Source organism: Ruegeria lacuscaerulensis (assembly GCF_013031245.1).
GTDB classification, from domain to species: Bacteria; Pseudomonadota; Alphaproteobacteria; order Rhodobacterales; family Rhodobacteraceae; genus Ruegeria; species Ruegeria lacuscaerulensis_C.
The window spans coordinates 1-54,630 of sequence record NZ_WPZL01000001.1 but is presented as its reverse complement, the minus strand read 5'-3'; the positions used below and the strand labels follow the sequence as shown (position 1 = coordinate 54,630).

62 protein-coding genes (1 of these 62 only partly in view) are annotated in these 54,630 nt (G+C 57.7%); 28 read left to right on the top strand and 34 right to left on the bottom strand.

Annotated features, from left to right (window positions below):
- Window positions 1-466, bottom strand: the 5' portion of a protein-coding gene (locus GOX66_RS00305; RefSeq protein ID WP_170758483.1) for a uracil-DNA glycosylase family protein. It extends 122 nt beyond the left edge of the window; only the first 466 of its 588 coding nucleotides appear in the window; it begins with the start codon at window positions 464-466; the stop codon falls past the left edge of the window.
- A gap of 226 nt (window positions 467-692) precedes the next feature.
- Here GOX66_RS00305 and GOX66_RS00300 point away from each other — a divergent pair, with 226 nt between their 5' ends.
- From GOX66_RS00300 to GOX66_RS00285, 4 genes are read left to right on the top strand one after another with little or no spacing between them, the layout of a single operon-like run.
- Window positions 693-1,352 carry an ABC transporter ATP-binding protein gene (locus tag GOX66_RS00300; protein WP_170758481.1) on the top strand — a complete coding sequence of 220 codons (660 nt, stop codon included), beginning with the start codon at window positions 693-695 and terminating at the stop codon, window positions 1,350-1,352.
- On the top strand, window positions 1,330-2,904 hold the full coding sequence (locus GOX66_RS00295; RefSeq protein ID WP_170758478.1) for a KpsE/RkpR family capsule polysaccharide export protein: 1,575 nt from the start codon (window positions 1,330-1,332) through the stop codon (window positions 2,902-2,904). Before GOX66_RS00300 ends, GOX66_RS00295 begins: the two co-directional genes overlap by 23 nt.
- A gap of 5 nt (window positions 2,905-2,909) precedes the next feature.
- Window positions 2,910-3,743 (top strand): 3-deoxy-8-phosphooctulonate synthase, encoded by an 834-nt coding sequence (kdsA, locus tag GOX66_RS00290; RefSeq protein WP_170758476.1) that lies wholly within the window; start codon window positions 2,910-2,912, stop codon window positions 3,741-3,743.
- Window positions 3,744-3,757: 14 nt separating this feature from the next.
- Window positions 3,758-5,254, top strand: a complete 1,497-nt coding sequence (locus tag GOX66_RS00285) for a phosphomannomutase/phosphoglucomutase (protein ID WP_170758475.1) — start codon at window positions 3,758-3,760, stop codon at window positions 5,252-5,254.
- Window positions 5,255-5,293: 39 nt separating this feature from the next.
- On the opposite strand, the gene GOX66_RS00280 is transcribed toward GOX66_RS00285, so the two are convergent.
- The gene (locus tag GOX66_RS00280; protein ID WP_170758473.1) at window positions 5,294-7,255 is read right to left on the bottom strand and encodes an AsmA family protein; all 1,962 of its coding nucleotides are present in this window, start codon (window positions 7,253-7,255) and stop codon (window positions 5,294-5,296) included.
- 96 nt (window positions 7,256-7,351) lie between these two features.
- On the opposite strand from GOX66_RS00280, the gene rimO reads away from it, so the two are divergent.
- Complete coding sequence (gene rimO, locus GOX66_RS00275; RefSeq protein ID WP_170758471.1) at window positions 7,352-8,740, top strand: 30S ribosomal protein S12 methylthiotransferase RimO; 1,389 nt, start codon at window positions 7,352-7,354, stop codon at window positions 8,738-8,740.
- A 113-nt stretch (window positions 8,741-8,853) separates the two neighbouring features.
- Window positions 8,854-9,291, top strand: a complete 438-nt coding sequence (locus GOX66_RS00270) for a hypothetical protein (RefSeq protein WP_170758469.1) — start codon at window positions 8,854-8,856, stop codon at window positions 9,289-9,291.
- 16 nt (window positions 9,292-9,307) lie between these two features.
- Here the strand turns inward: GOX66_RS00270 and GOX66_RS00265 are convergent, their stop codons facing one another.
- Window positions 9,308-9,664 (bottom strand): diacylglycerol kinase, encoded by a 357-nt coding sequence (locus GOX66_RS00265; RefSeq protein WP_170758467.1) that lies wholly within the window; start codon window positions 9,662-9,664, stop codon window positions 9,308-9,310.
- A gap of 134 nt (window positions 9,665-9,798) precedes the next feature.
- A complete protein-coding gene (locus GOX66_RS00260; protein ID WP_170758465.1) occupies window positions 9,799-9,987 on the bottom strand; it encodes a hypothetical protein in 189 nt (62 codons plus the stop codon).
- Window positions 9,988-10,216: 229 nt separating this feature from the next.
- Between GOX66_RS00260 and GOX66_RS00255 the strand changes: the two genes are divergently transcribed.
- Complete coding sequence (locus tag GOX66_RS00255; protein ID WP_170758463.1) at window positions 10,217-10,459, top strand: CDGSH iron-sulfur domain-containing protein; 243 nt, start codon at window positions 10,217-10,219, stop codon at window positions 10,457-10,459.
- On the opposite strand, the gene GOX66_RS00250 is transcribed toward GOX66_RS00255, so the two are convergent.
- The 5 genes from GOX66_RS00250 to GOX66_RS00230 all read right to left on the bottom strand — a co-directional run bounded on the left by GOX66_RS00250 (window position 10,460) and on the right by GOX66_RS00230 (window position 12,399).
- Window positions 10,460-10,720, bottom strand: coding sequence for a DUF6455 family protein (locus GOX66_RS00250; RefSeq protein ID WP_170758461.1), 261 nt, complete (start codon window positions 10,718-10,720; stop codon window positions 10,460-10,462).
- Window positions 10,720-10,989, bottom strand: coding sequence for a DUF6455 family protein (locus tag GOX66_RS00245; RefSeq protein ID WP_170758459.1), 270 nt, complete (start codon window positions 10,987-10,989; stop codon window positions 10,720-10,722). Before GOX66_RS00245 ends, GOX66_RS00250 begins: the two co-directional genes overlap by 1 nt.
- Window positions 10,990-11,004: 15 nt before the next feature.
- Window positions 11,005-11,256 carry a DUF6455 family protein gene (locus GOX66_RS00240; RefSeq protein WP_170758457.1) on the bottom strand — a complete coding sequence of 84 codons (252 nt, stop codon included), beginning with the start codon at window positions 11,254-11,256 and terminating at the stop codon, window positions 11,005-11,007.
- A gap of 70 nt (window positions 11,257-11,326) precedes the next feature.
- Complete coding sequence (locus GOX66_RS00235) at window positions 11,327-11,695, bottom strand: YigZ family protein (RefSeq protein ID WP_170758455.1); 369 nt, start codon at window positions 11,693-11,695, stop codon at window positions 11,327-11,329.
- Window positions 11,692-12,399 (bottom strand): M48 family metallopeptidase, encoded by a 708-nt coding sequence (locus GOX66_RS00230; RefSeq protein WP_170758453.1) that lies wholly within the window; start codon window positions 12,397-12,399, stop codon window positions 11,692-11,694. The genes GOX66_RS00235 and GOX66_RS00230 overlap by 4 nt, the downstream gene beginning before the upstream one ends.
- A gap of 121 nt (window positions 12,400-12,520) precedes the next feature.
- Here GOX66_RS00230 and GOX66_RS00225 point away from each other — a divergent pair, with 121 nt between their 5' ends.
- Window positions 12,521-12,769, top strand: coding sequence for a hypothetical protein (locus tag GOX66_RS00225; protein ID WP_170758451.1), 249 nt, complete (start codon window positions 12,521-12,523; stop codon window positions 12,767-12,769).
- On the opposite strand, the gene GOX66_RS00220 is transcribed toward GOX66_RS00225, so the two are convergent.
- On the bottom strand, window positions 12,757-13,032 hold the full coding sequence (locus GOX66_RS00220) for a DUF167 domain-containing protein (RefSeq protein WP_170758449.1): 276 nt from the start codon (window positions 13,030-13,032) through the stop codon (window positions 12,757-12,759). The two genes, GOX66_RS00225 and GOX66_RS00220, sit on opposite strands and share 13 nt — an antisense overlap.
- 135 nt (window positions 13,033-13,167) lie before the next feature.
- On the opposite strand from GOX66_RS00220, the gene GOX66_RS00215 reads away from it, so the two are divergent.
- Window positions 13,168-13,746 (top strand): nitroreductase family protein, encoded by a 579-nt coding sequence (locus GOX66_RS00215; protein WP_170758447.1) that lies wholly within the window; start codon window positions 13,168-13,170, stop codon window positions 13,744-13,746.
- A complete protein-coding gene (locus tag GOX66_RS00210) occupies window positions 13,743-14,441 on the top strand; it encodes an EI24 domain-containing protein (RefSeq protein ID WP_170758445.1) in 699 nt (232 codons plus the stop codon). The genes GOX66_RS00215 and GOX66_RS00210 overlap by 4 nt, the downstream gene beginning before the upstream one ends.
- Window positions 14,442-14,444: 3 nt before the next feature.
- Here GOX66_RS00210 and GOX66_RS00205 read toward each other — a convergent pair whose 3' ends face one another.
- Window positions 14,445-14,720, bottom strand: a complete 276-nt coding sequence (locus GOX66_RS00205) for a DUF1467 family protein (protein WP_170758443.1) — start codon at window positions 14,718-14,720, stop codon at window positions 14,445-14,447.
- A 21-nt stretch (window positions 14,721-14,741) separates the two neighbouring features.
- Window positions 14,742-15,146 carry a methylmalonyl-CoA epimerase gene (gene mce, locus GOX66_RS00200; RefSeq protein ID WP_170452613.1) on the bottom strand — a complete coding sequence of 135 codons (405 nt, stop codon included), beginning with the start codon at window positions 15,144-15,146 and terminating at the stop codon, window positions 14,742-14,744.
- A 134-nt stretch (window positions 15,147-15,280) separates the two neighbouring features.
- Between mce and GOX66_RS00195 the strand changes: the two genes are divergently transcribed.
- Complete coding sequence (locus GOX66_RS00195; protein WP_170758441.1) at window positions 15,281-15,997, top strand: response regulator; 717 nt, start codon at window positions 15,281-15,283, stop codon at window positions 15,995-15,997.
- A gap of 262 nt (window positions 15,998-16,259) precedes the next feature.
- On the opposite strand, the gene aspS is transcribed toward GOX66_RS00195, so the two are convergent.
- From aspS to GOX66_RS00175, 4 genes are all read right to left on the bottom strand, one after another.
- Window positions 16,260-18,035, bottom strand: coding sequence for an aspartate--tRNA ligase (gene aspS, locus GOX66_RS00190; RefSeq protein ID WP_170758439.1), 1,776 nt, complete (start codon window positions 18,033-18,035; stop codon window positions 16,260-16,262).
- 79 nt (window positions 18,036-18,114) lie between these two features.
- A complete protein-coding gene (locus GOX66_RS00185; protein WP_170758437.1) occupies window positions 18,115-18,786 on the bottom strand; it encodes a CPBP family glutamic-type intramembrane protease in 672 nt (223 codons plus the stop codon).
- Window positions 18,783-19,430, bottom strand: a complete 648-nt coding sequence (locus GOX66_RS00180) for an aminotransferase class IV family protein (RefSeq protein WP_170758435.1) — start codon at window positions 19,428-19,430, stop codon at window positions 18,783-18,785. The genes GOX66_RS00185 and GOX66_RS00180 overlap by 4 nt, the downstream gene beginning before the upstream one ends.
- Window positions 19,385-20,512 carry an aminodeoxychorismate synthase component I gene (locus tag GOX66_RS00175; RefSeq protein ID WP_170758433.1) on the bottom strand — a complete coding sequence of 376 codons (1,128 nt, stop codon included), beginning with the start codon at window positions 20,510-20,512 and terminating at the stop codon, window positions 19,385-19,387. Before GOX66_RS00175 ends, GOX66_RS00180 begins: the two co-directional genes overlap by 46 nt.
- Before the next feature lie 176 nt (window positions 20,513-20,688).
- Here GOX66_RS00175 and carB point away from each other — a divergent pair, with 176 nt between their 5' ends.
- Together carB and GOX66_RS00165 are read left to right on the top strand one after the other, a co-directional pair.
- Window positions 20,689-24,033, top strand: a complete 3,345-nt coding sequence (carB, locus tag GOX66_RS00170) for a carbamoyl-phosphate synthase large subunit (RefSeq protein WP_170758431.1) — start codon at window positions 20,689-20,691, stop codon at window positions 24,031-24,033.
- Between the two features lie 296 nt (window positions 24,034-24,329).
- Window positions 24,330-24,740: a VOC family protein gene (locus GOX66_RS00165; RefSeq protein ID WP_170758424.1), complete on the top strand. Its 411-nt coding sequence runs from the start codon at window positions 24,330-24,332 to the stop codon at window positions 24,738-24,740.
- 19 nt (window positions 24,741-24,759) lie between these two features.
- Here the strand turns inward: GOX66_RS00165 and GOX66_RS00160 are convergent, their stop codons facing one another.
- The 3 genes from GOX66_RS00160 to GOX66_RS00150 are packed head-to-tail and all read right to left on the bottom strand — an operon-like array spanning window position 24,760 to window position 29,314.
- Entirely contained in the window at window positions 24,760-27,801 is a 3,042-nt protein-coding gene (locus GOX66_RS00160) for an efflux RND transporter permease subunit (protein ID WP_170758422.1), read from the bottom strand.
- A gap of 11 nt (window positions 27,802-27,812) precedes the next feature.
- Complete coding sequence (locus GOX66_RS00155) at window positions 27,813-28,850, bottom strand: efflux RND transporter periplasmic adaptor subunit (protein WP_170758420.1); 1,038 nt, start codon at window positions 28,848-28,850, stop codon at window positions 27,813-27,815.
- Window positions 28,847-29,314, bottom strand: coding sequence for a MarR family winged helix-turn-helix transcriptional regulator (locus GOX66_RS00150; protein WP_170758418.1), 468 nt, complete (start codon window positions 29,312-29,314; stop codon window positions 28,847-28,849). Before GOX66_RS00150 ends, GOX66_RS00155 begins: the two co-directional genes overlap by 4 nt.
- 168 nt (window positions 29,315-29,482) lie before the next feature.
- Between GOX66_RS00150 and GOX66_RS00145 the strand changes: the two genes are divergently transcribed.
- Entirely contained in the window at window positions 29,483-30,607 is a 1,125-nt protein-coding gene (locus GOX66_RS00145; RefSeq protein WP_170758416.1) for a beta-ketoacyl-ACP synthase III, read from the top strand.
- A gap of 74 nt (window positions 30,608-30,681) precedes the next feature.
- Complete coding sequence (locus tag GOX66_RS00140; protein ID WP_237212393.1) at window positions 30,682-31,305, top strand: class I SAM-dependent methyltransferase; 624 nt, start codon at window positions 30,682-30,684, stop codon at window positions 31,303-31,305.
- Window positions 31,306-31,352: 47 nt separating this feature from the next.
- Here the strand turns inward: GOX66_RS00140 and GOX66_RS00135 are convergent, their stop codons facing one another.
- Window positions 31,353-31,814, bottom strand: coding sequence for a hypothetical protein (locus GOX66_RS00135; RefSeq protein ID WP_170758414.1), 462 nt, complete (start codon window positions 31,812-31,814; stop codon window positions 31,353-31,355).
- A gap of 356 nt (window positions 31,815-32,170) precedes the next feature.
- Here GOX66_RS00135 and GOX66_RS00130 point away from each other — a divergent pair, with 356 nt between their 5' ends.
- Window positions 32,171-32,749, top strand: coding sequence for a thymidine kinase (locus tag GOX66_RS00130; RefSeq protein ID WP_170758412.1), 579 nt, complete (start codon window positions 32,171-32,173; stop codon window positions 32,747-32,749).
- Here GOX66_RS00130 and GOX66_RS00125 read toward each other — a convergent pair.
- From GOX66_RS00125 to GOX66_RS00105, 5 genes are all read right to left on the bottom strand, one after another.
- On the bottom strand, window positions 32,746-33,696 hold the full coding sequence (locus GOX66_RS00125; RefSeq protein ID WP_170758410.1) for a 2-hydroxyacid dehydrogenase: 951 nt from the start codon (window positions 33,694-33,696) through the stop codon (window positions 32,746-32,748). The genes GOX66_RS00130 and GOX66_RS00125 overlap by 4 nt on opposite strands.
- Window positions 33,696-34,034, bottom strand: coding sequence for a tRNA-binding protein (locus GOX66_RS00120; protein ID WP_170758408.1), 339 nt, complete (start codon window positions 34,032-34,034; stop codon window positions 33,696-33,698). Before GOX66_RS00120 ends, GOX66_RS00125 begins: the two co-directional genes overlap by 1 nt.
- Complete coding sequence (gene proC, locus GOX66_RS00115) at window positions 34,027-34,842, bottom strand: pyrroline-5-carboxylate reductase (RefSeq protein WP_170758406.1); 816 nt, start codon at window positions 34,840-34,842, stop codon at window positions 34,027-34,029. Before proC ends, GOX66_RS00120 begins: the two co-directional genes overlap by 8 nt.
- A 36-nt stretch (window positions 34,843-34,878) precedes the next feature.
- On the bottom strand, window positions 34,879-35,379 hold the full coding sequence (locus GOX66_RS00110) for a type III secretion system chaperone family protein (RefSeq protein ID WP_170758404.1): 501 nt from the start codon (window positions 35,377-35,379) through the stop codon (window positions 34,879-34,881).
- Window positions 35,380-35,701: 322 nt separating this feature from the next.
- Window positions 35,702-35,950, bottom strand: coding sequence for an accessory factor UbiK family protein (locus GOX66_RS00105; RefSeq protein ID WP_170758402.1), 249 nt, complete (start codon window positions 35,948-35,950; stop codon window positions 35,702-35,704).
- A gap of 97 nt (window positions 35,951-36,047) precedes the next feature.
- Between GOX66_RS00105 and lgt the strand changes: the two genes are divergently transcribed.
- The 5 genes from lgt (at window position 36,048) to GOX66_RS00085 (ending at window position 40,267) form a co-directional block, all read left to right on the top strand.
- Window positions 36,048-36,935: a prolipoprotein diacylglyceryl transferase gene (gene lgt, locus GOX66_RS00100; protein WP_170758400.1), complete on the top strand. Its 888-nt coding sequence runs from the start codon at window positions 36,048-36,050 to the stop codon at window positions 36,933-36,935.
- Window positions 36,932-37,999, top strand: a complete 1,068-nt coding sequence (locus GOX66_RS00095; RefSeq protein WP_170758398.1) for a class I SAM-dependent methyltransferase — start codon at window positions 36,932-36,934, stop codon at window positions 37,997-37,999. The genes lgt and GOX66_RS00095 overlap by 4 nt, the downstream gene beginning before the upstream one ends.
- Window positions 37,996-38,754: a peptidoglycan editing factor PgeF gene (gene pgeF / locus GOX66_RS00090; protein WP_170758395.1), complete on the top strand. Its 759-nt coding sequence runs from the start codon at window positions 37,996-37,998 to the stop codon at window positions 38,752-38,754. Before GOX66_RS00095 ends, pgeF begins: the two co-directional genes overlap by 4 nt.
- A gap of 268 nt (window positions 38,755-39,022) precedes the next feature.
- A complete protein-coding gene (locus tag GOX66_RS26000; RefSeq protein WP_272871485.1) occupies window positions 39,023-39,151 on the top strand; it encodes a hypothetical protein in 129 nt (42 codons plus the stop codon).
- A gap of 333 nt (window positions 39,152-39,484) precedes the next feature.
- Window positions 39,485-40,267 (top strand): Hint domain-containing protein, encoded by a 783-nt coding sequence (locus GOX66_RS00085; protein WP_170758393.1) that lies wholly within the window; start codon window positions 39,485-39,487, stop codon window positions 40,265-40,267.
- Window positions 40,268-40,383: 116 nt separating this feature from the next.
- Here GOX66_RS00085 and GOX66_RS00080 read toward each other — a convergent pair whose 3' ends face one another.
- Window positions 40,384-40,884, bottom strand: a complete 501-nt coding sequence (locus tag GOX66_RS00080; RefSeq protein ID WP_170758391.1) for an Lrp/AsnC family transcriptional regulator — start codon at window positions 40,882-40,884, stop codon at window positions 40,384-40,386.
- A 226-nt stretch (window positions 40,885-41,110) separates the two neighbouring features.
- Between GOX66_RS00080 and trxB the strand changes: the two genes are divergently transcribed.
- From trxB to GOX66_RS00060, 4 genes are all read left to right on the top strand, one after another.
- The gene (trxB, locus tag GOX66_RS00075) at window positions 41,111-42,052 is read left to right on the top strand and encodes a thioredoxin-disulfide reductase (RefSeq protein ID WP_170758389.1); all 942 of its coding nucleotides are present in this window, start codon (window positions 41,111-41,113) and stop codon (window positions 42,050-42,052) included.
- Window positions 42,053-42,059: 7 nt separating this feature from the next.
- Window positions 42,060-42,521 carry an RES family NAD+ phosphorylase gene (locus tag GOX66_RS00070; RefSeq protein WP_170758387.1) on the top strand — a complete coding sequence of 154 codons (462 nt, stop codon included), beginning with the start codon at window positions 42,060-42,062 and terminating at the stop codon, window positions 42,519-42,521.
- 64 nt (window positions 42,522-42,585) lie between these two features.
- Window positions 42,586-44,256: an adenylate/guanylate cyclase domain-containing protein gene (locus GOX66_RS00065; protein ID WP_170758385.1), complete on the top strand. Its 1,671-nt coding sequence runs from the start codon at window positions 42,586-42,588 to the stop codon at window positions 44,254-44,256.
- A gap of 217 nt (window positions 44,257-44,473) precedes the next feature.
- On the top strand, window positions 44,474-46,189 hold the full coding sequence (locus tag GOX66_RS00060; protein ID WP_170758383.1) for a bifunctional sulfate adenylyltransferase/adenylylsulfate kinase: 1,716 nt from the start codon (window positions 44,474-44,476) through the stop codon (window positions 46,187-46,189).
- 95 nt (window positions 46,190-46,284) lie between these two features.
- On the opposite strand, the gene GOX66_RS00055 is transcribed toward GOX66_RS00060, so the two are convergent.
- The 4 genes from GOX66_RS00055 to GOX66_RS00040 all read right to left on the bottom strand — a co-directional run bounded on the left by GOX66_RS00055 (window position 46,285) and on the right by GOX66_RS00040 (window position 48,919).
- Window positions 46,285-47,178, bottom strand: a complete 894-nt coding sequence (locus GOX66_RS00055; protein ID WP_170758382.1) for a glycosyltransferase family 10 domain-containing protein — start codon at window positions 47,176-47,178, stop codon at window positions 46,285-46,287.
- A gap of 1 nt (window position 47,179) precedes the next feature.
- Window positions 47,180-48,094 (bottom strand): glycosyltransferase family 10 domain-containing protein, encoded by a 915-nt coding sequence (locus GOX66_RS00050; protein ID WP_170758379.1) that lies wholly within the window; start codon window positions 48,092-48,094, stop codon window positions 47,180-47,182.
- Window positions 48,095-48,275: 181 nt separating this feature from the next.
- A complete protein-coding gene (locus tag GOX66_RS00045; RefSeq protein WP_170325930.1) occupies window positions 48,276-48,500 on the bottom strand; it encodes a DUF1150 family protein in 225 nt (74 codons plus the stop codon).
- A 5-nt stretch (window positions 48,501-48,505) separates the two neighbouring features.
- The gene (locus GOX66_RS00040; RefSeq protein WP_170758377.1) at window positions 48,506-48,919 is read right to left on the bottom strand and encodes an Hsp20 family protein; all 414 of its coding nucleotides are present in this window, start codon (window positions 48,917-48,919) and stop codon (window positions 48,506-48,508) included.
- Between the two features lie 164 nt (window positions 48,920-49,083).
- Here GOX66_RS00040 and GOX66_RS00035 point away from each other — a divergent pair, with 164 nt between their 5' ends.
- From GOX66_RS00035 to GOX66_RS00025, 3 genes are all read left to right on the top strand, one after another.
- Complete coding sequence (locus GOX66_RS00035) at window positions 49,084-49,308, top strand: YdcH family protein (RefSeq protein ID WP_058280035.1); 225 nt, start codon at window positions 49,084-49,086, stop codon at window positions 49,306-49,308.
- Window positions 49,309-49,386: 78 nt separating this feature from the next.
- Window positions 49,387-49,875, top strand: a complete 489-nt coding sequence (purE, locus tag GOX66_RS00030) for a 5-(carboxyamino)imidazole ribonucleotide mutase (protein WP_170758375.1) — start codon at window positions 49,387-49,389, stop codon at window positions 49,873-49,875.
- Window positions 49,868-50,935, top strand: a complete 1,068-nt coding sequence (locus GOX66_RS00025) for a 5-(carboxyamino)imidazole ribonucleotide synthase (protein WP_170758373.1) — start codon at window positions 49,868-49,870, stop codon at window positions 50,933-50,935. Before purE ends, GOX66_RS00025 begins: the two co-directional genes overlap by 8 nt.
- Before the next feature lies 1 nt (window position 50,936).
- On the opposite strand, the gene GOX66_RS00020 is transcribed toward GOX66_RS00025, so the two are convergent.
- The 4 genes from GOX66_RS00020 to GOX66_RS00005 form a co-directional block, all read right to left on the bottom strand.
- Complete coding sequence (locus GOX66_RS00020) at window positions 50,937-52,088, bottom strand: alpha-D-ribose 1-methylphosphonate 5-triphosphate diphosphatase (RefSeq protein WP_170758372.1); 1,152 nt, start codon at window positions 52,086-52,088, stop codon at window positions 50,937-50,939.
- Window positions 52,085-52,858, bottom strand: a complete 774-nt coding sequence (locus GOX66_RS00015) for an alpha/beta fold hydrolase (protein ID WP_170758370.1) — start codon at window positions 52,856-52,858, stop codon at window positions 52,085-52,087. Before GOX66_RS00015 ends, GOX66_RS00020 begins: the two co-directional genes overlap by 4 nt.
- Before the next feature lie 30 nt (window positions 52,859-52,888).
- The gene (locus GOX66_RS00010; RefSeq protein WP_170758368.1) at window positions 52,889-53,740 is read right to left on the bottom strand and encodes a DMT family transporter; all 852 of its coding nucleotides are present in this window, start codon (window positions 53,738-53,740) and stop codon (window positions 52,889-52,891) included.
- A 243-nt stretch (window positions 53,741-53,983) separates the two neighbouring features.
- The coding region (locus GOX66_RS00005) for a TCP-1/cpn60 chaperonin family protein (protein ID WP_272871484.1) at window positions 53,984-54,630 on the bottom strand (647 nt) is incomplete at its 5' end.

The following is a 54,630-nucleotide window of genomic DNA, read 5'->3' as shown; positions in this document are numbered from 1 at the left end:
GCGGCGCATGGTCTCGCCAGTTGCGCACAGTTTCAGTCACGGGCGTGCGGACATGAAGGTGGTATTTGTGCGCATGGCCGCCTACCAGAACGGTAAGAGGCACCTCTCCTAAAACCTGCATGACCTTGTCATGCCAGGTCTTCCCGCAGATTGCCGGAGGCGGTAAATCGGCCTTCCGCTCATTGTATCCGGGAAAGCAAAATGCCATCGGCACGATTGATACACGCGCACGGTCGTAAAACTGCTCCTCGTCAATTCCCAGCCAATCACGCAACCGGTCGCCAGACGGATCGGTAAACGGGCGGCCAGAGGCATGCACACGCGCGCCCGGTGCCTGACCGGCAATCAGAATAGGAGTTCCTTTTTGAAACCAGACCACCGGCCGCGGTTCATGCGCCGTCACGGTGGCCAGAAACTTGTCTGCGCAAATGCGGCAGGATTCAATTTCTTTCTGCAGCGAATTCATCAGATCGCAAGGTTTCCTGCATCAAACTGGTTGACGGTAGAACTGAAAGATAGTCGACGCGCAGCCATCGTCCAACCGGTGCAAAAGTCACAATGCCAAAAGGGTGCGTCGCTACGCATTGATCATTTGTTTCACAATTCGACATAATGTAGTCAACATGGCCCCTAAAATATAACGTTCTTTCATCGACCAAATCGGTGCACAAAAAACCAAGAGCAGACCCTGAATGCTTGAGTTTGAAAATGTCAGTAAATCCTTCTGGACCGGGACGCGCCGTAAAGTGATTCTGGATCAGGTCTCGTTCCGGATCGAATTGGGCAGATCCATTGGCATTCTGGCCCCGAACGGTACAGGTAAAACCACGCTGATCAACATGATGGCCGGTCTGGAAAAGCCCGATGAGGGTGTGATCCGCAAAACCTGTCGAATTTCGTTTCCGATGGGATTTACGGGGGGCGTGGCAAGTAAACTGTCTGCTCTGGAAAATGCGAGGTATATCGCCAAAATCTACGGTATGGATCCCGATTACGTGGAAGCATACTGCAGCTGGTTATGCGGTTTGGGCGAGTATTTCGATCAGCCGCTCGCTACCTATTCATCGGGGATGAAGGCGCGATTCACATTTGCCCTGATGTTGGCACTGGATTTTGACATGTACCTGATCGATGAAGGCATGCCTGCTTCGACAGATGTTGAATTCAACAGAAAAGCGGGCGACATCCTGAAGGAACGACTTCGCACGACGACTTTGGTGATCGTTTCGCATAGTCCCGCCACGCTTGAAAAATTTGCACAACAGGCTGCTGTTCTTCTGGACGGTCAGCTTTACATGTTCGAAACCTTGGAAGAGGCAAAACAGTTATATGACTACCAAACCCAAGGCTAGAAAATACAACTGGCGCCGCAAGCGCCAGAATGCGGGCACACCGGATGCGCGCGCGGATGCGATTTCACGTATCAGAAAGGCAACGCAAACCGCAAACTCTGCGACGGACGCGCAGCCCGCAACAGATCTTGATGCAGTCAAGCGCGAAGGCCTGACCGGCCGGCAGCTTCGCGTGGCGCGACGTCTGGCACAGAAAAACGGCCTGGCGGCAACATCGGATTACGACGCAGTGCGATTGCTGCGTGAAAAAGGGATCGACCCTTTCGAACGCGCCAATTTGCTGGATCTGGCCGCCGACAATAAAGGTTCCGGAAGACAGACCAAAGACAAAATTACGATCCAGCTGCCCCAGACGATCAAAGAGGTCCCGCAGACCCTGCCGGGTCCTGAACTGAGTCCGGCGCAACGCCGGGAATTTGAAATTAGCGAGATTCAAAAAGACATTGCGCGCCGCCGCAAACGCAAACTCTTGGCATTGTTTGCGCGGTTGGCGGTTTTTGTCTTTCTTCCGACCTTCATAGTTGGTCTGTATTTCTATCGGTACGCGACGCCTATGTACGCAAGCGACTCGGCTTTTTCGATCCTGCAGGCTGACGGTGCCGGTGCTTCATTTGGCGGCTTCCTGGCGGGTACACAATATGCGACCGCACAGGATTCCGTCGCCACTCAGGAGTTTCTGGAATCCAAAGATGCGCTGATCAGGCTTGAGCGGGATATCGGTTTTGCTGAGATTTTCAAACAGGAATGGATCGACCCGATCCAACGTCTGTCACCGGACGCCACCCTTGAAGAGACATACAAGCTTTTCACAAGGATGATTACAATCGGGTATGACCCAAGCGACGGCATTATCCGTATGGAGGTCGCTGCTCCGAATCCGGACATCGCGGTAGAAATATCAGATCGCCTGCTGTCCTACGCAGAAGACACGATTAACGGTCTGACGGAACTGAAACGCGAGGACCAGATGCGTGAGGCTCTGACAAGTTTCGAACTGGCGCAGGAAGAGAGGAGAGAAGCGCAGGAGGCCCTGATCGAACTGCAATTGCAGGGCGCTCTTCTGGACCCTGAAAACGTCATTGCCGGGTTGCGCGGCCGCATCAATTTGCTTGAAACGGAGATTCAGGAGAAAGAGCTTCAACTGGCCGCACTTCTGGACAATCTCCGCCCGAACAAAGCCAAAGTTGACGGAGTTCGTGCAGATATCGCGCGGCTGAATTCCGTGCTGGCCGAACTGAATGCGGAAATGCTGGATGTCTCCGAAGGCGAAAACTCGCTGGCACGGCTAAGTGTGCGGATTCAGATGGCGCAGGCTGACTTGGTAGCCCGAGACATGATGTTGCAAACGGCCATGCAGCAAATGGAAACCACGCGGTCGGAGGCGAACCGTAAAGTCCGTTACCTGACGGTTTCCGTAAACCCGGTTCCCAGTCAGGAGCCCAGCTATCCGCGCAAGTTCGAAAATACGATTTTGGCTTTCCTGTTGTTTGCTGGTATCTACCTGATGATCTCGCTTACCGCGTCGGTCCTTCGTGAACAGGTATCCTCGTAAGACACATGAAACATGTAAAAATCTCCGATCTCACGGTCGGTAATGATCTGCCTCTGACGATCATTGCCGGCCCCTGCCAGCTTGAAACCGCCGACCATGCCCAGATGATTGCCGGTAAAATGAAAGAGGCCTGCGATGCCGCCGGCGCGCAGTATGTTTTCAAAGCATCGTACGACAAGGCAAACCGCACTTCACTGTCAGGCAAACGCGGCATGGGGATTGATGCCGGTCTGAAGGTGCTGGATGACATCCGCAAGACGATGGGTATTCCCGTGCTGACCGACGTCCATACCGAAGCGCAGTGTTCCACCGCTGCCGAAGCCGTCGACGTGCTGCAAATCCCAGCCTTCCTGTGTCGGCAGACAGATATGCTGTTGGCCGCTGGCAACACGGGCAAAGCGGTCAATGTCAAAAAAGGCCAGTTTCTGGCCCCGTGGGAGATGACCAACATTGTCGACAAGGTGGAAAGCACCGGCAATCAGAACATCCTGTTGACCGAGCGCGGCACTTCATTTGGGTACAACACTCTTGTTGCTGACATGCGGGCCCTGCCTCAAATGGCCCAGACCGGATATCCCGTTGTCATGGACGCCACCCACTCGGTCCAGCAACCCGGGGGCAAAGGTGGCTCATCCGGCGGGCAGAGAGAGTTTGCACCCGTCATGGCGCGCGCGGCAGTTTCGCTGGGCGTTGGCGCTGTCTTTATCGAGACACATCAGGACCCCGACACCGCTCCATCTGACGGGCCGAACATGATCCCACTCGACCAGATGCCTGACCTTGTTGACACATTGATGCGCTTTGATGCATTGGCCAAAGCCAACCCAATTCAGATTTAACCATGAGTTATAATATGACCAAACCGTTCCCCGAGGTGAGCCCAAACACCTGGAGTTTTCTGCGCGACCCGATGATCAAGCCCACGGGCTTTCGCGAATACGACGCCCGCTGGAAATACCCCGAAGAGATCAACTTGCCCGGCATGACGGCACTGGGATTGGGTCTTGGCACCCAGATGCGCAAACGCGGTATTGAGCCTGTGATCGCGGTTGGCAACGACTATCGCGACTATTCCTTGGCGATCAAGAACGCGCTGATATTGGGCCTGATGCAGGCAGGAATTCAGGTCAAGGATATTGGACCAGCGGTTAGCCCCATGGCCTATTTCGCGCAATTTCACCTGAACGTGCCCGCTGTGGCCATGGTCACCGCCAGCCATAACCCGAACGGCTGGACGGGTGTGAAGATGGGCTTTGACCGCCCGCTCACCCACGGCCCGGACGAGATGTCGGAGCTGCGGGATATCGTCCTGAACGGTGAAGGCGCTCCTCATGAAGGTGGAAGTTACGAGTTCGTTGACGGTGTGAGAGAAGCCTATATCGACGATCTGGTTGGTGACTTCAAAATGTCCAGACCTCTCAAAGTTGTCTGTGCGACGGGCAATGGAACGGCCTCGGCCTTTGCACCCGAAATCTTCGAACGGATGGGTGTCGAAGTGGTGCCCAGCCACAACCGGCTGGATTACACCTTCCCCAACTACAACCCCAATCCCGAAGCTATGGAGATGCTGCATGACATGGCCGACACCGTGAAATCCAGCGGTGCCGACATGGCACTGGGATTTGATGGGGATGGCGACCGCTGTGGCGTCGTGGATGACGAAGGAGAGGAGATTTTCGCGGACAAGGTCGGTGTGATCATGGCCCGCGATTTGGCCAAGCTGTATCCCAACGCGACTTTTGTGGCCGACGTGAAATCCACCGGCCTGTTTGCCAGCGACCCTGAGTTGCAGGCGCGTGGTGTCAAAGCGGACTACTGGAAAACCGGCCACAGCCACATGAAACGTCGGGTCAAGGAAATCAACGCGCTGGCCGGATTTGAAAAGTCGGGTCATTACTTTCTGGCCGAGCCGATCGGGCGCGGTTACGACTGCGGCATGCGGGTCGCGGTCGAGATCTGCAAACTGATGGACCGCAACCCGGACAAAAGCATGTCGGACCTGCGCAAGGCGCTGCCGAAGACCTGGTCGACGCCAACCATGTCGCCCTATGCCGCCGATACTGAGAAATATGACATCCTCACGCGTCTGGTGGAAAGGCTGGTCGCCAAGGTCGACGAAGGTGAAACCTTCGCGGGTCGTACGATCAAAGAGGTTGTAACAGTCAACGGCGCCCGGGTCATTCTGGATAACGGCAGCTGGGGTCTGGTGCGGGCCTCTTCGAACACGCCAAATCTGGTTGTTGTCTGTGAAAGCAGCGAGAGCGAAGAAGAAATGCGCGCCATCTTCACCGATATCGATGCCGTCATCCGAACCGAGCCCGGAGTGGGCGATTACGATCAGACCATTTGACCAATGCCTGAGTCGGGGCGAAAACCGCGCCCCGACCTTTTAATTTCCGCCAAGTAGTTTCAGCAGCCCTTTCTTGGCCTCTTCTTCCAACTTGTTTTTCAGCGCGTCCTCGGCGCTTTCAGTATCCGTCACCGTGGTTCCCAATTCGTCCCCGACCTTCTTCAGAACCTTTTGTTTTGCATCGTCTTCAATATCCTTGAGCTGCCCTTCGGCCGCGGCCTCAATCACTTTGCTCAGATCCGGTTTGAAGGACGGGTTGCTCCACGGCCCGACAATCCGCACCGGCACCGACAGACCCTGCCCCGAGTTGGCCCGCAGCGCGGTCGGCGTGAACAAATAGTCGATAGTGCGCGAACCAATGTCGACCTGCCCTTTCCCGTCGGCACGGAAATTGTCCAGCGACATCAGCAGATCCTTGTTGCTCAACACGCCCTTATCAATGGTGAAACTTGCCTTCAAACTATTGAATACGGTTGTCCCTCCTGCGCCCTTGCCGCGCCCCATCAGACGATCCAGATCAACGCCGGATATCACGCCCTTTCCGACCTTCAGGTTTCCTTTGCCGCCGAGCGAGCGCATGATCTGATCTTCGCTCTGTCCTACACCCAGAAATTCGAACGATCCCGTGCCGGTCCCGGACAAACGCTCGATTCCCCCCAAGGTGGACAGCGCCTGCTGAATGTCGATGTTTTTCGCCTTCAGCTTGCCACCAACAGACAATCCGTTCCGATTGTTGGCGACCACCTGCCCCCTCAGCTTTCCCGAGAACAAGGTTGCCGGGTTCATCTGCAGAACCGCCCGGGACCGGTCAAGGCTGAGCGTCAGGTCACTTGGACCCAATGTTATTTCCGGCACTGCGATGGATTTGGCGGTCAGGCGTATTTCTCCGTTGGCCAGCGCCAGGGCCGACGCGTCGATCGGATCCGTCGACCACCCTTCCGCTTCCGCCTGTGCCGAACCTGATCCGCCTCCCGCTGGTGCAGATGTCTCATTGTAGCGAGAGAGATCGATGTTCCCGCCGTCCAGCCGGGCCGTGAGTTTCGGCGGGTCCGAGATTTCAATATCCGCCTTGCCAGTCAGACGGTTGTGGTCCAGCTGTGCCACCATATCGCGAAGTGAAATCCGGCCATCACTGGTGTAAGTCATCTGCGCTGACACGTCGGCGACGCGCCCCAACCCCAGCGGCACGCCGACACCGTCCTGCCCAAAGGCGGCCAGCATCCTCTCGGTTTTCTTCGTTTTGACTTCCAGTTTCCCGTCCATCTCACCGGCAAGATTGACGCGCCCGTTGAAACCGACCTCACCACCCGGAGCGGTCAGAGCCAGTTCCAGCGGTGTAACGGCCCCTGAGGCATAGGATGGCAGATCGGGGATTTTCAGGTCCACGCGGACTTTACCGCCTGGGACAGCCATCTTTGCTTCCATAATCAAAGGCGAGGACGCGTCGGGCCAACTGGCGGAAAGGTCAACGTCAGAGAAATCGAATTTTGTCGCGCCATTTTCGACATAAATCAGCCGCGCTTTGGTCAGTTCCAGGCGATCCAGCGTCACCGCTGTCTGAGAAGTCCCCGATGGCGCCTTGCCACCGCCTCCGGCTTCTGCTGTTACCGGCGCGGGCGTGGTGCCAAGCTCCCAGTTTCCACGCCCATCCTCCAATTCGAGGCGCAGTACCGGGTTGTCCGCGATGATCCGTCGGATACGCAGATCGCCGTTCAACAGCGCGGCTGCATCGACACCGACGGCCAGACCATCGGCGCTGAGCATCGGCTCCGGTCCGGCCCATGCCGCGTTGCCAAAGGTCACGGGACCGGTCTCCATACCCAGAACCGGCCAGAACGACAGATTCACGTCGCCAGACAGCTTCAGTTCGCGACCGGTCTCGCCCTTGACCTGCTCGGCAAGGATTGCAGCAAGTTTGTCCCCCGGCATCAGCAACAAGGCGCCAATGACCAGGCCAAATGCGACCACGAAAAGAAACAGGATGCGCAACAGCCACTTCATTTTTCTGCTCTCCGCTTTTTTGGCATGCGTTGAAAAGATCATTCAAAGCCTGCGCTGCATTTGCAAGGGGAAGCGTTCCCCACTATATGCCGCGCCATGACCACGAACCCGCCAAACCTCCGCCCCGACCTGGCGCCCGCCGCCCGGATCATTGACACACCCCGTCCGAACCAGCCAACTATCGGTATGGTGTCTTTGGGCTGCCCCAAGGCATTGGTCGACAGTGAGCGGATTTTGACCCGCTTGCGGGCAGAAGGTTACGGGATTTCGCCGGACTATTCAGGGGCCGATGCCGTGATCGTGAACACCTGCGGGTTTCTCGACAGCGCCAAGGCCGAGTCGCTGGACGCAATTGGCGAGGCTCTGGTTGAAAATGGCAAGGTCATCGTGACCGGCTGTCTGGGGGCTGAACCTGATTACATCCGCGAGCATCACCCACGCATCATGGCCGTCACCGGACCACACCAGTACGAGCAGGTTCTGGATGCTGTACACACGGCCGTACCGCCGGATCCGGACCCGTTCGTGGATCTGTTGCCAGCGGCCAATGTGCAGCTGACCCCGCGCCATTACAGCTATCTCAAAATCTCCGAGGGCTGTAACCACAAATGCAAGTTCTGCATCATCCCCGACATGCGCGGTAAACTGGTCAGCCGACCGGCCCATGCTGTCCTGCGTGAGGCCGAAAAACTTGTCGATAACGGCGTACGTGAACTGCTGGTGATCTCGCAAGACACCTCAGCCTATGGTCTGGACCGGAAATATGACGCGAACCCGTGGAAAGACCGCAAGGTGCGCAGCCACATCACCGATCTGGCGCGAGAGCTGGGACAGATGGATGCCTGGATTCGCCTGCATTACGTATACCCCTACCCGCATGTGCGTGAGCTGATCCCGCTGATGGCGGACGCGGGATGCAACATCCTGCCCTATCTGGATATTCCGTTCCAGCACGCCCACCCGGATGTATTGAAACGCATGGCCCGCCCGGCAGCTGCTGCCAGGACACTGGACGAAATCGCCGCGTGGCGGGCGACCTGCCCGGGCATCACCCTGCGGTCGACCTTCATCGTCGGATATCCCGGCGAAACCGAGGCTGAATTCCTGACCCTGCTGGACTGGATGGATGAGGCGCAGCTGGATCGCGTAGGCTGTTTTCAATACGAGAACGTCGATGGCGCGCGGTCGAACGACCTGCCCGATCACGTTCCTGCCGAGGTCAAACAGGAACGCTGGGAACGGTTCATGGAAAAGGCGCAGGCTATTTCCGAGGCCAAACTCGCTACAAAGGTGGGCCAGACCATCGACGTCATTGTGGATGAGGTCGATGACGAGGCCGCAACCTGCCGCACCAAGGCGGACGCGCCCGAAATCGACGGCAACCTGTTCATCGACGAAGGCTTCGAAAATCTCAGGCCCGGCGACATCGTATCGGTCGAGGTTGATGAGGCAGGCGAGTACGACCTATGGGGCAAACTGCGCTGACGCTTCCTGCCCGATCACTTCGGAGTGGCGAAGCGTGAGCCAAGTTTATTAGCAATCTGCGCGAAATTATCGGATGATGACAGGGCACTTCGGTTCAGAAGAAGGAGGGTCCAATGTCTTATCTGCGCCCCTTTGCAACGAAATGCGCGGTTGCTGTTTTTGCCGCTCAACTTTTTGCGTTTCCAGCAATCGCCGACAATATCAGCGTCAGTTCAGGCAGCTTTATTTTCATAAACTCAAAATCGCTGAGCTTGCATTACCGCAGTACACATCGTGTGAATCGATACTATCATGCACCCAGGGTTTATCATTACAACGCCAAACCCAAGGCCTATTATTATACCAAGCCCAAGGCCTATTATTATAATGCCAAACCTAAGGGTTATTATCATAAAGCCAAACCCAAGGTGCATTACGTAAAGCCGGTAAAAAGACACTATCGGTCGTCCCCTGGACATTTCAACAGACTGTCTTCTCCATACTACATTCCGCAGCGCTACGGCATTCAGCACCGAAACTTCCGCCGCGGTTTTTCGCGCCATAATTACTAAGACCAAAACACTTGGATCAGAGCAGACTCAAAAGTCCGATGATCCACACCACCCCAGCCGCCACAGCGGTTAGAGCAACGGCGGCACTGGCTGCATCCTTGGCCTGACCCGCCAGTTCGCTACGCTCGGTCGACGTGTGATCTACCGCCCGCTCAATTGCGGTGTTAAACAACTCGGCTACCAGCACAAGAATACCCAAGACCAGTATCAGGGCGCGTATCCCATCGGTCAGGGGCAACCAAACCGCCAGAGCGGCAGAGAAGAGATTTGCCCAAACCCATGAGCGGAAAGAGTATTCTTCGTGCCATGTGGCTGCTAACCCTTGCCAGCTCCAACGGGTGCGATCCCGGAGGCGGATAAAGAAATTTCTCATGAACCCTCGTTTTTCCGGTTCTACAGACAGAAACCTGGACAGCTACCGGCAAGCAAGAAAAAAGCCGCCCTGGAGGGCGGCTATCTCGGTTGGAATTGTGCGGGCAGCTTAACAGAGAGCCGCCCGCGGAATTCTTACTGGGCAACCGGGTTACAGACAGTCTGACCCGCTTCGGTTGTCGCCAGCTCTGTACCCGCCGGGCAGCTCGGTGAGCCAAACTTGTCATACTCGGGCGTGATGTAAACCGGTGTCGGCTCCTCTTGCTGCGAGCATGCAGCCAATACAAGGGCAATTGCGCTAACGGCAGCCAATTTAAGTTTCATGTCCGTCATTCCTCTATTAACTTTCTGATATTGCCCTAAAGTTTGGGGCCGGCGCCAGACTACGGCCTCGATGGTATTTTTGCAACGAAATCAATCACACCTTCGTGAATAGAGGCGGAACCATGCTGGTAACCCGATCTGAACAGCGGGTTTTTGAGCATTTGCTACCGTTTTTATTGATATCGCCCTAAACTATTCTGCGGACATCAGCCAAAGACGGAGTAGCCACATGTCAGACAGTCCTAACATCGCGCAAAAGGGGCCATACCCGGTCGAGGTGACAGAAGGGAAAAGTTATTTCTGGTGTGCGTGCGGCCAATCCAAGCGGCAACCGTTCTGCGACGGATCTCATAAGGACACGGGGTTTGAACCGGTGAAATACACGGCTGAAACTAGCAAAAAAGTCTTCTTCTGTGGGTGCAAACACACTGGGAAGCCACCGCTATGCGACGGCTCTCACGGCAAGCTTTGATTACACTTTCAACGCATTCAACAAGTCTGCATTGGGGCAGAAATCCGGGGCTGATCGGGCCTCGGACTGTTGTGCAGCCAGCCAGATTGTGCACTGCGTGCTGCAATGTGAAGCCCGGCATCGCGTTACCAATTCGGCATAGCGATCAGCCGTAAGCCGGTCTTCCGCCATCGCCTCGGACAGCGACACATTCATGCATCGCGCGACAGAACGGGTGAGCCAAAAGTGTTTTTCAACCTCTCCCAAAACACCTTGTGTCATCAGTCTACCTGTTCTTGCATTTCTTTGAGCGCCGCAAACCGTTTCCTGTTTCTGCAGGGTTGCGGAGCGCCGGGTACCGTTTCGTGTTGGTCCAGCCAATCCGGGCATTGATTTGCCCATTCGCACCCCCGGCAATTTTGGATCATGTCGGCCCAATCCTGCTGGGTCAGGTGCCCCTGCCGATGCGCAGCAACGACATCCGTTCCGGTCGCCCGCCCCATACGCAGAACAAGGCGAAGGTGAGTCATGAGTTCTCCGAGATGCGGCATCTGAAACTCCGCCGGTTAAGGGGCTAATTTGCTGAGCATTTCCTGATTACGGCAATATTCCGGGGTTCGGCTTGCGGGCTGGGGGTGGTTCAGAAAGTTCTGGCAATGGCCTGGGTTTGGACAGTCCGTACACCGAATGACCGCGTCGGAAATCTGGTCGATCGAAATATCTCCGCTTAGCGCAGCACTTTCCAGATCCACCCCGAGCTTCGTTGCCATCTGATCGACCAGAGCGGCATGGTGCTTCAGTGTCTCTCGCTTGTGCATTGGAAACCCTTTCCCTTTCGCACGTTTCAGAAAGGGTACCGCAACCCGGCGCACTGGCCTTTGACTCAGGTCAATGCCCCGCGCTGATGTGGTCCAGGTAGGCTCGGGTCGCGTCCTGAACCCGGCGAAATCGGTCTCCGCCCAGTTTTTTGCCGCCATACCAACGGGTGACAATTACGACGTGGCTCTCAAGTTCTGCACGCTCCAACATGCGCAGGATCACCATTCCCGCCCCGCTTTCCCCGTCATCGGCTTTGAGCGCGCCCGTTGGCAGCACCGCCGCCCAGGTGTTGTGCGTGGCTTTGGCGTATGCCTTCTCTGATTTAAGTTCAGCCAGGACCGCATCGACATCCGTCCTGGTGGTGACGGATGCACCGCTCACCGCATATTTCGATCCCCGATCCGTCAGGATCACACCAAGCCGGGTCAGGGAAATCATTGCGTCAGCCCAAGTTGCTTCGCAGTTTCAAGGACGATCTGAACACGCCGAGCGTTGGGCGGGTGCGTTCCCAGAAACTGGTCTTTTGGATCCGAAAGACGATTAAAGTACTTAGCTCCGATCAAAGGATTGTACCCGGCGTTATGGGTAATGATGGTCCCCAACTGATCCGCTTCCAACTCAAAATCCTTTACGTTGACCTGCACGCCAACTTCCGCCCCAAGTTTTTGCGAGCGCTCGAGTTCTTTCCCGCTTTCACCGTGCAGTTTCCCCAAATCTCCAAAAATCACAGCGCCTTCCTTCGCGCTTTGCGATTGCCGGTCTATATGACCTAACACGTGATGAGCGGCCTCGTGCCCCATAACAAAGGCCAATTCATCCTCGTTTTCCGCAGACTTGATCATCGCCAAAGTAAAAATGATCACCGGCTGATCTTTGTCATCCAATGTCTGAAATGCGTTGGCAGGTGCTCGTGGATTCAGATCGACCAAAATGGTGAAATCACAATTGCGGACTTTTGCCTGCCGCAGGCATTCTGCACGGGCCTCTTTGCTCACTGCCCGGCTTATTTCGCGAAAGGCCTGGGCCTCGACCTGATAATCTGGGGAATCCTGCGTCCATTCCGTTGCGGTTTGCACACGCAAAATGTCGGCACCGCAGGCCGCCAGCACCAAAGGAAACAACAAACAGGTCAGACGGCGCATACATATTCCTTTGAAACGGCGGTCCCGTTAATAAACCATAGCGCGAGCATATCGGGACCGCCACAGGCTGATTGCGATTGAACGGCTTGCATTGCGACCCTTTGCCCTGCACTCTGGCTCCATGTTTTCGATTGAGCATGAATTCGACTCGACAGTCATTACTCTGGTGGACGAAGGCCCTAAGCCTTTGCAAGAGGATGTCGTCATCAACAGCTTCGCCGAATGTGTGACGCTTGAGCAGCTGGACCCCCGCACGGACCAAATACAGAAAATAACCCTGTCTCCAGAACAGGTACGCGATCTGGCCGCCGCTCTGGACCTGCCTGAAGGGGTGTACCAAATCCGCGAAACGCCGGCTCAGGACGCATAGACGAACACTTTGTCGCGCGAGGTCTGGCCCCGTTTCAGGGTCAGCTTGGATGGCGCGACCCCCATTGCTGCGGCAAGGATACTGCGTACGGCTTCGTTCGCCTTACCGTTTTCCGGTGCCGCGGTGACATTGATCCGGATGACCCCATCTTCAACGACAATTCTGTCTTTCGCCGCCTTTGGCGTGACCCTGACTGAGATTGCGGCTCCAGAGTTGGCGTAGGTGCTCAGATCTGGCAAATCACGTCGTTTCGGTTTGGCCATCTTTACCTCCTGATCGCAATCACTCTTGCGCGGCGGACCATGGAATGAAATTGATCCGCCACGTCCAGCCGTTTGCACTTGAAACCGCCAGATGCTCGACCAGATACAGACTGCCCGTGTAAAGGAAGTTAACATATGTCTTTGAAGAATCCGGCCGCCCTGGAATTTCTGCAATCACGCCGCTCCCGCCCTGCGAAAACACTGATTGCGCCAGCTCCGACGCGGGAGGAACTGTCGCCGCTATTGAGGGCCGCTGCCCGCAGCCCGGATCACGGAAAGCTGGAACCATGGCGCTTTGTCGTGCTTGAGAAAGGTGCGATGCCGCGAATGTCCGAATTGACGCGGGAGTGCGGGGTTAAGTTGGACAAGCCCCCGGAAGATATTGCAAAGGCGCGCAGCCAGTTTGACATGGGCCATTTGGCCGTTGCGGTGATCGAGGTGCAAAAGCCCTCGGAAAAAGTCCCTGCGATTGAACAGACCTATTCCGCAGGGGCTGTCTGCCTTGCCCTCGTGAACGCTGCTCTGGCAGCAGGTTGGGGCGCGAACTGGCTGTCGGGCTGGCAGGTGCACGATCGGGACTTCTGCCGCAAAGCGCTTGGGCTGCAGGACAACGAACGTGTCGCGGGTCTGATCCACATTGCCACCGAAGGCACCGCCCCGCCGGAACGACCCCGCCCGGACGTGGCGACATTGACCGAGTGGGTTTCTGAATGATCATTCTGAACGCGTTTTTTGCCGCGCTCGGTCAGATCGGAGACCCGAAATTCCGCGCTGTTCTACTGCGCGGTGTTGGTCTGACAATTGTGCTGTTGGTCGCGGCCTGCGCTGGGGCAATCTGGTTGATCAACCGATTGTCCGGCAATGAGATTTCTCTGCCCTTCGTCGGAGCGGTGCCGTGGCTGAACGACGTGCTGAATTACTCGGGTATCTTTGTGGTGTTGATCCTGCCCGTGTTCCTGATGGTGCCGGTTGCATCGGCAATCACGTCGATGTTTCTAGAAGAGGTCGCGCAGGCGGTCGAGGACAAGCACTACCCCACCCTGCCTGCCGTTCCCGGTATTCCGTTCAGCGACGGTCTGAGCGATGGGCTTGGTTTTCTGGGCGTGCTCATCGTGGCCAACCTTCTGGCGCTGATCCTCTACGCGATTTTCACGCCGTTGGCTCCATTCATATTCTGGGCGATGAACGGTTTCTTGCTGGGCCGCGAATATTTCACGCTGGCCGCCATGCGGCGACTGGGGCGGGAAGGTGCGCGCAAGCTGCGTGCCAGACATTCGGCAACCATCTGGCTGGCGGGGACCCTGATGGCCATACCCCTGTCGGTGCCGCTGATTAACCTTGTGATCCCGATCATCGGGGCGGCCACTTTCACGCATCTCTACCACAGGCTGTCAGGGCCAACGCCCTGACGGCTAGTTCCGTGGCTCCAGCTGGTTCAACCAGTCGAAGTCCCGCACCGAGATCACGCCCGAGATGATGATCCCGGCAATGATCGCCCAGAGTACCACCGATATGCCGGTGGTGATCCAGATTTTCTTCTTCATGTGATGCACTTCCGGCGCACCGGCATGGGTGCCCGGAACGATATCCCCCAGATCACCCTGCGTCTTGATGCGGATCGGCAGCACGACCAACAGCGTCATGAACCAGATGACGGCGAAAAGAACCAGCGCGGCGGTGATCGTCATTTCGTCCCCTCCGGGGTAGGGTTACACCTGCTCCAGCTCGACCAGGCAGCCATTGAAATCCTTGGGATGCAGGAACAGCACCGGTTTGCCATGCGCACCGATCTTGGGTTCGCCCGAGCCCAGAACGCGGGCGCCGGATTCTTTCAGGTGGTCACGGGCAGCTATGATATCTTCCACCTCATAGCAGACATGGTGGATGCCGCCTGCCGGGTTTTTTTCAAGAAATCCGTTGATCGGGCTGTCGTCGCCCAGCGGGTACAGCAGTTCGATCTTGGTATTGGGCAGCTCGATGAACACAACGGTCACGCCGTGATCCGGTTCGTCCTGCGGAGCACCCACCTTGGCGCCCAGCGCACTGCGGTACTGCTCGGATGCGGCCTCAAGATCGGGAACGGCAATGGCGACGTGGTTCAGGCGACCAATCATGGAACTCTCCTCTGTTCTGCGTTGCAGCGGTTATGGGCGCAGTTCGGCCAAAGAACAAGTGCGCCAAATTGCCGTTAACTCCGTGTTAGCCAGAACTTCCTAGCGTGAGGCATCTGCTGACTAGGAGTTCTGCCATGGACGATTCGAGCCCCTTTGCCTCTTCCGCGCAGCCGACGGCCACACGGCCTCTGCTGGGTCAAACCATTCTGGTGGTCGAAGACAGCCGCTATGCCTGCGACGCGATCCGGCTGATGTGTTTGCACAGTGGTGCACGCATTCGGCGCGCGGACTGCCTGAAATCGGCACGGCGGCACCTGCAGATTTACCGCCCCTCTGTCATCCTTGTGGATATGGGCCTGCCGGACGGATCCGGCGCGGATCTGATCGCGGAACTGACCGATGCGACTCCGCGTATCGGTGCCATTCTGGGCATGTCCGGCGACGACTACATGAAAGATGTGGCCCTGAAGGCCGGAGCAGACGACTTTCTTGACAAACCACTGAAATCGCTCTCCTGTTTCCAGAGGTTCATTCTGGAAAGCCTGCCCGAAGATCGCCGTCCGAACAGCCTGCACGCGGTCCGGGATGAAGTCATTTGTCCCGATCCGATGGCCTATCAGGACGACATGGCGCATATTGCGGATGTACTGGCCGGGCCAAACGATCACCGCACGCTGGACTACGCGGCCCAGTTTTTACGCGGAGTTGCCCGGGATGCCGATGACACAATTCTGGCGGATGCAGCGCAAAAGCTGGCTGTATCGCGGTCGGAAGGCACGCCGGTAACCGCACTGGCCGCTCAGGTCGCCGGAATCGTCCAGGCCCGACTGGAACAGCGCGAGGCAATCTGAGGTGGCGACGATCTACTTTACAACCGCCACGTTACTCTGCATCTGGGCCTATCATCAGACCCGTACAACGGCGCGCAACATTCGCATTAACCGAAGATCAACGGGCGATCCGCAAGACTAGGTGTTCGGAATCTATCGGGCCCGGCATTTGGCCCGTGCAGAGGCATTGCCGCAACCCGTATGCTCAGCGTGCTATGAAGAGGGGCATTCCTAGCCAGCCCAAAGACAAAACCCGCCGCAATGGATGCGACGGGCTTTTGAATTAGTCCTGCGGGATGATGCGTAGTCCCAACTCCATCAACTGATCCGAGGTTGGATCGGACGGAGCGTCCATCATCAGGTCTTCGGCACGCTGGTTCATCGGGAACATCATGACTTCGCGGATGTTTGCCTCATCGGCCAGTAGCATCACGATCCGGTCGATACCCGCGGCACAGCCCCCGTGCGGCGGCGCGCCATAATGGAAGGCGTTAAACAGAGCGCCAAAGCGGGATTTGACCTCCTCCGCACCATAGCCTGCCAGTTCAAAGGCTTTCAGCATGATCTCGGGCTTGTGGTTCCGGATCGCGCCAGACACCAGTTCATAGCCGTTACACGCCAGGTCGTACTGATATCCACGCACGTCCAGAGGGTTACCCTGCAGCGCTTCCATCCCGCCCTGCGGCATCGAGAACGGGTTGTGCTCAAAGTCGATCGTGCCGGTTTCTTCGTCCTGCTCATAAATCGGGAAATCCACGATCCATGCAAAGGCGAAACGGTCTTTCTCGGTCAGGTTCAGTTCCTCACCGATCACATCGCGCGCTTTACCGGCAACTTTTTCAAACGCTTTCGGTTTGCCGCCCAGGAAGAACGCCGCATCGCCAACGCCCAGGCCCAGTTGTTGGCGGATCGCCTCGGTCCGCTCAGGTCCGATATTCTTGGCCAGCGGACCTGCCGCCTCCATCCCCTCGCCCTGATCACGCCAGAAGATGTAGCCCATGCCGGGCAGACCCTCTTTCTGAGCAAAGGCATTCATGCGGTCACAGAACTTGCGGCTGCCCCCGGTCGGCGCGGGGATGGCACGAATTTCGGTGCCTTCCTGCTCCAGCAGTTTGGCGAAAATTGCAAAGCCGGAACCGCGGAAATGATCCGAAACCACCTGCATCTTGATCGGGTTGCGCAGGTCGGGCTTATCGGTGCCGTACCACAGCGCCGAGTCCTTGTAGGAAATTTGCGGCCACTCCTGATCAACCTTGCGGCCACCGCCGAACTCTTCGAACACGCCGGCCAGAACGGGCTGAATCGTGTCGAACACGTCCTGCTGGTCGACAAACGACATCTCGAGGTCAAGCTGGTAGAAATCGGTGGGCGAACGGTCAGCGCGCGGGTCTTCGTCACGGAAGCACGGTGCGATCTGGAAGTATTTGTCGAAGCCTGAGACCATGATCAGCTGTTTGAACAACTGGGGCGCCTGCGGCAGTGCGTAGAACTTGCCCGGGTGCAGGCGCGAGGGTACTAGGAAATCGCGCGCGCCTTCAGGCGAGGACGCAGTGATGATCGGCGTCTGATACTCGCGGAAGCCCTTGTCCCACATGCGGCGGCGCATCGAGGCAACGACGTCCGAGCGCAGTGTCATGTTCTGCTGCATCGCTTCGCGGCGCAGGTCCAGATAGCGATAGCGCAGGCGGGTTTCCTCGGGGTATTCCTGATCGCCGAACACCATCAGCGGCAGTTCGTCCGACGCGCCCAGAACCTCAAGCCCACGCACGTAAACTTCGACCTCGCCGGTGGGCAGTTTCGGGTTCACCAGCTCGGGATCGCGTGCTTTGACGGTACCGTCGATGCGGATACACCATTCAGAGCGCACCTTCTCAAGCTCAACAAAGGCGGCGCTGTCGCCGTCGCACAGAACCTGGGTCACACCGAAATGGTCGCGCAGGTCGATGAACAGCACGCCGCCGTGATCTCGGACCCGATGCACCCAACCCGACAGGCGGACGGTTTCACCGACATTGGCGGCGGTCAGAGCGGCGCAGGTGTGGCTGCGATAGGCGTGCATGGATAATATCCCTTCGGGCGCAGAATTCGTCGCGCCGATACACCCTGTCAGGCTTGGAAAGTCAAGGCGGGTCGCGCCGTCAAAACGGCCTTTGCACGTTGCCTGAGTAGAAATAGACGCCCAGCCCCGCCGCGAAGATGATGTTGCCTGCAATCGCGTGCAGCAGAACCGCATAGAAAAATGACCCCCGCTTGCGGTAAGCCCAGGTGAACAGCAGCCCGCCGCCGAAGGTCATGATGGTGACGATCCAGCTCCAGTACATGAGGTGCGCCAGCGAAAACAGCGCCGCGTTCAACAGATAAGCTGCCCGCCCGTTGGGTAGGATCGCGTGATAGCGGCGAAAGAAAAGGGACCGGAACAACAACTCTTGCGGCAGGGCTGACAGCACCGGGTAGGCTAACAAGATCACCGCAAGCAATTCGGGCCGGTGGCGCAGCAAAGAAAAGGCGGCACCCGGACGCGTCATCATCACAAATGCCGAACAAAACACCGCCATCGCGAAAGTGAACGCTGCAAGCTCACCCCACGACCAGTTGCGCCAGTTGTGGCGAAGTTCAGCCCACGCAAATCCCGGTGTTAAGTGCAACAACAAAATACCTATGGCCGTAAAGGTTAAGAGCGACGGGAACATCCAGTCAGGCGGAAAGAAAACGGCGATCAATACCGGCACGGCAATAAAGAACAGTCCGAATTCCAGTCTCAGCCGCAGATGATGTGCTGCCCTTTCCGCCCAATCGCTTTGCTTACTCACTGCACCGCCAACTCCGCCCGAATCAGACCACGCAAGGAATTCCCCACATAGATTTTTTCCGCATTTAGCAGATCGGCCAGGGTTAAGGCGGTTTGCTCAACTTGTTTATTTTCCAGCAATTCTTCGCGCAGGATGCCGGGCAGCAATCCGCTGGACAGATCCGGGGTCAGGCGCCGCCCGTCCCGCCTGTCCAGAAACAAGGTGGTGATTGTGCCCTCACACAGCTCACCCTGTTCGTTCAGGAACAGCAATTCGTCGACCCCTTGCGGCAGCGAAGCCCGGGCGGTGTCATAAACAGCGCGCCGCGTTGTTTTGTGCTGCAGCCAAACATCAGATGCATCCAACCGTCTATCAGCAATCGCAACCCGCCAGACCAGGGGATTATCGGCCAGTGGCCCGGTCGTCACCTCAAGTTGGCCGTCGGTGGCCAGCGTCAGCCGACAACGAAGCGGTAATTGTCCGGCCACTTTTTCCAGTTTGCCAGTTGCCAGCTCCGCATCGAATGAAAGACCAAAGGCCTCAGCCGAGCGCGCCATCCGGGCCAGATGCCTGTCACGCCGAACAAACCCCTGCCCCGGCCGAAAGGCCAGAGTTTCGATCAGGCGGAAGTCAGGGTCAGCTGGTGGGCAAAGCGGGCTTTCCATAACGCTTCCTCATATTCGGACGGGGCCGTGCTGTCCCAAACAACACCACCTCCAACATTCAGCGTGGCCGAACCATTCTCGACCATCAGCGTGCGGATCGCCACATTGAACTCGGACCGTCCATCAGGGGCCGCCCAACCAATTGCGCCGCAATAGATGTCGCGAGGCCAGGGTTCGAGATCAGCCAGGATTTCCATCGCGCGGATTTTGGGCGCTCCGGTGATCGAACCGCAGGGGAACAATGCTGTCAGTATGTCGGACAACCCCGCACCCATATGCAGCTGCGCCTGCACGAGCGAGACCATTTGATGCACAGTCGCGTAGGTTTCGACCTTGAACAGTTCCGGCACTTTGACCGACCCGGCCAGCGCAATGCGGCTGATATCGTTGCGCAGAAGGTCGACGATCATCAGGTTTTCGGCCCGGTTCTTTTCATCAACCGACAGAAAGGCGCGCCGGCGCGCATCCTCGGCCATGTCTTCGCTGCGGGGCTGCGTGCCCTTCATGGGCCGGGTTTCGATACCCCGATCCGCGTCGGTGCGAAAAAACAGCTCGGGCGAGCGGCTGAGCAGATCTGGCAGGCCGTCCTGTTCAACCAGCGCTCCGTGGCCTACCGGCTGTCCTGCCGCCAACGCGGCATAAAGCGCGGTACTGTCGCCTTCCACAGTCAGGTCAATCGGAAATGTCAGGTTGGCCTGATAGATGTCCCCTGCCCCGATGGCATCGTGAACTTGCCGGAAGGCGCCAGTGTACCGCGCTTCGTCCCAGCGCGGCTCAAACCGGTTCACACCTCCGGCCGCTGGGGGAAGGTCGCGCTGCGCAGGCTGGTCGAAAACACCAAAACACAGCAACGGCAGTCGTCGGCCGGTTGGCATACGGTCCGACAGGCGGGGTTCCAGCGCGTAGCCCAGCTCATAACAGGCATAGCCTGCCAACCATGCACCCGCAGCGCGCGCCTCATCCAGCGCCGCCATCGCCTGGGGCACGTCCTCCGCTGAGTCAGCGCGGATCACTTCGGCTGGCCGGTCGAAACTGGTTCCGGGCCCGGCCGGCCCCTGATCGAAACGAATACGCAAGTGCATCCTCTTTTTCCGTGCAGCGCGGTATAGAGAATACGGCGACAAGGGAAAGAGGGGAAAGCGGCAATTTCATCCCCGTTTCCGATACCTCTTGAACCTTTTCGCGCGGTCCCTATAACGCAGGACAATTTGGGCGCTCGGGGGTGCCCTGACTCGCGGACAATCGAAGGAACAAGGCCATGCCGAGAAGAACCGACATCCAGTCGATCATGATCATCGGGGCGGGCCCCATTGTTATCGGCCAGGCTTGCGAGTTCGACTATTCCGGCGCTCAGGCCTGCAAGGCGCTGCGGGAGGAAGGATACCGGGTCATTCTGGTGAACTCAAACCCGGCCACGATCATGACCGACCCCGGGCTTGCCGACGCCACTTATATCGAACCGATCACCCCCGAGGTTGTCGCCAAAATCATCGAGAAAGAACGCCCCGACGCGCTGCTGCCTACCATGGGCGGTCAGACCGGCCTGAACACTTCGCTTGCGCTGGAAGAGATGGGCGTTCTTGAGAAGTTCGGGGTCGAGATGATCGGCGCCAAGCGGGATGCCATCGAAATGGCCGAGGACCGCGCCCTGTTCCGCGAGGCGATGGACCGACTGGGTCTGGAGAACCCCAAGGCGACCATCATCACAGCGCCCAAGCGCGAGGACGGTTCCACCGATCTGGATGCGGGCGTTCAGATGGCTTTGGATGAACTGGAAGAAATCGGTCTGCCCGCCATCATCCGCCCCGCGTTTACTCTGGGTGGCACCGGCGGTGGTGTGGCTTATAACCGTGAGGATTATATCCATTTTTGCCGCTCGGGCATGGATGCCTCGCCGGTGAACCAGATCCTCGTCGATGAAAGCCTGCTGGGATGGAAAGAATACGAGATGGAGGTGGTGCGCGACACCGCTGACAACGCCATCATCGTTTGCTCGATCGAAAACATCGATCCGATGGGCGTGCACACCGGTGACTCGATCACCGTGGCCCCGGCCCTGACGCTAACCGACAAGGAATACCAGATCATGCGCAATGGCTCGATTGCCGTTCTGCGCGAGATCGGGGTCGAGACCGGCGGGTCGAACGTGCAATGGGCGATCAATCCGGATGATGGCCGGATGGTTGTGATCGAAATGAACCCGCGCGTGTCGCGCTCGTCTGCTCTGGCCTCCAAGGCGACCGGATTCCCGATTGCCAAAATCGCGGCCAAGCTGGCCATTGGCTACACGCTGGACGAGCTGGACAATGACATCACCAAGGTGACCCCGGCTTCGTTCGAGCCGACCATCGACTACGTCGTTACCAAGATCCCGAAATTCGCGTTCGAGAAATTCCCCGGCTCGGAACCCTATCTGACCACCGCGATGAAGTCGGTGGGCGAGGCGATGTCCATCGGCCGCACCATCCACGAATCAATGCAGAAGGCACTGGCTTCGATGGAATCGGGCCTGACCGGGTTTGATGAAATTGAAATCCCCGGTTTGAATGTGGGTGTCTGGGAAGAGGCCGACGACAAGGCCGCCGTGATCAAGGCGATCAGCCAGCAGACCCCTGACCGTCTGCGCACCATCGCGCAGGCGATGCGTCACGGCCTGACCGATGACGAAATCTTCGGCGTCACCAAGTTCGACCCGTGGTTCCTGGCACGGATCCGCGAGATCATCGAAGCTGAACGCGCGGTACGCAAGGACGGCCTGCCGGTGACCCAAGAGGGCCTGCGCGCCCTCAAGATGCTGGGCTTTACCGACGCGCGTCTGGGCAAACTAACCGGTCAGGACGAAGACAACGTTCGCCGCGCACGCCGCAATCTCGGCGTCAAAGCGGTTTTCAAACGCATCGACACCTGCGCTGCTGAGTTCGAGGCACAGACGCCTTATATGTACTCGTCCTATGAGGCCCCGATGATGGGTGAGGTCGAATGCGAGGCGCGCCCGAGCGACCGCAAGAAGGTCGTAATCCTCGGTGGTGGGCCGAACCGCATCGGTCAGGGCATCGAGTTCGACTATTGCTGCTGTCATGCCTGTTTCGCACTAACCGACGCGGGCTATGAAACCATCATGGTCAACTGCAACCCCGAGACAGTTTCGACCGACTATGACACGTCGGACCGTCTGTACTTTGAGCCGCTGACCTTTGAACACGTCATGGAAATCCTGACGAAGGAACAGGAAAACGGCACGCTGCACGGTGTGATCGTCCAGTTCGGCGGCCAGACTCCACTGAAACTTGCCAACGCGCTTGAGGCCGAGGGAATTCCGATCCTGGGAACCACGCCCGACGCCATCGACCTTGCCGAAGACCGTGAGCGGTTCCAGGCTCTGGTTAACGAATTGGGCTTGAAACAGCCCAAAAACGGCATTGCCTCGACCGATGAACAGGCGCTGGAAATTGCCGGGGAAATCGGCTTCCCACTGGTGATCCGCCCTTCCTACGTTCTGGGTGGGCGCGCGATGGAGATCGTGCGGGATATGGATCACCTGAGACGCTACATCAACGAGGCCGTGGTAGTTTCGGGCGACAGCCCCGTGCTGCTGGACAGCTATCTGGCCGGAGCGGTTGAGCTGGACGTGGATGCGCTCTGTGACGGCACCGACGTCCACGTCGCGGGCATCATGCAGCATATCGAAGAAGCCGGCGTGCACTCGGGCGACTCTGCCTGTTCGCTGCCGCCATATTCGCTGTCGAAGGAGATCATCGACCAGATCAAGGATCAGGCCTTCAAGCTGGCCAAGGCGCTGAATGTTGTTGGTCTGATGAACGTGCAGTTCGCGATCAAGGACGATGAGATCTACCTGATCGAAGTGAACCCGCGCGCCTCGCGCACCGTCCCGTTTGTCGCCAAGGCAACAGACAGTGCGATTGCGTCCATTGCTGCGCGCGTCATGGCGGGAGAGAAACTGTCGAACTTCCCGATGCGCCCCGCGTACAAAGAAGGTCAGGACACCAAGATCGCCGACCAGATGACACTGGCCGACCCAAATATGCCGTGGTTCTCGGTGAAAGAGGCCGTGCTGCCTTTCGCTCGTTTCCCCGGAGTCGATACTATCCTGGGTCCGGAAATGCGCTCAACCGGTGAGGTCATGGGCTGGGACCGCGACTTCCCGCGTGCCTTCCTGAAGGCGCAGATGGGCGCGGGTATGGTTCTGCCGTCTTCGGGTCGCGCTTTCATCTCGATCAAGGATGCCGACAAGACCACAGCCATGCTGGAAGCCGCGCAAGTGCTGGTCGAACAGGGTTTCACTCTGGTCGCGACCCGCGGCACGCAAAGCTGGCTGGCGGATCACGGTGTTCCCTGCGATGTGGTGAACAAGGTGTATGAAGGGCGCCCCGACGTGGTCGACATGCTCAAGGATGGTCAGGTTCAGCTGTTGATGAACACTACCGAGGGCGCACAGGCGGTCGAGGACAGCAAGTCGATCCGCTCCATCGCGCTCTATGACAAGATCCCCTACTTCACCACAGCCGCGGCCAGCCATGCTGCCGCGCTGGCGATCAAGGCGCAGGCCGAAGGGGATGTCGAGGTGAAGTCCCTGCAAGGTTGAAGCGTTCGGAACAAGCCTAAACCCGCGCAAAATATCACTATTCCTTCGCGCCCGTTGACCTCGTGTCCTCGGGCGCGCATCTTTTCTGAAACAGAGCAGAAGGAACAACAAATGCGCAGGATATTGGTTCTCGCCGCACTCATGACACTTGCCGCCTGTGACGTGCCGTTGATCCCGCTGATCTGACACGGCCCTGATCGACCAGATTTTTCGGCACCGGTAGTATCGGTGTATTTTTGCTGTCCCTACGCTTTTGCTGACCGCAAGATGCTGGTCCAAACCAAACGGGGGGAGCCTTGCAGCTTTACACCACATACGGAACCAATGACCTGACACGGGCAATCCGGTTCTACGATGCGATCTTTTCCGTTTTGGACCAACCGCGCCTTCCGGGTTGGACCGACGATCGGGCAGGTTGGGGCACCGAGCCCGAAACCGGAATCGGGTTTTGGATCTGCACACCATTTAACGGCGCGGCCGCCAGTGCGGGCAACGGTGCTATGATTGCCTTCCCGGCCCACAGCGCCGCGCAGGTCAGGCGATTTCACGCGACAGGTCTGGAGCACGGCGGTACCGACGAAGGCGAACCGGGCGTCCGGGGTTATTATGCGCCTGATTTTTACGTCGCTTATCTTCGCGACCCGGACGGCAATAAGCTGTCCTGTTTCTACTATCACTATAATCCGGTAGACGACCCGGGCGACTGAAACAGCCGCCCGGAGCCCTTCAGGTCAACGCGGCTTTGCGCTTTTCTTCCCGCTGGAAGAACACCATGTAGAACACCGGTGCGGCAACCATTGTCAGGATCGTGGCAAAGGCCAGACCGCCCATGATCGTCACCGCCATGGACCGAAAGAAAGCGTCCGTCAGCAGCGGTGCCATCCCCAGAATGGTAGTGATGGCGGCCAGCATGACTGGGCGCAGACGCGAAACCGATGCCTCGATGATCGACTCATGCAGACCCTTTCCGGTTGCGCGGACCAGATCAATTTCTTCGACCAGAACAATGCCGTTCTTGATCAGCATCCCGGATAGGCTGAGCAGCCCCAGCAACGCCGTGAAAGTAAAGGGCAAACCGGTGCCCAGCAAACCGATCACCACCCCGTTCACCGACATCGGCACCAGCAACCAGATGATGATTGGCTGACGTATCGCGTTGAAAATCAACACTGAAATCAACACCATGATCAGCAAGCTCACCGGCAGTTGTCGCCCAAGGCTTTCATTCGCGTCGCCAGCGTTTTCAAACTCTCCGCCCCATTCCATGCGATAGCCTGCAGGCAAGTCCATCTCCTCAATGGCTGAACGCACTTCGGAATGCACCTGTGCCGCCGTCATGTCCGGCGGGATATCCGCGCCCACCGTGATGGTCAGAACGCGATTCCGACGATGGACCAGCGTGTTGAGCGCTTTGTACTCGAACCCATCAACCATTTGCTCAATCGGTACAAACTTTTCCGACTGATCCGAGAACACGACCTGATCCACAATCGAGTAATCTCCGTCTGCAGGTCGGCGTAGGATGATCGGGATCAGACGATCTCGTTCACGGAACATGCCGCCGGTGATCCCGTCTGTCGAAAATTGCAGCGTGGCGGCAATGTCTTCGCGGGTCACGCCAGCCGTCTGAGCCCGCTCGGTTGCATAGATCGGCTGCACCGCCAGCTCCTGCTCTCGCCAATCGTGGTACACGTTCAGAGCATTTGGTGAAGCGGCGCGCATCTTCTGCACGGCCTCATCCGCCAGTTGACGCAAAATCACCGGATCGCTGCCCGAGAAGCGCGCCTGGATTGGGTCTCCGCCGCCGGGACCAAAGATCAGCCGTTTGGTGCGGAACTGACCTTCGGGGAACTGGGCTGCGCCGAATTCCTCTAAGTCAGCCCTCAGCGCCGGGATATCCTCCAGCGTTTCCGTGCGGATGATCATGTGCCCGTAGCTGGGATTTGGTTTTTCAGCCGAATAGGTTAGCAGGAACCGGGTCGCGCCCTGCCCGACGAACGTGGCGACGGACACGACATCGTCGCGTTCTGCCAGCCAGTTTTCGAACACGGCCATGTCCTCGGCAGTGCGCGCGATCGGCGTCCCCTGCGGAAGGTTGTAATGCACAAAGAACAAAGGTGTATTCGAGTCCGGGAAGAACTGCTGTTTCACGAGACCAAAGCCTGCGAAACAGGCCGCAGTGATTCCCACAAGCCCGACAATCACCAGCCAGCGGAACCGCAGCGCCCCGCGCAGGATATGGCCATAGATACGGAACATGATCCCGCCATAGGCATCCACCGCGCCCTCTTTGCCCTGCTTGAAAAAGTAGTGGCCCAACATCGGCGTCACTGTCAGCGCCAGAACCCAGCTGAGCAAAAGCGAGATACCGATCACCGCGAACAGCGAAAACAGGAACTCGCCCGTCGCATCGGGGCTGAGACCGATACCGGCAAAGGCCATGATCCCGATGACCGTGGCCCCCAGCAGCGGGATCTGCGTCTTGGACGCCGCCTCATCCGCCGCATCGCGCGAGTTTTTGCCCCGCAACATGGCGATCTGCATGCCCTCGGCGACCACGATGGCGTTGTCGACCAGCATTCCCATCGCGATGATCAGGGCGCCCAGCGAAATCCGCTCCATCTCGATCGAGAACAGCGACATGAACAACAACGTTCCCACCACGGTCAGCAACAGGGTCGAGCCTACAACCACCGCAGCGCGCCAGCCCATGAAGACGGCCAATACCACAACCACGATGGTCACGGACAAGGCGAGGTTCACCAGAAAGTCGTTCGATGCCTGCTCGACCACGACGTGCTGCTGGTAGATCGGCAGGATATCCACGCCGAATGGGATTTGAGTATCCAGTTCTGCAAATTTCGCATCGGCACGCTTGCCGACTTCGACGATGTTTTCGGTCGACAGCCCTGCGATGCCCAGTGTGAACGCTTCGGTCCCGTTAAAACGGATCATGACATCGGGATCGGTCTGACGGCCCCGGTATACGTCCGACATGTCGAACAGGTTGATGACCTGCCCCTGAGAACCCACGGACAGCCCGGCAATCGCGGACACGCTGTCCGATCCCTCGGCCGTCAGAATCGTCGTCCGGTCATTATCCGACCGGACAGAGCCAGACGCATTCACCGAGTCCGCATTTTCTATCGCTTCGTTAATCGCCTGAATCGGCACGTTCTGGTTCACGGTGATGGCCAGTTCGGGCTCGATAAAGATCGCCTCTTCCGGCAGGCCCATGACTTCGACATCCGCCACGCCTTCGACCGTCAGCAGCTCACGTCGCAGGAATGTTGCCAGCTCGTGTTTTTCGGCGTCCGAGAACCCTTCGGCAGTTACAGCATAGAACAGTCCGAATACATCGCCGAACCCGTCATTGACGAATGGCTGGCCAACCCCCGAAGGCAATGCCCGGGCGGCATCACGCACTTTGGCACGTAGTTTGGTCCATATTTCGGGCAGTTCTGTGCCGTCATAGGTGGATTTGATCTCAACCTCGATCAGCGAGAACCCAGGCTGATTGACCGAGGTGATCTTGTCGACCTCGCCCATTTGCTGGATGGCGGATTCCAGCGGTTCGGACACTTCCAGGGCCACCTGTTCCGCCGTCGCACCGGGATATTGAGTGGCGATGACGGCGTTCTTGATGGTGAAGGCCGGATCTTCCAGACGGCCCAGCGACAGGAAACCCCAGATACCGCCAAAGAGGGCCAATAGAATTATCAGCCACGTATAGATCGGCCGATCAATAGAGGCGCGTGCGATGTTCATCTGACAGCCCCTCAGTTCGCGAAGCCGGCAAATCGGCTTACGGCCTGACCATCGGTCAGAGCAGCGCCACCGGCGACGACGATTTCATCACCATCCGACAATCCGGTCAGCACCCGGACATCGCCGGTCTGCGTCGGCTCAATACTGACCGCAACGCGGCGTACGGTGCCTTCGTCGGCGCCCACCGGCGAAAATACCATGATGCCCAGCGCACCTGTGGTATCAGGAACGATGGCTGTGGCCGGAACAACGATACCGCTTTCGTGGTCTTGTACCTGAACGTTTACGGTCACCGAAGATCCCGGCAGGATTTGCAACCCCTCAGGTGGGGTCAGGCCAAACTGGATGCGGAAAGTCTGCCCGACGGTCGAACTCTCGGCGTCGAATTCGCGGAATTGCAGGGGGAAGACCTCGTCACTGGTAGGGAACTTTGCGGTAATCGAGATGTCATCTTCCTGAGATGACCGCTGAAACAGAATTTCAGGCACATCGACTTCGATCCGCAGTTCGGACATGTCGTGGAGACGCACGATAGGAGCCCCTGCTGATATCGTTGTGAAAGCCTCGACCGCTCGGCTGGAGACAAGCGCATCGAACGGCGCGGTCAGGGTGGCGTGTTCCAGATCGTATTCCGCGTCCCTTACGGCAATATCGGCCAGCTGCGCTTCGGTTTCCGCGTCATCCACGGCCACCTGACTGGCGGTTGTACCCCGCAATCGCGACAGCCGAGCCACGGTACGGTCAGCCTGATCCTTTTGCAGAACCGCCCGGTCATAGCGACGCTGGAACGGTTCCTGATCCAGCTGCGCGATCAACTCGCCCTTTGGTATCACAAAGCCTTCGGTCACCGGCATCTCGACGATCTGACCGGATACCTGAAATGCCAGATCGACCGTCTGTCGCGCGGCAACCCGACCAAAAAACTGGCGTGAAAACCCCGGCGTGGATTCCTGTACCAGCATCAGTTTGACCGGTTTGGCCGTGTCTTGCGCCACAGCCAAGGTCGCCAGCGCGATCAGAGATGCGCTCAGAACAGTGAGGAGTTTCATTTCGTCAGTCCCTCGGGAATTCCCGTTTTAAGAATGTTGTCACGGATTTTGCGTGCCAGACGCGCGAATTCAGCAGTTTCTTCCGCATTCAGGCCCGAGGCGCGGTGAAACAGTTCTCCGGCTTCGGACACCAGCATATTGCGTGTTTCTTCACCTTGCTCTGTCAGAACCAGCAGCCAGGCGCGGCGGTCTTCGGGGTCGCGTTCGCGAGTCAGATACCCGGCCTTTTCCAGGCCATCCGCTGTAGCAGTGATGGTCGATGGAACGCTCAGCATATCCGCAGCCAGTACACCCATGCGCTTGGGTTGATCGAGCTTGATCAGCATGTGGCATTCCGGGTGGCTCAGGTCCGATTCCATACAATCGAACGTCTCTTCCAGTTTCCAGTAAAGGGCATACACACCCATGATCGACTGAATTTCGGGGCTAAGGCGACTAAGTCTGGTGTTGATGTCGTCTTGCATGAAGATTCTCCGCGCGCGTCCAGACGGGTCATATACTTCACTTTTCGAACTATTCAAGATGTGAAGCTCAATTTGAGTGAAACCAGTATATTCCGTTAGGTCACCATCCCTTGATCAAAGTCTGCCGTGACTGCATTTTATGCGAATTCGAAACGTCCAGGACCTGCTATGTATACCCCCGCAATCACCGGTACCGGTGTTTTTACGCCCGAAAACGTCATTACAAACGCCGAGCTTGTCGCCGCCTTCAACGCTTATGCCGACAAGAAGAACGCCGAGAATGCCGACGCGATTGCAGGCGGTGAAATGGAGCCGATGCAGCATTCGTCCGAAGAGTTCATCCTCAAAGCATCGGGTATCGAGAACCGCTATGTGATGGACAAATCCGGTGTACTGAACCCGGACGTGATGCACCCCCTGCTGCGCCAACGCGGCGATGATGAACCGGGGATCATGACCGAGATGGCCGTGGACGCCTGCAACAAGGCGCTGGCCCAAGCCGGGCGAAATGCCGAAGATGTTGATCTGGTCATCTGCGCCGCCTCAAACCACGAACGCGCCTATCCCGCGATTGCAATCGAAATTCAGCAGGCGCTTGGGATTGATGGCTTCGGGTTCGACATGAACGTCGCCTGCTCGTCAGCTACGTTCGGTATTCAGGCGGCGGCTGACATGGTCCGCTCGGGCTCGGTTCGGTCGGCGCTGGTGGTGAACCCCGAGATTTGCTCGGGCCATCTGGAATGGCGCGACCGGGACTGCCACTTCATTTTCGGAGACGTCGCCACCGCCACGCTGATCGAACGGATCGAGGATGCGGCGGGCCCACATTTCGAGATTCTCTCGACCCGTTGCGCCACGTCCTTTTCCAACAACATCCGTAATAATAACGGTTTTCTGCGCCGCTCGCGCCCGGACGGCGTTGTTGACCGGCGTGACATGCAGTTCACACAGAACGGGCGAAAAGTGTTCAAAGAAGTGCTGCCCATGGTCAGTAAGCACATCGCCGATCATATGAAATCCGAAGGTGTGGAGAGCGGTGACCTGAAACGCCTGTGGCTGCATCAGGCCAACAAGACGATGAACGACTTCATCGGAAAAAAGGTTCTGGGGCGCGAGCCTGAGCCGGACGAACAACCCAACATCCTGCAGGATTACGCCAACACATCCTCAGCCGGGTCCATTATCGCGTTTTCCAAGTATTCCGACGACCTGACGGACGGAGATGTTGGGTTGATCTGTTCTTTCGGAGCGGGGTACTCGGTCGGATCGGTGATCGTGCAGCGGCACGGGTGAAATGGCAGTTCGCCCGCGAACCGGTCGTTCCCATCGGCTAGAATTGAGAGCCCAGGTGTGGCAAGCAACACCTAATGGCGAATTCGACTGCAAATATCACATCCCGCTACGAAACCGCCGCTCCCAGATGGCGGGACAAGATGCGTGCCCTGGGGTATTACGAAGGATATCTCGGCTTTCTGTCCGCCCCCCGATCGCGGCCGTCTCCAGAGGTACACGTCATCGACATTGGAGCGGGTACCGGCTCTTTCGCGGAAGCTTGGGTTGCAATCTATGGATCCCCGAGAAAATTAACCCTTCTTGATCCCAGTGCTGCAATGCTCGAACGTGGCCAATCCGCCCTTCGCGCGCGCGAAGTCGAGCCGCACCTGGTTCCTGCCATGTTGGGTGATACCACCCTAGAACCGGCCGATGTGGCATTGGCCGCCCATGTCATTGAGCACTGCGACGATCCTCTGGTCGCATTAACGCAAGTTCGGGACCTTTTGTGCCCCGGCGGTCGACTGCATCTAGTTGTTTCGAAACCACATTGGTGCAATGCCATTATCTGGCTCCAATGGCGGCACCGCACTTTTAGCGAGAATGAAATCACGGCGTTGCTGCAAACAGCAGGGTTTAATTTGGAGCGAACCTATTCCTTCCCCTCCGGTCCACCGTCGCGGACGAGCCTTGGCATAGTGGCCATTCGAAAAAACTGAGCGCATCCTGACAAGTCAACTGGAATCGGACCACAGTTTAGCCTGCCTCAGCTCACGCTTTCTTCTTCCAGATGCAGCTTCATCTCGATCAGCACCTGTTGCAGCAAGCTGGTTTCCTTCAACAGGCGTTTGGCCTCGTTCACTGTGATGATGCCGTCTTCGATGGCGGCCTGGTATTCGGTCATCAGCATCGCGAACCGCTGGCTCAGCGCGATGACGTCCGAATTCACCCCTCCGGTGCGCGGGCTGTCGTCGTTGCGGCCGTCGTAAGATAGGGTGATATTCTTGAGATCGGCCAGTGCCGAGGTAACGTGCGGGAAGTTCGACACTGCCTCTAGCCGGGCTACGGCATCCACCGGCATGAACCGGTCAGTATGTTCAGCGTTGTCAGAATAGTATCGGCCCAGCGTCGCCTTGGACTTGCCGGTGATCTCGCAAGCGGATTCGATTCCAACGTCCTTAACCAACGCTTCCGTGTGCTTTTTCAGATAGGCCCCGATATCTGCCATAATATTACCTTTGCTGCCTGCCTCACCCACAACATCTGCCATTATGGGGGAAAGGGAAAAGAAATTTCCCATACTCGATTCATAATTGAAATGTCATACATTGACTATCCCTCAGATATGCGGGGGTTTTGTGAGTGAGTGGCGGCCGTTCCGGCCGGTAATGAGTGTCTGCGGGGCGCTATTTTAGCCTCGTTATGTGTGGGCCGCATGTTGGCCGACGGTGTCGCTGTTGTTGACGCGGGGGATCCATCCCCTTTGAGCTTGCGCTCTGCCTCTGCAACAACAACGGCGACGTCGCTTCCTTCAGGGATTTTGATGTCTTGCCCAGGCGGATCAGCCGTTCTAGACCCGGGCGCATGGCAAAACTCTACTTCAATTATTCCACCATGAACGCGGGCAAATCGACTGTATTACTGCAGGCTTCGCACAACTATCGCGAACGGGGCATGGATACCTATCTGATGACCGCAGCGCTGGACGGGCGCGCCGGTGTCGGGCGGATCGCTTCGCGGATCGGTATTTCCGCCGATGCCGATACTTTCGCTGCCACAGACGACGTTTTTGCGATGATTGAAAAGCAGTTGAACAAGGGCAAAGTTGCCTGTGTCTTTGTGGACGAGGCACAGTTCCTAACCGAAGAACAAGTCTGGCAACTGGCCCGCGCGGTTGATGACCTGAAGGTACCGGTACTGGCCTACGGTCTGCGAGTGGATTTTCAGGGGCACCTGTTTCCCGGATCTGCCGCTTTGCTGGCGCTGGCCGATGAAATGCGCGAGGTACGTACCATCTGCGAATGCGGCCGCAAGGCAACGATGGTGATTCGTCAGGATGAGAATGGCGACACCATCACCGAAGGCGCGCAGGTGCAGATCGGCGGAAACGAGACCTATGTCTCGCTCTGCCGGAAACACTGGCGCGAAGCGATGGGCAGCTAAACCGGATTCGGTAGCGGACGGCCTGCAACAAAGGCCGCGACGTTGTCCAATGCCATATGACCCATATCCGAACGAACCTCTTCGGTCGCGGTGCCCAGATGCGGCAGCAGCGTCACGTTGTCCATATCGCGCAGGGCCTGAGGGACGGCGGGTTCGAATTCGTAAACGTCCAGCCCGGCCCCCGCGATCTGCTCCGATTGCAAGGCTGCGATCAGGGCGGCCTCGTCCACGACTTCACCGCGCGCGATGTTGACCAGTATGCCCGAGGGGTTCATGGCCTCCAACACTTGCGCGTTGATCAGATGGCGGGTCTCAACGCCACCGGGAACAGCTAGCACGAGGAATTCGACTGCGGCGGCTAGCGCAGCAAGATCGGGAAAGTAGTCTGCCGGGAAGTCTAAGTCCTTTGGGCTACGCGACTGATAGGCCACCTGCATTCCAAATCCGAAATGACAGCGCCGGGCGATGGCCTGCCCGATGCGCCCCATGCCGACGATCCCGACACGTTTGCCGGTCACGTGGTGGCCCAGCATCTGCGTCGGATGCCAACCCTGCCAATCGCCAGCGCGCACCAGCCGTTCGCCTTCACCTGCGCGACGGGCAGTGGATAGCAGCAGGGTCATGGCAATGTCCGCTGTGGCATCGGTGACAGCGCCAGGTGTATTTGTGACCTCGACACCTGCGGTGCGCGCAGCGTTCACGTCGATATGGTTGAAACCGACTCCGAAATTGGCCAGCAGCTTGCAACGCGGGTCTGGCGCTTCGACAAAGACCTGCGCCGAGAACTGATCACCCAAGGTTGGAACTACGACATCGAATTCAGTCAGCGATCGCAGCATTTCCTCATGCGTCAGCGGCAGAGTGTCACTGCGGATTTCCACATCGAATTCGGCACGTGCGCGCGCTTCGACGACCGCTGTCATCGGACGGGCGATCAGCAGTTTCATCAGTGCATCCTTCCGCCGATAGGAACTTCGCCGTCAGGGCCGATCAGAACGATCTCACCATTGTCATCAGGCAGGCCCAGCACCAAAACCTCGGACATGAACTTACCAATCTGGCGCGGGGGGAAATTCACAACCGCCATCACCTGTTTGCCAACAAGCGACCCCGTGTCGTAATGCGCGGTGACCTGGGCCGAGGTCTTCCGCTCGCCAATCTCGTCGCCGAAATCGATCCACATTTTGATTGCCGGCTTGCGGGCTTCGGGGAACGCCTCCGCGCGGATCACCTCGCCCACGCGGATGTCGACTTTGAGAAAGTCGTCGAATGATATCTCACTCACGTGAAAGCTCCTTGGATCGGTCGGTTGCGGCTTTGACCGCGCGATGAAGTAGGTCGGGGAAACCTTCCTCTTCGTGCATCAACACCTCAAGTGCGGCCTGCGTTGTTCCGTTGGGCGATGTGACGTTGATACGCAATTGCGAGGGGTCTTCGTCTGCAGCCATCGCCAGCGCCCCTGCCCCAGCCACAGTGGACTTGGCCAACTTCATCGCCAGATCATGTGGCAAGCCCTGCGCCTGACCGGCTGCGGCCAGCGTTTCAATTAGGTGGAAGACATAAGCGGGCCCCGAGCCGCTGAGGCCGGTAACCGCGTCCATCTGCGCTTCGTCCTGCAACAGAACCGTTTCTCCGATGGATGAGAGCAGGCTTTCAGCCAAGGCTATGTCGGCACCTGACGCATTCGAATTGCCGATCAGCGCTGTGATTCCCTGCCGGATGGCAGCAGGTGTGTTTGGCATGGCTCGTACGATTGGGGTTCGCTCGCCCAGCACGGATTCGAAGGTGGCTATTGATGTGCCCGCAGCAACCGAAATGAACAAGCTGCCGCCGCCACCAAGCGCCTTGATCGCAGGCAGGGCGCTGCCTATCATCTGCGGTTTTACGGCCACCAACACAACCGCCGGAGACTCGGGTAATGGAGTGTTGATGTTTACGCCCTGCGCTTTCAGCCAGTCCGAGGGTTTTGGATCGATTACCCAGACAGACGAAACAGGAAGGCCATGCTCCAACCATCCGGCGAGCATGGCCGATCCCATTTTGCCGCATCCCAGAAGAACCAGCCCCTGCTCGGCGACGCGTGACATGTCCATGATTGCCCCTCTCCCTATTCGGTTCGGGGCAAAGCTTTACGCGCGGCCGTAGGCCTCTGCAATGGCGACTTGCATCGCGTCTTCGGGGTCGCGGTTGCCCCATGTGACCAGTTGGATTGCCGGGTAATAGCGCTCGGCGCTGAGGACTGCAGCGGTAATCATCGTGTCGATCTGTTCTGGGCTGGCCATCTGACCACCGGCCAGAACCAAACCATACCGATAGACCATCAGCTTCTGATTGGCCCAATAGGTGAATGCACCGGCCCAGCACTGATCGTTCATTTTGTTCAGCAACTCATACAGCTCGGTTTCGCGATCAGATGGCGGCTCCATCTCGAACGAACACACCATGCGGAGCGTTTCGTCATAGTTCGACCACGCCAGGGTAATCGAGTATGTGCGCCACTGGCCTTCGACAGCCATGGCAATCTGATCATCCCCGATCCGGTCAAAATCCCAGTCGTGGTGTTCGGCAATATGTTCAACAATATCGATCGGATGAAGGTCTTCTTCGAGAAACTGCTCGGAAAGGGCCATAATGCCACCTCACTAATCTCTAGCATTTCGGGGCTGGCAGCGCCCCAGCGCTAGTTGCCTGCACTACAGGCCGGGCTTCCCCCTTGGGCCTGTACCAAATATGGTGCGATGCGGGCGATGGTCTGGCAACCCTATTTATTGGGGAAAACAGCAATAAGTTGTGGACAGAAAGCAACGCCAATCAAAATATTGACATCAGATGCAGCTTTGTCTTGATAAAATTCCGCGATGCGTCAAACTGCACCGCATCGCACAACCCGATGCCGGATTGCGCGGCTGTTTCCATTTTCCGAAATTCTGAGACGTACAAGAAGCGCAGGCGTTATTTGTCCAGTTTTGCCTCAAGCGCGGTAATGCGCGATTCCAGTGCCGCGTTTTCTTCGCGCGCCTTCTGCGCCATTGCACGAACCGCATCGAATTCCTCACGTGTGACGAAATCGCGGTCGGCCAGCCAGCGATCGATCATCGACTTCATCGCGTTCTCGGCCTCTTCCCGCGCGCCCTGGGCCACGCCCATGGCGTTGGTCATGAGTTGGGAAACGTCGTCAAGAATCTTGTTACGGGTTTGCATGGTTTTACTCCGATATCGCGGTTGGTCTCTATATGGGTAAAGATTGGCCCGGGCTCAAGGTTGACTTGCCCCGCAAACCCCGGGCAATGAGACGCACATGCAGGCTGTTCTGAATTTCCCCGATCTGTCGCCCGAATTGTTCTCGATCTCTTTGTTCGGGATGGAGTTCGCCCTGAGGTGGTATGCGCTGGCCTATATCGCCGGCATTCTGATTGCATGGCGGATGGGGGTAATGGCGCTTCGCCGCCCTGCGCTATGGCCAGATCAGACGCCGCCGATGAAGCCCGCGCAGCTAGAGGACCTGATCACCTGGATCATCCTCGGCGTGATTCTGGGCGGGCGACTGGGGTTTGTTCTGTTCTATCAGCCAGAGTATTATCTTTCGCATCCAATGGAGATTCTGAAAGTCTGGCAGGGTGGCATGGCGTTTCACGGCGGACTTTTGGGGGTTGTTATAGCCTCTTTTCTATATGCACGGCGTCACCAGATTTCGGTTTTGTCGCTGGCCGACCTGATTGCGCACACGGTGCCGCCCGGATTGTTGCTGGGGCGTCTGGCCAATTTCATCAACGCCGAACTCTGGGGGCGGCCAAGCGAATTGCCCTGGGCTGTGATCTTCCCCGGCCCGGCTGCGCAGGACTGTCCCGACGTTTTGACCGGGATGTGCGCGCGGCACCCCTCACAACTATATGAGGCCGCTTTGGAGGGCCTGTTGCTGGGCGCCCTGTTGCTGTGGTTGGCCTATCGGCGCGGGGCGTTTCACAGGCCCGGGCTGGTCATGGGCGTATTTCTGGCGGGCTATGGCGCATCTCGTTTCATCGTCGAGTTTTTCCGACAACCGGATGCACAGTTCATCTCGCCAGGAAATCCTCTGGGGCTGGCGTGGCAAGTGGGCGGCTATGGGCTGACCATGGGACAATTTCTGTCACTCCCGATGATCGCGCTCGGCCTGTGGTTCGTCCTGCGCGCACGGGCCGTATCATGAGCCTGACCGGTCATCTGCTGGCGCGTATTGCGCAGGACGGCCCATTGAGTGTGGCCGACTACATGACGGAATGCCTGCTGCACCCCACACACGGTTACTACACCACCCGCGATCCCTTGGGGGTGCAGGGAGATTTTATTACCGCCCCCGAGATCAGTCAGATGTTCGGAGAATTGGTCGGTTTGTCTCTGGCGCAAAGCTGGCTGGACCAGGGCCACCCGGACCATATCGTTCTGGTCGAGCTTGGGCCGGGGCGCGGAACACTGATGGCGGACATCTTGCGCGCGACACGAAACGTTCCGGGGTTTCATGATGCAGCTGAGATTCTGTTGCTAGAGGCCTCTCCCACCCTGCGGGGTATTCAGGCTCAGACATTGCAGGACCACTCCCCGAAATGGATCGACACGGTCGCCGATCTGCCCGATGCCCCACTTTTCCTGGTCGCAAACGAGTTCTTCGACGCTCTGCCCATCCGCCAGTTCCTGCGCGACGGCAATGGTTGGCGCGAGCGTCTGATTGGCATCGAGGACGGCGAGCTGGCCTTTGGGCTGGGCCCGCGCGCACCGCAGGTGGCGCTGAAGGATCGGCTGGCGGACACCAAGGATGGCGACCTGATCGAGCTATGTGCGGCGGCGATTCCGATCATGACAGTGATCGCCGGGCATATTGGTACGTATGGAGGGGCTGGTCTGATCGTGGACTACGGAGACTGGCATTCGCTGGGGGATACGCTTCAGGCCCTGAAAAACCATGAGCCCACAGACCCGCTGACCACACCGGGTCACGCGGATCTGACGGCGCATCTGGATTTTGAACCCCTGGCTCTTGCGGCCCGCGCCGCTGGCTGCGCCCATTCGCGACTGACCGCACAGGGCGTGTTTCTGGATCGATTGGGAATCACCACCCGCGCGCAGGCTCTCGCCAGGCCACTCGAAGAATCCGAGCGGAACACGCTGATTGCCGCACATCGCCGGTTGACGCATCCGGAGGAAATGGGAAACCTGTTCAAAGTGCTGGGGCTCTACCCAACATATGCTGCACCTCCACCGGGACTGGAACCATGACACTGGAAATTCTGACCTCGGACCTGCTATCGCCCGTGCGCCACGGGTTCTTCAGCCGCCGCGGAGGCGCTTCGTCAGGTATTTTCGCGGGCCTTAACTGCGGCTATGGATCCTCTGACCAAACCGAAGCAGTCACAGTGAATCGTAGCAGAGTGGCGGACGCGATGGACGTCGCCCCCGAAGCTCTGATCGGCGTTCACCAGGTGCATTCACCAACCGTTGTGACCGTGGACGGTCCGATCTCGGGCGAAAAACCTCAAGCAGACGCTGTTGTAACGGCAACTCCGGGTCTGGCCCTAACGATCCTCACGGCAGACTGCCAGCCGGTGCTGTTCGCCGATATTGACGCAAACGTGATCGGGGCCGCGCATGCCGGATGGCGGGGCGCGCTGGACGGAGTACTTGAGGCCACGCTCGACGCAATGGAAACGTTGGGGGCAAAACGCCAAAACACTGTGGCAGTGATCGGCCCCACAATCTCGCAACGTGCCTATGAGGTTGGACCCGAATTTCTGGACGACTTCGTGGCGGATTCTCCGGATAACCTGCGGTTTTTCGCAAACGGGAATGGCGACAGGCTGCAATTCGATCTGCCCTCGTTTGGATTACACAAATTGCGGCAGGCCGGGGTCGGTCAAGCAGAATGGACGCGTCATTGTACCTATTCGGACCCTGACAGATTCTACTCTTACCGTAGGTCAACCCACACCAAAGAAGCGGACTATGGCCGCCTGATTTCCGCCATAAAACTATAGGATCAGACCGAAATAAGGCAATTTCGCCGCTTTTCTGCCACATTTCTTGTGTTTATCTGAGTCGCAAGAACTTCAATTTTATTGTCCGCTCTCAGGTGCTTATCGACCGATTCTCCAGCAGGGTGCGACAACGTTAAGAAAAAGGAACTGCCTACCTTCGTTTGTCCTGAATTCATCCCGGATCAGCCTTATCACCGCCGTATTAGCACGGCACATTAAGGCCTCAGAGGAAACGGGGCGTCAGGCCCCAAACGAGCAGGACACTAAAATGAAGTTAAAATTTCGCTTTCTCTACGCCGTTGTCGCGGCCGCCAGAGAGCAGGAACTGGAGATGCCATGGAAACGGGTTTCCAGTACTTCGGTCAGAGTCGCACGCCGCCTGGCGACTCGGGTCTGATCGCAAACGCCCAATGAACCAAGCTGCCGGTTCCTTGGGCTAAGACGCACATCGGAGGGTGCTCCGATCCGTTGTGTGAATCGCCGCCTGTTTTTTTGGCGGTCAGTTTTCGGAGCGTGTGGTCGTAGGCAATTTTCGCCTGCGTTGTTGTGAGTTTGTCTGGGGGGTCAACATGTTGACCAAAGGTGAGCGAAATTTCATCCCGTCGCGGCGTCGGTTCGACAGTCGCCCTGTGGTCGCCCTTTCATTCAATACAAAGAAAGAACCTGGTCAGGCTGGCTTGTTCGCAAGTTTCATCCAGTTTGAGCGGACATTAGAAGGGACGGAATAAAGATGCCTATTCCACATTCGTTTTCGCGAGCGGCCAGAAACGCGTATGAAACAACGGCTTTGCTGCGCGACGGACAGAAGAGGACGACAAAACCTAAGGCGCAGCTCAGGCGCTATGAGGTCAGTGCGCTGATGCCCAACGGCGATGTTGCACAGACACGGCATATCGCGCCCGCTCTGCCAATGTTCGAAGACGCATTTTGCGCATTTACGCGGGGGTCACTGGTCGAAACCGCCCAGGGACCGATGGCGATCGAAGACCTGCTGCCCGGCGACACCGTTCAGACACAGGACGGCTCATCTGAAACCGTATTGTGGAAGGGCTCGGTTACTCTGATTCCGGGACGCGCGGATTCGAGGGGGTGCACGCGCCCCTTGACGCGGATCATGGCCGACACTTTCGGAATGCAGAAACCAATGTCAGGAGTGATCGCCGGACCTGCAGCCCGTATTCTGGGAACTCCGGCCCATCTGCGCCATCTGTATGGCGATGAGCAGGTCCTGACACCCGTGAACGAGTTTCAGGACGGGATGAGCGTTATCGAAACGCTGCCTCCGACACCGATTGAGCTGTTTCATATTTGCCTGAAACGCCACTCGGTTATTAACGTCGACGGACTACAATTTGAAACGTATCACCCCGGTGTGAACGCGGTTCGGATGATCAGCCACTCTTTACGGTCGATATATCTGAACCTTTTTGCCCATGTCGATTCGCTGAACGATTTTGGGCCGTTGATCCTGCCGCGTGCCGGGGATGGAGAGATTAATGCGATAACCGCTTAATTCTTAACAAGTACTGCTATGTGGGGGCATTATGCAGCTGATAATAAGTTGGATACTATCACTGACGGTGGCAGCCTTTCTGCCAGCAACAAAACAACATCCAAAGCGGATGATGTTCACGCCGTCCGGCTCATTCGTTCTTCCAGAACGTCGAAAGGAACGCCGGGCTCGTCTTTTGCGCCGCGGATAACAAGCGAGGTCTTGACGCTGGCTACGTTTGGCGTGGTCAGCAGTTCGCCCGTCAGAAATTGCTGAAAGCTACTGAGATCCGGTGCTACGCATTTCAGGATAAAATCCACCTCGCCGTTCAGCATGTGACATTCCCGGACCAGAGGCCATTCGCGGCAGCGTTCTTCAAAAGCGCTCAACTCGGATTCGGCCTGACTTTCCAGGCCGACCATCGCAAACACCTGAACCTCAAATCCCAATTCGCGAGAATTCACTTCGGCGTGGTAGCCCCGGATCAGTCCGGATTCTTCCAACGTACGCACGCGCCGCAGGCAAGGCGGCGCAGAAATCCCAACGCGCTTTGCCAGTTCGACATTGGTCATACGACCGTCTGCCTGCAATTCTGCCAGAATCTTGCGGTCAATCTCATCCAGCCGTGTCGCGACCATCAAATGCTCCTGATTTTTCGGTTGTTATATCAGCACCCGGAATATGCGCAATAATCTTTCGCCCTTGCGCAATATTGTTTATTTTCAATGTCCTTTTTTTAAACGCTATTCGCAGGGGGAATAATGGATGCGGAACAGGAAGGGGCTTTAAGCCCGGCCCGGTGGTCGCTATATCCGTCCGCTAGGGGCCGCAGGCCCGTTTCAGGCAGTTCGAGTTGGGGGTACCATGGCCGAAACACGACATACCAAGGTTCTGATCATCGGTTCGGGACCGGCCGGTTATACAGCAGGCGTTTATGCCAGCCGTGCGATGCTGGAGCCGATTCTGGTTCAGGGCATCGAACCCGGTGGTCAGCTTACCACCACAACCGACGTCGAGAATTACCCCGGCTTCACCGAGGTTCAGGGCCCTGACCTGATGATCAAGATGCAGGACCACGCCAAGGCGATGGGATGTGAAGTCATCGGCGACATCATCGGTGATTTGGACATCAGCAAGCGTCCGTTCACAGCCAAGGGCGACAGCGGCACGGTCTACACCGCTGACGCGGTCATTCTGGCCACTGGTGCGCGCGCGAAATGGCTGGGCTTGCCCTCGGAAGAGAAGTTCAAGGGTTTTGGCGTTTCGGCCTGTGCCACCTGTGATGGCTTCTTCTATCGCGGGCAGGAAATCGTGGTGATCGGTGGCGGCAACACCGCAGTCGAAGAGGCACTGTTCCTGACAAATTTTGCAAGCAAGGTAACCCTGATTCACCGGCGCGATGAGCTGCGGGCTGAGAAAATCCTGCAGGATCGCCTGCTGAAGAATGAAAAGATTGTACCCCTGTGGTTCCACGAGCTGGAAGAGGTAGTCGGCACCGAAGCGCCACTGGGTGTTGAAGGTGTGCGCGTCAAGCATGTGAAAACCGGCGAGGTTACTGAAATCCCGTGTAAGGGGGTTTTTGTGGCCATCGGTCACGCGCCGGCCAACGAACTCGTCAAGGATTCGCTGGAAACCCATATGGGCGGTTATGTCGTGACCAAGCCGGGCTCGACTGAGACCTCGGTTCCGGGCGTGTTTGCGGCGGGTGACCTGACCGACCACATTTATCGTCAGGCCGTCACCAGCGCCGGGATGGGTTGCATGGCCGCGCTGGACGCGGAACGCTTCCTGGCCGAGCAGGATTGATCCGAAGATGGAATTCTCCGGCCCGGTCTGGAGAATTCTGTTCCTGTCACAAGCTGACGCCCCTCTGGCCCCTGCGCGGGCGCCCGAGGGGCGTTTTCATTACTCGGGTCAGACGGCCGTTTATGCCTCGCTCAGCGCAGAAGGTGCCGGGGTCGCCATACGGCGCTACGTTTCGGCCTGTGACCCGCCGCGGGTGATACAGCAGGCGCAGATATCCGGCGCTCAACTGGTAGACTTGCGAGGTCAGCGCAACGCCACAATCATTTGGCAGGACTTTTTCAACTCACACGGAACATCTCCGACGTGGAATTTTTCTGACCACGCCAGAGAAAAGGGTGCGGACGGTTTGCTGTATAGCTCGCGCTCCCGCCCAGAATTGAGCCATATTGTTCTTTTCAACACGTCCCCTGACATCATTTACGTGGACAGCCCGCCAACCGCGTGGACTCCGCAATACACTGAACCTTAGCTTGACCCCATTGTCCGCCCGTACCAGACTCAATAGACGAGCGTGGTGACTGCGGGTGGCTTGATTGAAAAGCGTTTTATGGCAAGGCAACTGGGCAACCCGGCTCAGAATCGGGAGCGGCCTGGTGCTGTTCACCTTTGCCTTCTTTCACTTCATCAATATCGGGCTGGGCCTGTTCCACACCGATTACCTGCATGGCATGCAGGACGGGCGCAAGGCCGTAACCCGGCACGATATCATCAGCGTTGTCCTGTACGTCGCATTGCTCCTTCATGCCGGGCTGGCGCTGTATTCCATCAGCCAGCGCAGAACGCTGCGCATGCCGTTCAGCACCGGATTGCAGATCATTCTGGGTCTGCTGATCCCGTTGCAACTGATCTCACACATCGTGCAGACGCGCTTTGCGCACGAAGTTTTCGATGTGAATGATGAAATGGGTTACATCATCATCCTGATGTGGCCCAGTACAGCGGTCTGGATGCAGAGCCTGCTGGTGTTAGTGGTGTGGGTGCACAGCTGCATCGGCCTGCATATGTGGTTGCGACTGACCCGCTGGTGGTCGAAAACGGTACCGTACCTGATTGGTCTGGCTGTGTTCATCCCGACCTTTGCATTGGCCGGACTGCTGACCGAAGGGCGACGCATCTGGGCCGATTTCGCTGACCCCTTCCTGCGCGAACAGTATATCGAGCACTATAACTGGCCATCTCCCGAAGAGTTTCAGGCCCTGTTCAGCGTCAAGGACAACGCGCTGATGGCATTTTGGGCGGCATTGGGCGTGTCGTTGTCGGTCTTTGTATTCCGCAAGCTGTGGCGCCGCAGACACTCAGTACGGGTGAAATATGTCGAAGGCCCCGAAGTGGTGGCGGAAAAGGGCATGACGCTGCTTGAAATTTCACAGGCCAATGGAGTTCCTCATACGGCTCTGTGCGGAGGCAAGGGCCGCTGCACCACGTGCCGCGTTATTGTCGAAGATGGAGCAGATCAGCTACCTGCCCCCTCCGAGGTCGAAGCGCGCAGTCTTGCCGCTGTCAGCGCCCCCAAAGGCGCGCGGTTGGCTTGTCAGATCCGCCCTACCGAACCGCTGACGGCCTATCGCATGTTCCGTCCCGAAGGCGGGCGCAGCCGGGCTCATGCCAGCCAGGGTCAGGAACGGCAGCTTGCGGTTCTGTTTCTGGATATGCGCGGTTTTACGTCGCGGACCACAGGCCAGCTTCCCTATGACATTGTGTTCCTGCTGAACCGGTTCTTTGACGCGATCGTCCCGGCAATCACGGCTGACGGGGGCGTGGTCGACAAGTATATGGGCGACGGGCTGCTGGCCGTCTTCGAGACGACCGATGCGGAAAGCTCGGCCCGTGCCGGATTGAAGGCTGCCGCCGATGTCAGCCGCGCCCTTCAGAGGTTCAATCTGCAGCTTGAAGCTGAGGGCAGCTCCCGAGTACGTATCGGGATGGGTCTGCATCTGGGCGATCTGGTATTGGGCGAGATCGGCGCCGCTGGCCATGCTGCGCACACGATCATCGGAGATGCGGTAAACGTGGCCAGCCGGCTTGAGGGGCAAACCAAGGAACTGGGTGTAGAACTTCTGGTCTCTGCCGAATTGCTGCATGCTGCGGGGCACGACAGTGACCTCAGCCGTTTGCAATCCTTCAACCTGCGCGGCGTTACCCGTCCGATTCCGGCCCTGCCAGTCACGAACGCCGCAGATCTGCTCGCGGAAAAAGCGGCATAGGAACACCCTCATAAAATCCGGTCGAATTGCGCCCGGTCAGAAGGATTACAGTCGTGAATTGTCGCACATACCGGAAAATCCTTCCAATCCGGGAAAAAACCGCGCATATCGTCCTTTGTTTCATGAATGTATATGGACTTCGATCACTGATCGGGGCAAATGCCCCGCAAACGCCCCTGAATCACTGGCAAAACCTCACTTTGACAAGAGAATTCCCATGACGATGTTAAGCAATCTGGCTCCGATCTCTGAACTTTATGTCTCGTACGAGTCGGCTCAGAAACTGAAAGTAGAAGCCGCCGACCTGACCAGCTGGGACCTGAGCCCGCGTCAGATTTGCGATCTCGAACTGCTGATGAACGGCGGCTTCAACCCGCTCAAAGGCTTCCTGTCCGAGGCCGATTACGACAACGTCGTCGAAAATTTGCGCCTGGCCGACGGCACCCTGTGGCCGATGCCGATCACCTTGGACGTCAGCGAAGAGTTCGCCGAGACCATCGAGCTGGGTCAGGACATCGCGCTGCGCGATCAGGAAGGCGTCATTCTGGGCACCATGACGGTGACCGACCGCTGGACCCCGAACAAGGCGCGCGAGGCGGAAAAGGTTTTTGGCGCCGATGACGATGCGCACCCCGCCGTAAACTACCTTCACAACGTCGCAGGCAAGGTTTATCTGGGCGGCCCCGTAGTCGGTATCCAGCAACCCATTCACTATGACTTCCGCGGTCGTCGCGACACTCCGAACGAGTTGCGCGCCTATTTCCGCAAACTGGGCTGGCGCCGCATCGTTGCGTTCCAGACCCGCAACCCGCTGCACCGCGCGCACCAGGAACTGACCTTCCGCGCCGCGAAAGAAGCACAGGCCAACCTGCTGATCCACCCGGTTGTCGGCATGACAAAACCGGGCGATGTGGACCATTTCACACGCGTACGCTGCTATGAGGCTGTGCTCGACAAATACCCGGCCTCGACCACCTCGATGTCGCTGTTGAACCTGGCGATGCGCATGGCTGGCCCGCGTGAGGCGGTCTGGCACGGCCTGATCCGCGCCAATCACGGCTGTACCCACTTCATCGTTGGCCGCGACCACGCCGGTCCGGGCAAGAACTCGGCTGGTGAAGATTTCTACGGCCCCTATGACGCACAGGACCTGTTCCGCCAGTTCCAGGATGAAATCGGTGTGGAAATGGTCGATTTCAAACACATGGTCTATGTGCAGGAACGCGCTCAGTACGAACCGAATGACGAGATCGAAGACAAGGAAAACGTCACGATCCTGAACATCTCAGGTACCGAACTGCGCCGCCGTCTGTCCGAAGGTCTGGAAATCCCGGATTGGTTCAGCTTCCCCGAGGTTGTCTCCGAACTGCGCAAGACCAAGCCGCCGCGCAGCCAGCAGGGCTTTACTGTTTTCTTCACCGGTTTCTCGGGTTCGGGTAAATCAACCATCGCCAACGCCCTTATGGTCAAGCTGATGGAGATGGGTGGCCGTCCGGTGACGTTGCTGGATGGTGACATCGTGCGTAAAAACCTGTCCTCTGAACTGGGCTTCTCGAAAGAGCACCGCGACCTGAACATCCGTCGCATCGGTTACGTGGCCAGCGAGATCACCAAGAATGGTGGTATCGCAATCTGTGCTCCGATCGCGCCCTACGCCACCACCCGCCGTGCCGTTCGGGAAGAGATCGAACAGTTCGGTGCCTTCTGCGAAGTCCACGTTGCCACCAGCATTGAGGAATGCGAACGCCGCGACCGCAAGGGCCTGTACAAGCTGGCACGTGAGGGCAAGATCAAGGAATTCACCGGAATTTCAGACCCTTACGATGTGCCGCAGAAGCCAGAACTGAGCGTCGAAACCGAGAATGTGGACGTCGATAACTGCGCCCATCAGGTCCTGCTCAAGCTGGAAAGCATGGGTCTGATCAAGGGCTAAGAACCTAGAATCAATAAAAGGCGCGAATTGGTCTGTCTCCAATTCGCGCCTTTTAATATTTTCAGTGGAATTGCGTTCAACGCCGGAAACTAAATTCAAATCCTGTCGGCAATAACTGCATCTCGGATAGCCGTCACAGCATTCAAGTTGTAATCGGCGTATTTTTCCATCACCGATTTCAATCTTTTTATCTTTGTTAGTCGCCGCAAATAGTCTTCTTCGGACGCGGCCTCGATTGCGCGGCGGATATCCGTTTCGCTTTGGCACTGAATGATCCCGTCCGGGTCCATGAACCGGGTAAGGTTCGGGCATCCCCAATAAATCGGGACAGTTTCACAAAACACGGCATCAATTAACTTTTCCGTAAAGTAGTTCGGCTCGCGAGTATTCTCGATGACGACAGAATACCGGAACGGAGCTAAACCGTCTGATTTGCTTTCAAATGGCGCGTAGCCACGCCCCATCACCGAAACGTCCAGATCGGTTTTCTTCAACCAGTCCACAACGGAATGGCGCAGCCTGTGCCCCTCGGTATCCCGCTTGCTGGACGCAATCAAAGAAATCATCGCCGTTTTCTTTATTTCCAGAGAACCCCAATCAGGAACAAGCGTCAGTCCGAATGGAAGAAAAACCCCATTGGGAATAGATGCCAGAAGCTTCTCATTAAAGCTGATGACACGGTAAAAACGCCTGTGAAACACCTTCATCAATCTGAGGTGCTTGCGATGAATTGTTGAGGGCTCGACAATCACAACCGAGATTTTCGCGGCGGTTCCGAAATCCCGGCGATAGTACAGGCTCGTCTTTGCAGTGACGATCAAATGGTCGTCAGAAGACATCTCGCCGACCTTTTTGCCAAGCAACCGTTCCGGCATCCCGAGCGGCCATAGCAATTCTGAAACGGGTTTGTTTCTCAGGTTCGGGCCCGGGGTTTGGCCATAAGGCAGGAACGCAATCGCGGGTTCCTCAACGTTATTTTGATCTTGCATTCTAAACGCCCTTCTTCTCCCGGCGTCTGGAAAGTGCCTGTTTGATCTTTGCTTCCGCTTGTTTGTCCAGCATCAGCACCGCGTTTCTGGCAAGCCATTCCGCAACGTTTCCGCGCGTTCCCTTTTCCGGGTAAAATGTGCGCTCGGACCAGATGTAACGCGGCTGGGGCTGGGTAACCTCTTCTGTTGTTTTCAACATTTCTGCCGCCAACCGGTCGAGAAGGAATGCCAGATTGTATTGCTTCAGTATCTTTTCCCTGGCCTGTCCGATATCTTTGATCATCTTTCCCCAGCGGTCGCTATTGAGGCATTCCATCATATCGTTAACCGCGGCCTCAGGGTTATCCAGATCAATTTGCAAGAAACTGTTTCTGGGGAAATACTCCGCTAGGTTGTCACACCCCGCGTAGAACGGAAAGGTCCAGCACAGCACCGGGTCTGCGAACTTTTCGGTCCAGGTATCAAGGCCTTCGCAGTTTTCCAGCGCGATGTGGTACTTGTAAGGCAATAACGCGTCAGCCTTGTCGGGAACCTGGCGGATACCGCGCCCGAAAATTTCAAGATGGTCCGGTATCCTGCGGGTTATTTCGTCAATGAAACGAAGGCGGCGCCGCTGAAACTCAGTCAACGTCTTGTCAGATGTAACGATCGAAATCTTGTCGCTTTTTTCCGGAGGCTCCAGCGAGTCAAAAAAGTCGTACCCACGTAACAGGGCTTTGTCGGCTGGATGATCAAAATTAATGCCCGCGTACCAATACCAACAGGTAGCGGTACGCCAGGTCTTTGCATCCAGATCCTTCTGATTGGTGGTAACAACGATGCCGAACTGCTCGAGGTATTTCTTCTTGTACCCGAAAATCACCTCCGGCTCGGCTGCAATAATGGCCGTGCGGTGCCTTGGCAGCATAGTTTCCATCGTGACATGGGTTCTGTTGAACACTATCAGAGCATCTGCCGACGTAGGAATTTCAGGCCCGAATGTATAGGTGCGCCCATTTAGCTGAGGAACAGAGCCGGGGAATTGCTTTTCGAAGTGACCCGCGGGCTCAACTGTATAAACGTGTACGTGGGCGCCGCCCTGAGCCGTTTCGAACATGTTAGTGAACGGCCACCGGAGAAAAATCATGCTCGCGCGCCAGAACAAATGCCAGCTTACGGTCGGCTACCAGCGCCAATTGCTGACCATCGGAATCGTGGACCGCATAAAGCTGGTCCAGATCACCTGCCTGTTCACGCACTTCCCGAGGCAGATCAGCAACATCGACCGCTTTTACATAGACGATCCGGTCGCCCTCGGCGTTCAGTTCAATCGGTGTATTCATAGCTCTTACCCCTTTCTTATGTTGATCGTTTGCACCACGGTTTCGGGCACGGCACGGGTCAGATCCACGTGTAGCAGACCGTTTTCCATGATCGCCTCGCCCACGTCGACCCCGTCGGCCAGCACGAACATGCGCTGGAACTGACGTGCCGCAATGCCGCGGTGCAGGAAAATACGCCCCTCGCTGTCGTCGCGTTGACGGCCCCGGATCACCAGCTGCCGATCCTCGATGGTAATCGACAAGTCCTCTTCCGCGAACCCGGCCACAGCCAGAGTGATACGGTACGAAAAATCCGAGGTCTGCTCGATGTTATAGGGCGGGTACCCTTCATTTCCGGCCTTTGCAGACCGTTCAAGAAGGCGTTCCAACTGCTCGAACCCCAAAAGATGCGGGTATGAGCCAAGAGTAAGTTTTGACACGTATTCTCGTCCTTTATTGTCAAAGCGACGTGTTTTGCGGCCCCGTTCCGGCAACCGCGTGTTATAGAATATGGGAAGAAACCAGGATGTCCACAAGGTCTGGCCGGATAAACCCAGACACACTATCTTGTGTGGAAAGCACCACAATAACTACTGAGTCGCCTATGAACGCGCCCACCGATCTTTCGATGAAAACAGATGAGGTTTTACGGGTTGAGCTGGAGGTTTTTCGCCGACAGCACCGTGATCTCGACGAGGCGATTGAGGCTCTGCAGTCCACCGGCACGGCCGATCAGCTGACGATCAAGCGGCTGAAAAAGCAGAAACTGCGACTGAAGGACATCATTCGCCTCATCGAAGACCGTCTGACCCCGGATATCATTGCGTGAGCCCCCTGTACCGCATTGCCACGTAAACGGATTTGGCTATAGTGCGCGCTCTTTCTGGATGGCAGGGACACGAAGCGGATGAGCGATGTGAAAGTGGGGATCATCATGGGCAGCCAATCGGACTGGCCCACGATGAAAGAAGCCGCGAATATTCTGGATGAGTTGGGCATCGCGTATGAAAAGCGCATCGTCTCGGCACACCGCACCCCGGATCGCTTGTGGGACTATGGCAAGACCGCCGTTTCGCGTGGGTTGCACGTGATCATTGCCGGTGCCGGAGGCGCGGCGCATCTGCCGGGCATGATGGCTTCGAAAACGCGTGTCCCTGTTATCGGTGTTCCAGTGCAAACAAGGGCGCTGTCGGGTGTCGATTCGCTTTATTCCATCGTGCAGATGCCCAAGGGCTTTCCGGTGGCCACCATGGCTATCGGTTCCGCTGGCGGCGCGAACGCCGGTCTGATGGCAGCCGGAATTCTGGCACTTCAAGATGACGCGCTTGCCGAGCGGTTGGACACGTGGCGCGATGCCCTGTCGGATTCGATCCCTGAGGAGCCTGTGGATGACTGAGGCCCTGCATACTGGCGCAAAAATCGGGATTTTGGGCGGCGGTCAACTGGGTCGAATGCTGTCCGTGGCCGCTGCTCGTTTAGGGTTCGCGACGCATATATATGAACCCGGTGCCAACCCACCGGCCGGTCAGGTAGCGGACCGTGTTACCACAGCGTCCTATGACGATACGGACGCGCTGCGTGCCTTTGCAGAATCTGTGGACGTCATCACCTATGAATTCGAAAACATCCCGACCGAGGCGCTGGACCTGCTTGAGGCACACCGCCCGATTCGACCAGGCCGTGAGGCGTTGCGCGTCAGCCAGGACCGCCTGACCGAGAAGAACTTTCTTCAGGGGTTGGGCCTGCAAACGGCGCCATTCGCTGACATCACCGATCTGAACAGTTTGAACGCAGCAATCAAGCAGATCGGTACACCTGCTATCCTTAAAACCCGCCGCTTTGGGTATGACGGCAAGGGCCAGGCGCGGCTTCGCGTGCCAGAGGATGCCGAAGCTGCGCTGGCCGATATGGCGGGCGCACCATCAATCCTTGAAGGGTTTGTTGAATTCAGCCATGAGGTCTCGATCATCGCGGCCCGAGGCGTGGACGGTCAGGTCGCGTGTTTCGATCCCGGTGAAAACGTGCACCGCAATGGCATCCTGCACACAACGACAGTCCCTGCCCGCCTGCGCCCAGCGCAGCGCACCGATGCGGTACTGCTGGCCGCCAATATCCTAAACGCTCTGGACTATGTCGGCGTCATGGGGGTTGAACTGTTTGTCACACCTGGCGGCCTGATCGTGAATGAGATCGCGCCACGGGTGCACAACTCGGGCCACTGGACACAGAATGGCTGCGCCGTGGATCAGTTCGAGCAGCATATCCGTGCTGTGGCCGGGTGGCCTCTGGGCGATGGGCAGCGCCACTCGGACGTGGTTATGGAAAACCTGATCGGCGACGACATGGACCGCGTTCCGGAACTGGCACAAGAACGCGACGTAGCGCTGCATCTTTATGGTAAGGCCGAAGTCAAAGCGGGTCGCAAGATGGGTCATTTCAACCGTATTTCGCGGTAACCTAACCGAAAAACCTCGCTGCTATTTCGCCAGACATGTAGCTGACCTGCCCGCCCGCCAGCGTGGCGGCAACGCGGCGGGTTTGCGCGTCCAGAATGACCAGATCGGCGCGCAGACCGGGGATCAGCGACCCGCGGTCCCGCAACCCAAGTACGCGGGCAGGCCCCGACGAGACCAGCGCCCAGGCCGTCGCCAAATCAAGCAGGCCGCTATTGGCCAGCATCAGCGCAGCGCGGCGTGGGCTGGGATAGTGGTAGTCCGAGGCCAACGCATCGCAGAGCCCCATGGCAATCAGGTCCAGCGCGCTGGCGTTACCCTTATGCGAGCCACCTCGCACCACGTTGGGAGAGCCGAGGATGATGTGGTCACCCGCGGCGCGGGCTGCCTCGGCCGCCTCGAGTGTTTCGGGGAATTCCGCGATCTGCGCCCCGCGTGCACGCCAGTTGGCGCGCGTTTCGGCGGTGGCGTCGTCATGGCTGCCCATGCGGACCCCCTGTTCGGTCAAAGCCGCGCAGAGGCCATCCAAAGCCGCCGGGACCTCATCCCGACGGCTGTGCATGGTCTGCAACATTTCCAGATGGGTTTCCGGGCTGCGCCCCGCCTTCAGCGCCTGCCCTGTCAGGCGCGGAGGTGTTCGCCCCTGCGCCAGACGGTCATGCGGCAAGTGATCGTTGAACACCACATAGGGCACCTGCCATCCGGCAATCCGTTCGGGCAGGCCCGCGTAGTCGTCCAGCATATGCGTTTCAAACCGCAACTGCGGCAGCAGGTCAGTGACAACGCGATCCTTGACTGAAGCAATGGCGTCAAAGACCTGCCCCGCAAATTCTGGCCCACGCACGCCGCCTTCCCAACTGTGGAACTGGGCCAGAACAGCGGTGGTAATGCCATTAGCGGCCAGTTCGGCCTCGACCGAAAGGATGCCCTCATCCATCTGCTTCATCGCCCCGCGACGCGGCGCGATGTGGCGTTCGAACCCGTCCCCGTGCAGGTCGATGATACCGGGCAATACGAGGTACCCGGACAGGTCTATGCGCCGTCCGGTAGTGTCAGCCCGTATGATGCCCTCTGCCAACGAGAGGTCGGCAGGCGTCATGCCTTGCTCCGGCAGCAGAACCTCTGCGCCGGCCAGAGTCAGGTTCAAAGCAGTCATTGAGAGGGCTCCGAAACGGGTTCCGAGCAATCCTGCCCGATGCAGATTTCGTCGATGATATCCATCACCCCATCCAGCCAGGTGATCTGCGGATCGAACTGACCGAATTCGATGAAATGCAGCGCCTGCGCCATTACGCGTGGATTGTTCATCATGAAGGTGTGGGTCACGGGCAGAACGATGTGATCAGTCATCCCATCGACCTTGGTGGTCTCGACCGAGACCTTGCCATCATCCTTCCCGTCGATCATCGAGGAAAACAGTGGGTTCAGTGAGTTTTCCCCGGCGATAACACCCAATTCGAAATCCACGGGCGGTAATTGGCGCGGGATACCCTCGGGACCGGTGCCCAAGGCCAAGCCAGCCGGACCGTGCAGCATACCAAATGCCTCGTACGCGCCAAGCTCGTCCACCAACTGGCTGCCCTGATTGGGCGGCCCAAGCATGACCACACGGCCCAGTTTGTCCGGATGATTATCCTGCAGCCAATAGCGCAACAGGATGCCACCCATTGAGTGCGCCACCACGTTGACCGTGTCCTCACCACAACCGTCAAACGCATCCGGCAGGGTCTGATTGGCCAACTCTGGAATGGGCAGGTCAGTCGATGGATAGCTCGGGCGCACGACTGTGTAATCATGTGCCCTGAACAACTGATCCATGACGGTGAACGACGCCTCGGTTCGCGCAAGCCCGTGCAGCAGCACAACGCATTTCGCGTGGGCCACCATTGGTGCAAAAAACAAGAAAACGGCGAGCAGATATCTCATAGCCGCCAGATAAAGCCTAACTGTGGTCGATTAAACCCCTTGCCGCGGTTTCAGGCGCAGGACTGCCAGAGCGATCCCCCCCAGAACCAGCCCCGCGCCCAGGATCAGGCGCAAGCTGGCGGTTTCACCCAGCAGAATGACCCCACCGACAATTGCGATGACCGGGACGCTAAGTTGAACAACGGCCGCTGTGGCGGGCGCAAGTTGCGGCAGCACGCGATACCACAGAGCATAGCCCATGCCGGAGGTTACCCCTCCGGACAACGCCGCCAGAAAGTAACCGGCACCGGTCATGTGCCACTCGCCTTTGGTTGCCAACAGAGACAGCGCGGTCACAGGCAAAGCCACGACGAAATTGGCGGCCGTTCCGGCCAGGGCATCAGGCTCGGATCGCCCAACCAGAGAGTAGATTGCCCATCCGACCCCGGCCGCGGTCATCAACGCCGCGCCCACGGGGCTGACTTGAACTGCACCGGTCGGCCAGAGCACATAGGCCAGACCCGCCAGCGCAATCGCAGCCCCGGCGATCTGCCGGGCAGTCGGCGTGTTCCCCGTCACAGACGTCACCGCGAACATGGTGATCTGCACCACTCCGAACAGGATCAGCGCGCCAAGCCCTGCATCCAGCGTCAGGTAGGCGACGGAAAACCCGATCATGTAAAGCGACAGCGACCCTGCTCCGGCTATCCTGCGCCGGTTACGGAGCGGCAAACCTCCAGCCTTTAGAAAGACTAACAAAGCCAAAACTACGGCCCCGGCCAGTACGCGCACGACCGCGAAGCTGGCAGGTTCGCTGTAACCGCTGTCGATAGCCAGACGATTCAGGATCGAGTTCGCTGCAAAGGCGCACATGGTTAGAACGGTGAGCAGAAACAGCCGCATATCATCGGCATAGCGGTTTCACCAGAGAATGCACACTCACTTTCCAACGCGCCGCGCAACTCTTCATCTTTTCAAAAGTACTTCCCGCCGGAGGCATGGCCGCGAAGCGGTCATCCGAAAATGAAACAGGGCCGCCCAAAGGCGACCCCGTCTTTTATCAAAGTGGCTCCCCTGCGGCAGCTTGGCCATAAGGCCACGCGCCTGTCGGGGTCGTCAGAATTCGCCAAGGCGAATTCGACGTGCTTACATCATGCCGCCCATGCCGCCCATGTCGGGCATACCACCTGCGGCAGGTGCGTCTTTCTGCGGCTTGTCTGCAACCATCGCTTCGGTGGTAACCAGCAGACCAGCAACCGATGCCGCATCTTCCAGAGCGGTACGGACAACTTTGGCCGGGTCGATCACGCCGAACGAGAACATGTCGCCATATTCTTCTGTCTGAGCGTTGAAGCCGAAAGCGGCGTCCGAAGATTCACGCACCTTGCCTGCAACAACCGCACCGTCAACACCGGCGTTTTCAGCAATCTGGCGCAGCGGCGCTTCGACGGCCTTGCGAACGATGTTGATACCTGCGTCCTGATCGGCGTTTGCGCCTTCCAGAGTCTCCAGGACTTTACCTGCCTGAACCAAGGAAACACCGCCGCCAACGACAACGCCTTCCTGAACGGCTGCGCGCGTTGCGTTCAGAGCATCGTCCACACGGTCCTTACGCTCTTTCACTTCAACTTCGGTCATGCCGCCGACGCGGATAACAGCAACACCGCCTGCCAGTTTGGCAACGCGTTCTTGCAGCTTCTCACGGTCGTAGTCCGACGAGGTTTCTTCGATCTGAGTACGGATCTGAGCAACACGTGCTTCGATCTCGGCTTTCTCGCCAGCACCGTCGACGA

Bases quoted from the DNA above. Each gene is read 5' to 3' on its own strand.
- GOX66_RS00300 (WP_170758481.1), top strand. From the start codon at position 693: ATGCTTGAGTTTGAAAATGTCAGTAAATCCTTCTGGACCGGGACGCGC.
- GOX66_RS00295 (WP_170758478.1), top strand. From the start codon at position 1,330: ATGACTACCAAACCCAAGGCTAGAAAATACAACTGGCGCCGCAAGCGC.
- kdsA (WP_170758476.1), top strand. From the start codon at position 2,910: ATGAAACATGTAAAAATCTCCGATCTCACGGTCGGTAATGATCTGCCT.
- GOX66_RS00285 (WP_170758475.1), top strand. From the start codon at position 3,758: ATGACCAAACCGTTCCCCGAGGTGAGCCCAAACACCTGGAGTTTTCTG.
- GOX66_RS00280 (WP_170758473.1), bottom strand. From the start codon at position 7,255: ATGAAGTGGCTGTTGCGCATCCTGTTTCTTTTCGTGGTCGCATTTGGC.
- rimO (WP_170758471.1), top strand. From the start codon at position 7,352: ATGACCACGAACCCGCCAAACCTCCGCCCCGACCTGGCGCCCGCCGCC.
- GOX66_RS00270 (WP_170758469.1), top strand. From the start codon at position 8,854: ATGTCTTATCTGCGCCCCTTTGCAACGAAATGCGCGGTTGCTGTTTTT.
- GOX66_RS00265 (WP_170758467.1), bottom strand. From the start codon at position 9,664: ATGAGAAATTTCTTTATCCGCCTCCGGGATCGCACCCGTTGGAGCTGG.
- GOX66_RS00260 (WP_170758465.1), bottom strand. From the start codon at position 9,987: ATGAAACTTAAATTGGCTGCCGTTAGCGCAATTGCCCTTGTATTGGCT.
- GOX66_RS00255 (WP_170758463.1), top strand. From the start codon at position 10,217: ATGTCAGACAGTCCTAACATCGCGCAAAAGGGGCCATACCCGGTCGAG.
- GOX66_RS00250 (WP_170758461.1), bottom strand. From the start codon at position 10,720: ATGACACAAGGTGTTTTGGGAGAGGTTGAAAAACACTTTTGGCTCACC.
- GOX66_RS00245 (WP_170758459.1), bottom strand. From the start codon at position 10,989: ATGCCGCATCTCGGAGAACTCATGACTCACCTTCGCCTTGTTCTGCGT.
- GOX66_RS00240 (WP_170758457.1), bottom strand. From the start codon at position 11,256: ATGCACAAGCGAGAGACACTGAAGCACCATGCCGCTCTGGTCGATCAG.
- GOX66_RS00235 (WP_170758455.1), bottom strand. From the start codon at position 11,695: ATGATTTCCCTGACCCGGCTTGGTGTGATCCTGACGGATCGGGGATCG.
- GOX66_RS00230 (WP_170758453.1), bottom strand. From the start codon at position 12,399: ATGCGCCGTCTGACCTGTTTGTTGTTTCCTTTGGTGCTGGCGGCCTGC.
- GOX66_RS00225 (WP_170758451.1), top strand. From the start codon at position 12,521: ATGTTTTCGATTGAGCATGAATTCGACTCGACAGTCATTACTCTGGTG.
- GOX66_RS00220 (WP_170758449.1), bottom strand. From the start codon at position 13,032: ATGGCCAAACCGAAACGACGTGATTTGCCAGATCTGAGCACCTACGCC.
- GOX66_RS00215 (WP_170758447.1), top strand. From the start codon at position 13,168: ATGTCTTTGAAGAATCCGGCCGCCCTGGAATTTCTGCAATCACGCCGC.
- GOX66_RS00210 (WP_170758445.1), top strand. From the start codon at position 13,743: ATGATCATTCTGAACGCGTTTTTTGCCGCGCTCGGTCAGATCGGAGAC.
- GOX66_RS00205 (WP_170758443.1), bottom strand. From the start codon at position 14,720: ATGACGATCACCGCCGCGCTGGTTCTTTTCGCCGTCATCTGGTTCATG.
- mce (WP_170452613.1), bottom strand. From the start codon at position 15,146: ATGATTGGTCGCCTGAACCACGTCGCCATTGCCGTTCCCGATCTTGAG.
- GOX66_RS00195 (WP_170758441.1), top strand. From the start codon at position 15,281: ATGGACGATTCGAGCCCCTTTGCCTCTTCCGCGCAGCCGACGGCCACA.
- aspS (WP_170758439.1), bottom strand. From the start codon at position 18,035: ATGCACGCCTATCGCAGCCACACCTGCGCCGCTCTGACCGCCGCCAAT.
- GOX66_RS00180 (WP_170758435.1), bottom strand. From the start codon at position 19,430: ATGGAAAGCCCGCTTTGCCCACCAGCTGACCCTGACTTCCGCCTGATC.
- GOX66_RS00175 (WP_170758433.1), bottom strand. From the start codon at position 20,512: ATGCACTTGCGTATTCGTTTCGATCAGGGGCCGGCCGGGCCCGGAACC.
- carB (WP_170758431.1), top strand. From the start codon at position 20,689: ATGCCGAGAAGAACCGACATCCAGTCGATCATGATCATCGGGGCGGGC.
- GOX66_RS00160 (WP_170758422.1), bottom strand. From the start codon at position 27,801: ATGAACATCGCACGCGCCTCTATTGATCGGCCGATCTATACGTGGCTG.
- GOX66_RS00155 (WP_170758420.1), bottom strand. From the start codon at position 28,850: ATGAAACTCCTCACTGTTCTGAGCGCATCTCTGATCGCGCTGGCGACC.
- GOX66_RS00150 (WP_170758418.1), bottom strand. From the start codon at position 29,314: ATGCAAGACGACATCAACACCAGACTTAGTCGCCTTAGCCCCGAAATT.
- GOX66_RS00145 (WP_170758416.1), top strand. From the start codon at position 29,483: ATGTATACCCCCGCAATCACCGGTACCGGTGTTTTTACGCCCGAAAAC.
- GOX66_RS00140 (WP_237212393.1), top strand. From the start codon at position 30,682: ATGGCGAATTCGACTGCAAATATCACATCCCGCTACGAAACCGCCGCT.
- GOX66_RS00135 (WP_170758414.1), bottom strand. From the start codon at position 31,814: ATGGCAGATATCGGGGCCTATCTGAAAAAGCACACGGAAGCGTTGGTT.
- GOX66_RS00130 (WP_170758412.1), top strand. From the start codon at position 32,171: ATGGCAAAACTCTACTTCAATTATTCCACCATGAACGCGGGCAAATCG.
- GOX66_RS00125 (WP_170758410.1), bottom strand. From the start codon at position 33,696: ATGAAACTGCTGATCGCCCGTCCGATGACAGCGGTCGTCGAAGCGCGC.
- proC (WP_170758406.1), bottom strand. From the start codon at position 34,842: ATGGACATGTCACGCGTCGCCGAGCAGGGGCTGGTTCTTCTGGGATGC.
- GOX66_RS00110 (WP_170758404.1), bottom strand. From the start codon at position 35,379: ATGGCCCTTTCCGAGCAGTTTCTCGAAGAAGACCTTCATCCGATCGAT.
- GOX66_RS00105 (WP_170758402.1), bottom strand. From the start codon at position 35,950: ATGCAAACCCGTAACAAGATTCTTGACGACGTTTCCCAACTCATGACC.
- lgt (WP_170758400.1), top strand. From the start codon at position 36,048: ATGCAGGCTGTTCTGAATTTCCCCGATCTGTCGCCCGAATTGTTCTCG.
- GOX66_RS00095 (WP_170758398.1), top strand. From the start codon at position 36,932: ATGAGCCTGACCGGTCATCTGCTGGCGCGTATTGCGCAGGACGGCCCA.
- pgeF (WP_170758395.1), top strand. From the start codon at position 37,996: ATGACACTGGAAATTCTGACCTCGGACCTGCTATCGCCCGTGCGCCAC.
- GOX66_RS26000 (WP_272871485.1), top strand. From the start codon at position 39,023: ATGAAGTTAAAATTTCGCTTTCTCTACGCCGTTGTCGCGGCCGCCAGA.
- GOX66_RS00085 (WP_170758393.1), top strand. From the start codon at position 39,485: ATGCCTATTCCACATTCGTTTTCGCGAGCGGCCAGAAACGCGTATGAA.
- GOX66_RS00080 (WP_170758391.1), bottom strand. From the start codon at position 40,884: ATGGTCGCGACACGGCTGGATGAGATTGACCGCAAGATTCTGGCAGAA.
- trxB (WP_170758389.1), top strand. From the start codon at position 41,111: ATGGCCGAAACACGACATACCAAGGTTCTGATCATCGGTTCGGGACCG.
- GOX66_RS00070 (WP_170758387.1), top strand. From the start codon at position 42,060: ATGGAATTCTCCGGCCCGGTCTGGAGAATTCTGTTCCTGTCACAAGCT.
- GOX66_RS00060 (WP_170758383.1), top strand. From the start codon at position 44,474: ATGACGATGTTAAGCAATCTGGCTCCGATCTCTGAACTTTATGTCTCG.
- GOX66_RS00055 (WP_170758382.1), bottom strand. From the start codon at position 47,178: ATGCAAGATCAAAATAACGTTGAGGAACCCGCGATTGCGTTCCTGCCT.
- GOX66_RS00050 (WP_170758379.1), bottom strand. From the start codon at position 48,094: ATGGAAACTATGCTGCCAAGGCACCGCACGGCCATTATTGCAGCCGAG.
- GOX66_RS00045 (WP_170325930.1), bottom strand. From the start codon at position 48,500: ATGAATACACCGATTGAACTGAACGCCGAGGGCGACCGGATCGTCTAT.
- GOX66_RS00035 (WP_058280035.1), top strand. From the start codon at position 49,084: ATGAACGCGCCCACCGATCTTTCGATGAAAACAGATGAGGTTTTACGG.
- purE (WP_170758375.1), top strand. From the start codon at position 49,387: ATGAGCGATGTGAAAGTGGGGATCATCATGGGCAGCCAATCGGACTGG.
- GOX66_RS00025 (WP_170758373.1), top strand. From the start codon at position 49,868: ATGACTGAGGCCCTGCATACTGGCGCAAAAATCGGGATTTTGGGCGGC.
- GOX66_RS00020 (WP_170758372.1), bottom strand. From the start codon at position 52,088: ATGACTGCTTTGAACCTGACTCTGGCCGGCGCAGAGGTTCTGCTGCCG.
- GOX66_RS00015 (WP_170758370.1), bottom strand. From the start codon at position 52,858: ATGAGATATCTGCTCGCCGTTTTCTTGTTTTTTGCACCAATGGTGGCC.
- GOX66_RS00010 (WP_170758368.1), bottom strand. From the start codon at position 53,740: ATGCGGCTGTTTCTGCTCACCGTTCTAACCATGTGCGCCTTTGCAGCG.